This window comes from Microbacterium testaceum (genome assembly GCF_020781835.1).
In the GTDB taxonomy this organism is placed as follows: Bacteria; Actinomycetota; Actinomycetes; order Actinomycetales; family Microbacteriaceae; genus Microbacterium; species Microbacterium testaceum_H.
The window spans coordinates 1-55,906 of record NZ_JAJGNJ010000009.1 but is presented as its reverse complement, the minus strand read 5'-3'; the positions used below and the strand labels follow the sequence as shown (position 1 = coordinate 55,906).

At 71.0% G+C, this 55,906-nt stretch carries 53 protein-coding genes and 1 pseudogene; 29 read left to right on the top strand and 25 right to left on the bottom strand.

Features of this window, described 5'->3' with window-relative positions:
- Positions 1-359 precede the first annotated feature (359 nt).
- From rplK to LL239_RS13440, 5 genes are all read left to right on the top strand, one after another.
- Entirely contained in the window at positions 360-791 is a 432-nt protein-coding gene (gene rplK / locus LL239_RS13460; protein ID WP_228163954.1) for a 50S ribosomal protein L11, read from the top strand.
- A gap of 11 nt (positions 792-802) precedes the next feature.
- On the top strand, positions 803-1,495 hold the full coding sequence (rplA, locus tag LL239_RS13455; RefSeq protein WP_228163953.1) for a 50S ribosomal protein L1: 693 nt from the start codon (positions 803-805) through the stop codon (positions 1,493-1,495).
- Between the two features lie 195 nt (positions 1,496-1,690).
- Positions 1,691-2,494 (top strand): amino acid ABC transporter substrate-binding protein, encoded by an 804-nt coding sequence (locus LL239_RS13450; protein ID WP_228163952.1) that lies wholly within the window; start codon positions 1,691-1,693, stop codon positions 2,492-2,494.
- A 121-nt stretch (positions 2,495-2,615) separates the two neighbouring features.
- Complete coding sequence (locus tag LL239_RS13445) at positions 2,616-3,239, top strand: amino acid ABC transporter permease (protein ID WP_228164055.1); 624 nt, start codon at positions 2,616-2,618, stop codon at positions 3,237-3,239.
- Positions 3,226-4,029: an amino acid ABC transporter ATP-binding protein gene (locus LL239_RS13440; protein WP_308218584.1), complete on the top strand. Its 804-nt coding sequence runs from the start codon at positions 3,226-3,228 to the stop codon at positions 4,027-4,029. The genes LL239_RS13445 and LL239_RS13440 overlap by 14 nt, the downstream gene beginning before the upstream one ends.
- Here the strand turns inward: LL239_RS13440 and LL239_RS18065 are convergent.
- Together LL239_RS18065 and LL239_RS13430 are read right to left on the bottom strand one after the other, a co-directional pair.
- The gene (locus LL239_RS18065) at positions 3,965-4,402 is read right to left on the bottom strand and encodes an acylphosphatase (RefSeq protein ID WP_308218587.1); all 438 of its coding nucleotides are present in this window, start codon (positions 4,400-4,402) and stop codon (positions 3,965-3,967) included. The two genes, LL239_RS13440 and LL239_RS18065, sit on opposite strands and share 65 nt — an antisense overlap.
- Before the next feature lie 75 nt (positions 4,403-4,477).
- A pseudogene (locus tag LL239_RS13430) lies at positions 4,478-5,125 on the bottom strand (LysE/ArgO family amino acid transporter).
- Positions 5,126-5,194: 69 nt separating this feature from the next.
- Between LL239_RS13430 and LL239_RS13425 the strand changes: the two are divergent.
- The gene (locus tag LL239_RS13425) at positions 5,195-6,097 is read left to right on the top strand and encodes a LysR family transcriptional regulator ArgP (protein WP_228163951.1); all 903 of its coding nucleotides are present in this window, start codon (positions 5,195-5,197) and stop codon (positions 6,095-6,097) included.
- Here the strand turns inward: LL239_RS13425 and LL239_RS13420 are convergent.
- The 4 genes from LL239_RS13420 to LL239_RS13405 all read right to left on the bottom strand — a co-directional run bounded on the left by LL239_RS13420 (position 6,084) and on the right by LL239_RS13405 (position 10,165).
- Entirely contained in the window at positions 6,084-7,106 is a 1,023-nt protein-coding gene (locus LL239_RS13420) for an NADP-dependent oxidoreductase (protein WP_228163950.1), read from the bottom strand. The genes LL239_RS13425 and LL239_RS13420 overlap by 14 nt on opposite strands.
- A 131-nt stretch (positions 7,107-7,237) precedes the next feature.
- Complete coding sequence (locus tag LL239_RS13415) at positions 7,238-7,711, bottom strand: MarR family winged helix-turn-helix transcriptional regulator (RefSeq protein WP_228163949.1); 474 nt, start codon at positions 7,709-7,711, stop codon at positions 7,238-7,240.
- A complete protein-coding gene (locus LL239_RS13410) occupies positions 7,704-9,398 on the bottom strand; it encodes an MDR family MFS transporter (protein WP_228163948.1) in 1,695 nt (564 codons plus the stop codon). Before LL239_RS13410 ends, LL239_RS13415 begins: the two co-directional genes overlap by 8 nt.
- 92 nt (positions 9,399-9,490) lie before the next feature.
- Positions 9,491-10,165, bottom strand: a complete 675-nt coding sequence (locus LL239_RS13405; RefSeq protein ID WP_228163947.1) for a YqaJ viral recombinase family protein — start codon at positions 10,163-10,165, stop codon at positions 9,491-9,493.
- 339 nt (positions 10,166-10,504) lie between these two features.
- Here LL239_RS13405 and LL239_RS13400 point away from each other — a divergent pair, with 339 nt between their 5' ends.
- The 4 genes from LL239_RS13400 (at position 10,505) to LL239_RS13385 (ending at position 17,702) form a co-directional block, all read left to right on the top strand.
- Positions 10,505-11,488, top strand: a complete 984-nt coding sequence (locus LL239_RS13400) for a type IV toxin-antitoxin system AbiEi family antitoxin domain-containing protein (protein ID WP_228163946.1) — start codon at positions 10,505-10,507, stop codon at positions 11,486-11,488.
- Between the two features lie 430 nt (positions 11,489-11,918).
- The gene (gene rplJ / locus LL239_RS13395; RefSeq protein ID WP_138177968.1) at positions 11,919-12,434 is read left to right on the top strand and encodes a 50S ribosomal protein L10; all 516 of its coding nucleotides are present in this window, start codon (positions 11,919-11,921) and stop codon (positions 12,432-12,434) included.
- A 38-nt stretch (positions 12,435-12,472) separates the two neighbouring features.
- The gene (gene rplL / locus LL239_RS13390) at positions 12,473-12,862 is read left to right on the top strand and encodes a 50S ribosomal protein L7/L12 (protein ID WP_179522734.1); all 390 of its coding nucleotides are present in this window, start codon (positions 12,473-12,475) and stop codon (positions 12,860-12,862) included.
- Positions 12,863-13,085: 223 nt separating this feature from the next.
- A complete protein-coding gene (locus tag LL239_RS13385; protein WP_228163945.1) occupies positions 13,086-17,702 on the top strand; it encodes an ExeM/NucH family extracellular endonuclease in 4,617 nt (1,538 codons plus the stop codon).
- A gap of 51 nt (positions 17,703-17,753) precedes the next feature.
- Here LL239_RS13385 and LL239_RS13380 read toward each other — a convergent pair whose 3' ends face one another.
- Complete coding sequence (locus LL239_RS13380) at positions 17,754-18,761, bottom strand: LacI family DNA-binding transcriptional regulator (RefSeq protein ID WP_228163944.1); 1,008 nt, start codon at positions 18,759-18,761, stop codon at positions 17,754-17,756.
- A 236-nt stretch (positions 18,762-18,997) separates the two neighbouring features.
- Between LL239_RS13380 and LL239_RS13375 the strand changes: the two genes are divergently transcribed.
- From LL239_RS13375 to LL239_RS13365, 3 genes are all read left to right on the top strand, one after another.
- Positions 18,998-20,326 carry an ABC transporter substrate-binding protein gene (locus LL239_RS13375; RefSeq protein WP_228163943.1) on the top strand — a complete coding sequence of 443 codons (1,329 nt, stop codon included), beginning with the start codon at positions 18,998-19,000 and terminating at the stop codon, positions 20,324-20,326.
- A 126-nt stretch (positions 20,327-20,452) separates the two neighbouring features.
- Positions 20,453-21,808 carry a carbohydrate ABC transporter permease gene (locus tag LL239_RS13370; protein ID WP_228163942.1) on the top strand — a complete coding sequence of 452 codons (1,356 nt, stop codon included), beginning with the start codon at positions 20,453-20,455 and terminating at the stop codon, positions 21,806-21,808.
- On the top strand, positions 21,805-22,782 hold the full coding sequence (locus LL239_RS13365) for a carbohydrate ABC transporter permease (RefSeq protein WP_228163941.1): 978 nt from the start codon (positions 21,805-21,807) through the stop codon (positions 22,780-22,782). Before LL239_RS13370 ends, LL239_RS13365 begins: the two co-directional genes overlap by 4 nt.
- Positions 22,783-22,849: 67 nt before the next feature.
- On the opposite strand, the gene LL239_RS13360 is transcribed toward LL239_RS13365, so the two are convergent.
- Positions 22,850-23,521, bottom strand: coding sequence for a DUF305 domain-containing protein (locus LL239_RS13360; RefSeq protein ID WP_228163940.1), 672 nt, complete (start codon positions 23,519-23,521; stop codon positions 22,850-22,852).
- 1 nt (position 23,522) lies between these two features.
- Positions 23,523-24,230 (bottom strand): DUF3105 domain-containing protein, encoded by a 708-nt coding sequence (locus tag LL239_RS13355; RefSeq protein ID WP_228163939.1) that lies wholly within the window; start codon positions 24,228-24,230, stop codon positions 23,523-23,525.
- Between the two features lie 228 nt (positions 24,231-24,458).
- Here LL239_RS13355 and LL239_RS13350 point away from each other — a divergent pair, with 228 nt between their 5' ends.
- From LL239_RS13350 to LL239_RS13340, 3 genes are all read left to right on the top strand, one after another.
- Entirely contained in the window at positions 24,459-25,796 is a 1,338-nt protein-coding gene (locus LL239_RS13350; protein ID WP_228163938.1) for a multidrug effflux MFS transporter, read from the top strand.
- Between the two features lie 79 nt (positions 25,797-25,875).
- Positions 25,876-26,580, top strand: coding sequence for a phosphatase PAP2 family protein (locus LL239_RS13345; RefSeq protein ID WP_228163937.1), 705 nt, complete (start codon positions 25,876-25,878; stop codon positions 26,578-26,580).
- A gap of 10 nt (positions 26,581-26,590) precedes the next feature.
- Complete coding sequence (locus LL239_RS13340; protein WP_228163936.1) at positions 26,591-28,507, top strand: helicase HerA-like domain-containing protein; 1,917 nt, start codon at positions 26,591-26,593, stop codon at positions 28,505-28,507.
- A 6-nt stretch (positions 28,508-28,513) separates the two neighbouring features.
- Here LL239_RS13340 and LL239_RS13335 read toward each other — a convergent pair whose 3' ends face one another.
- The 5 genes from LL239_RS13335 to LL239_RS18060 all read right to left on the bottom strand — a co-directional run bounded on the left by LL239_RS13335 (position 28,514) and on the right by LL239_RS18060 (position 34,689).
- Entirely contained in the window at positions 28,514-29,995 is a 1,482-nt protein-coding gene (locus LL239_RS13335; protein ID WP_228163935.1) for an MFS transporter, read from the bottom strand.
- An 80-nt stretch (positions 29,996-30,075) separates the two neighbouring features.
- Complete coding sequence (locus LL239_RS13330) at positions 30,076-31,638, bottom strand: carboxylesterase/lipase family protein (protein WP_228163934.1); 1,563 nt, start codon at positions 31,636-31,638, stop codon at positions 30,076-30,078.
- Between the two features lie 8 nt (positions 31,639-31,646).
- Positions 31,647-32,324 (bottom strand): GAP family protein, encoded by a 678-nt coding sequence (locus tag LL239_RS13325; RefSeq protein ID WP_228163933.1) that lies wholly within the window; start codon positions 32,322-32,324, stop codon positions 31,647-31,649.
- 11 nt (positions 32,325-32,335) lie between these two features.
- Entirely contained in the window at positions 32,336-34,054 is a 1,719-nt protein-coding gene (locus tag LL239_RS13320) for a hypothetical protein (protein ID WP_228163932.1), read from the bottom strand.
- A complete protein-coding gene (locus tag LL239_RS18060) occupies positions 34,051-34,689 on the bottom strand; it encodes a response regulator (RefSeq protein ID WP_228163931.1) in 639 nt (212 codons plus the stop codon). The genes LL239_RS13320 and LL239_RS18060 overlap by 4 nt, the downstream gene beginning before the upstream one ends.
- A 62-nt stretch (positions 34,690-34,751) precedes the next feature.
- On the opposite strand from LL239_RS18060, the gene LL239_RS13310 reads away from it, so the two are divergent.
- From LL239_RS13310 to LL239_RS13300, 3 genes are read left to right on the top strand one after another with little or no spacing between them, the layout of a single operon-like run.
- Complete coding sequence (locus LL239_RS13310) at positions 34,752-36,374, top strand: SDR family oxidoreductase (protein WP_228163930.1); 1,623 nt, start codon at positions 34,752-34,754, stop codon at positions 36,372-36,374.
- 9 nt (positions 36,375-36,383) lie between these two features.
- Positions 36,384-36,866, top strand: a complete 483-nt coding sequence (locus LL239_RS13305; RefSeq protein ID WP_228163929.1) for a MogA/MoaB family molybdenum cofactor biosynthesis protein — start codon at positions 36,384-36,386, stop codon at positions 36,864-36,866.
- Complete coding sequence (locus tag LL239_RS13300) at positions 36,863-37,291, top strand: molybdenum cofactor biosynthesis protein MoaE (RefSeq protein WP_228163928.1); 429 nt, start codon at positions 36,863-36,865, stop codon at positions 37,289-37,291. The genes LL239_RS13305 and LL239_RS13300 overlap by 4 nt, the downstream gene beginning before the upstream one ends.
- A gap of 129 nt (positions 37,292-37,420) precedes the next feature.
- Here the strand turns inward: LL239_RS13300 and LL239_RS13295 are convergent, their stop codons facing one another.
- The 5 genes from LL239_RS13295 to moaA are packed head-to-tail and all read right to left on the bottom strand — an operon-like array spanning position 37,421 to position 41,169.
- Positions 37,421-37,657 (bottom strand): MoaD/ThiS family protein, encoded by a 237-nt coding sequence (locus LL239_RS13295; protein WP_228163927.1) that lies wholly within the window; start codon positions 37,655-37,657, stop codon positions 37,421-37,423.
- Positions 37,654-38,133, bottom strand: coding sequence for a cyclic pyranopterin monophosphate synthase MoaC (gene moaC, locus LL239_RS13290; protein ID WP_228163926.1), 480 nt, complete (start codon positions 38,131-38,133; stop codon positions 37,654-37,656). The genes LL239_RS13295 and moaC overlap by 4 nt, the downstream gene beginning before the upstream one ends.
- Entirely contained in the window at positions 38,130-39,350 is a 1,221-nt protein-coding gene (locus tag LL239_RS13285; protein ID WP_228163925.1) for a molybdopterin molybdotransferase MoeA, read from the bottom strand. The genes moaC and LL239_RS13285 overlap by 4 nt, the downstream gene beginning before the upstream one ends.
- Entirely contained in the window at positions 39,347-40,117 is a 771-nt protein-coding gene (locus LL239_RS13280; protein WP_228163924.1) for a HesA/MoeB/ThiF family protein, read from the bottom strand. Before LL239_RS13280 ends, LL239_RS13285 begins: the two co-directional genes overlap by 4 nt.
- Entirely contained in the window at positions 40,114-41,169 is a 1,056-nt protein-coding gene (gene moaA / locus LL239_RS13275) for a GTP 3',8-cyclase MoaA (protein ID WP_228163923.1), read from the bottom strand. Before moaA ends, LL239_RS13280 begins: the two co-directional genes overlap by 4 nt.
- A gap of 85 nt (positions 41,170-41,254) precedes the next feature.
- Here moaA and LL239_RS13270 point away from each other — a divergent pair, with 85 nt between their 5' ends.
- The 4 genes from LL239_RS13270 to LL239_RS13255 all read left to right on the top strand — a co-directional run bounded on the left by LL239_RS13270 (position 41,255) and on the right by LL239_RS13255 (position 44,309).
- Complete coding sequence (locus LL239_RS13270) at positions 41,255-41,656, top strand: TOBE domain-containing protein (protein ID WP_228163922.1); 402 nt, start codon at positions 41,255-41,257, stop codon at positions 41,654-41,656.
- A 69-nt stretch (positions 41,657-41,725) separates the two neighbouring features.
- Positions 41,726-42,484 (top strand): molybdate ABC transporter substrate-binding protein, encoded by a 759-nt coding sequence (gene modA, locus LL239_RS13265; protein ID WP_228163921.1) that lies wholly within the window; start codon positions 41,726-41,728, stop codon positions 42,482-42,484.
- Positions 42,481-43,263, top strand: a complete 783-nt coding sequence (gene modB / locus LL239_RS13260; protein WP_228163920.1) for a molybdate ABC transporter permease subunit — start codon at positions 42,481-42,483, stop codon at positions 43,261-43,263. The genes modA and modB overlap by 4 nt, the downstream gene beginning before the upstream one ends.
- The gene (locus LL239_RS13255; RefSeq protein WP_228163919.1) at positions 43,260-44,309 is read left to right on the top strand and encodes a sulfate/molybdate ABC transporter ATP-binding protein; all 1,050 of its coding nucleotides are present in this window, start codon (positions 43,260-43,262) and stop codon (positions 44,307-44,309) included. The genes modB and LL239_RS13255 overlap by 4 nt, the downstream gene beginning before the upstream one ends.
- Positions 44,310-44,315: 6 nt before the next feature.
- Here the strand turns inward: LL239_RS13255 and cydC are convergent, their stop codons facing one another.
- From cydC to LL239_RS13235, 4 genes are read right to left on the bottom strand one after another with little or no spacing between them, the layout of a single operon-like run.
- Positions 44,316-46,004, bottom strand: coding sequence for a thiol reductant ABC exporter subunit CydC (cydC, locus tag LL239_RS13250; protein ID WP_308218583.1), 1,689 nt, complete (start codon positions 46,002-46,004; stop codon positions 44,316-44,318).
- Positions 46,001-47,626 carry a thiol reductant ABC exporter subunit CydD gene (cydD, locus tag LL239_RS13245; RefSeq protein WP_228163918.1) on the bottom strand — a complete coding sequence of 542 codons (1,626 nt, stop codon included), beginning with the start codon at positions 47,624-47,626 and terminating at the stop codon, positions 46,001-46,003. Before cydD ends, cydC begins: the two co-directional genes overlap by 4 nt.
- On the bottom strand, positions 47,623-48,654 hold the full coding sequence (gene cydB, locus LL239_RS13240) for a cytochrome d ubiquinol oxidase subunit II (protein ID WP_228163917.1): 1,032 nt from the start codon (positions 48,652-48,654) through the stop codon (positions 47,623-47,625). Before cydB ends, cydD begins: the two co-directional genes overlap by 4 nt.
- A 10-nt stretch (positions 48,655-48,664) precedes the next feature.
- On the bottom strand, positions 48,665-50,107 hold the full coding sequence (locus tag LL239_RS13235) for a cytochrome ubiquinol oxidase subunit I (protein WP_228163916.1): 1,443 nt from the start codon (positions 50,105-50,107) through the stop codon (positions 48,665-48,667).
- A 134-nt stretch (positions 50,108-50,241) separates the two neighbouring features.
- Between LL239_RS13235 and LL239_RS13230 the strand changes: the two genes are divergently transcribed.
- The 5 genes from LL239_RS13230 (at position 50,242) to gnd (ending at position 53,447) form a co-directional block, all read left to right on the top strand.
- Positions 50,242-50,793, top strand: coding sequence for a PadR family transcriptional regulator (locus LL239_RS13230; RefSeq protein ID WP_228163915.1), 552 nt, complete (start codon positions 50,242-50,244; stop codon positions 50,791-50,793).
- A gap of 96 nt (positions 50,794-50,889) precedes the next feature.
- Positions 50,890-51,135 (top strand): hypothetical protein, encoded by a 246-nt coding sequence (locus LL239_RS13225; protein WP_228163914.1) that lies wholly within the window; start codon positions 50,890-50,892, stop codon positions 51,133-51,135.
- 212 nt (positions 51,136-51,347) lie between these two features.
- Positions 51,348-51,710, top strand: a complete 363-nt coding sequence (locus LL239_RS13220) for a hypothetical protein (RefSeq protein WP_228163913.1) — start codon at positions 51,348-51,350, stop codon at positions 51,708-51,710.
- A 95-nt stretch (positions 51,711-51,805) separates the two neighbouring features.
- A complete protein-coding gene (locus LL239_RS13215; RefSeq protein WP_228163912.1) occupies positions 51,806-52,309 on the top strand; it encodes a bifunctional nuclease family protein in 504 nt (167 codons plus the stop codon).
- A 79-nt stretch (positions 52,310-52,388) separates the two neighbouring features.
- Positions 52,389-53,447, top strand: coding sequence for a phosphogluconate dehydrogenase (NAD(+)-dependent, decarboxylating) (gene gnd / locus LL239_RS13210; RefSeq protein ID WP_228163911.1), 1,059 nt, complete (start codon positions 52,389-52,391; stop codon positions 53,445-53,447).
- Between the two features lies 1 nt (position 53,448).
- Here gnd and LL239_RS13205 read toward each other — a convergent pair whose 3' ends face one another.
- Entirely contained in the window at positions 53,449-53,967 is a 519-nt protein-coding gene (locus LL239_RS13205; protein ID WP_228163910.1) for a hypothetical protein, read from the bottom strand.
- Between the two features lie 117 nt (positions 53,968-54,084).
- Here LL239_RS13205 and LL239_RS13200 point away from each other — a divergent pair, with 117 nt between their 5' ends.
- Positions 54,085-54,651, top strand: coding sequence for a ribonuclease H family protein (locus LL239_RS13200; protein WP_228163909.1), 567 nt, complete (start codon positions 54,085-54,087; stop codon positions 54,649-54,651).
- On the opposite strand, the gene LL239_RS13195 is transcribed toward LL239_RS13200, so the two are convergent.
- On the bottom strand, positions 54,648-55,604 hold the full coding sequence (locus LL239_RS13195; protein ID WP_228163908.1) for an NAD-dependent epimerase/dehydratase family protein: 957 nt from the start codon (positions 55,602-55,604) through the stop codon (positions 54,648-54,650). The genes LL239_RS13200 and LL239_RS13195 overlap by 4 nt on opposite strands.
- Positions 55,605-55,906: the final 302 nt, after the last annotated feature.

Here is a 55,906-nt window from a genome sequence, read left to right as displayed (position 1 = left end):
TCGCTCCCATAAACACGCTGTCATCGCGTTTCTGCGCGTCGATCGCGTTTATGCGTGGGTGGGCCGGGCCGGGGACGCGTGCACGGCCGCACGACCGCGGGCGCGTGCGCACGGCCGCACGGCCGCACGACCGCGGACACGGCCGCACGGCCGCACGGCCGCACGGCCGCACGGCCGCACGGCCGCACGGCCGCGGACGCGGGTGCCGGGCGGGAGAGGGACGAACACGGGATGCCGGAACGTCGCGTATGATGGAGAGGTTGCTCGTGCGTCTGCGCGAGCGCGACCGCTGCCTGGAACGGCCGGGCGTGCGGGAGAGAGGGAGCCGCAGGGCACCCGCTCGATGAGAGGAAGAGGATATGGCACCCAAGAAGAAGGTGACCGGCCTGATCAAGCTCCAGATCAACGCCGGCGCTGCCAACCCGGCGCCGCCGATCGGCCCCGCGCTCGGTCAGCACGGCGTCAACATCATGGAGTTCTGCAAGGCCTACAACGCCGCGACCGAGTCGCAGCGCGGCAACGTGATCCCCGTCGAGATCACGGTGTACGAGGACCGCAGCTTCACGTTCATCCTGAAGACGCCCCCGGCCGCCGAGCTCATCAAGAAGGCCGCCGGCCTGCAGAAGGGCTCCGCGACGCCGCACACCACCAAGGTGGGCAAGCTCACCAAGGAGCAGGTGCGTCAGATCGCCGAGACCAAGCAGCCCGACCTGAACGCGAACGACATCGAGGCCGCGGCCAAGATCATCGCCGGCACCGCCCGTTCCATGGGCATCACGGTCGAGGACTGAGGGAGATAACAATGGCTACCAAGTCCAAGGCATACCGCGCCGCCGCTGAGAAGGTCGCGCCCGACACGTTCTACACCCCCGCCGAGGCCGTCGCCCTGGCGAAGGAGACCGGTTCGAAGAAGTTCGACTCGACCGTCGAGGTCGCGCTGAAGCTCTCGGTCGACCCCCGCAAGGCCGACCAGATGGTCCGCGGAACGGTCATCCTGCCCCACGGCACGGGTAAGACCGCCCGCGTCATCGTCTTCGCCAACGGCCCCGCGGCCGAGGCGGCTCTCGCCGCCGGCGCCGACGAGGTCGGTGGCACCGAGCTGATCGAGAAGGTCGCCGGCGGCTACACCGCGTTCGACGCGGCCGTCGCCACGCCCGAGCTCATGGGCCAGGTCGGTCGTCTGGGTAAGGTCCTGGGCCCCCGCGGCCTCATGCCGAACCCCAAGACCGGCACCGTGACCCCCAACCCGGCCAAGGCCGTCGAGGAGATCAAGGGCGGAAAGATCGAGTTCCGCGTCGACAAGCACGCCAACGTGCACTTCGTCGTCGGCAAGGCCTCGTTCTCGGCCGAGCAGCTCGACGAGAACCTGAAGGCTGCGCTCGAGGAGATCGTCCGCCTCAAGCCGTCCAGCTCGAAGGGCCGTTACATCCAGAAGGGCGCCGTCTCGACCACTTTCGGTCCCGGCATCCCGCTGGACGTCAACGCCATCGTCTGACGCACCCCGCCGAAAGCCCCGTCGCGCCCCGTGCCGGCGGGGCTTTCGCGTGCGGCCGCGGCCCCGGCCCGCTGCACGGACGTGCAACACCGCGTCATCCAGGAAGGATGCCGCATCCATCCGTGTTGTGCTGGGAGACGCGTCTCGCGCCCGCCCCCCCCCCGGAATCATCCGCATCACACGCAAGGAACACCTATGCCCCGTCGTCGTCTTCCCGCCCTCGCCGCCGCCCTCGGCGCCCTCGCGCTCGCGCTGACCGCGTGCAGCGGCGGCTCCACGTCCGGCTCGGCCGAGCAGGGAGACGACCTCGGTCTGGTCTCCGGCGGCACGCTCACCGTCGCCACCGAGGGCACCTACCGGCCCTTCTCGTTCCACGACGAGTCGGGGGAGCTGACCGGTTTCGACGTCGAGATCGCCGAGGCCGTCGCCGAGAAGCTCGGGCTGGAGGTCCGCTTCCAGGAGACCCAGTGGGATGCCATCTTCGCAGGCCTCGACGCCGGTCGGTTCGACGTCATCGCGAACCAGGTCTCGATCACCCCTGAGCGCGAGGAGAAGTACATCTTCAGCTCGCCGTACACCGTGTCGCGCGGCGTCGTGGTGACCACTGAGGACGACTCGTCCATCTCGAGCTTCGCCGACCTGTCCGGCAAGACCACGGCGCAGTCGCTGACGAGCAACTGGTACGAGCTGGCGACCGAGAGCGGCGCTCAGGTCGAGGCCGTCGAGGGGTGGGCCCAGGCGGTCGCACTGCTGCAGCAGGGCCGCGTGGATGCCACGGTCAACGATCAGCTCACCTACCTCGACTACGAGAAGACGAACAGCCCGACCGGCCTGAGGATCGCCGCCGAGACCGAGGACTCCTCGGAGAGCGCCTTCGCCACGACGAAGGACAAGCAGGCTCTCACGGATGCCATCGACGGCGCGCTCGACGAGCTCCGGACCGACGGGACCCTCGCCGAGATCAGCCAGAAGTACTTCGGCGCCGACGTCACGAAGTAAAACCCCCCGCCCTACGCCCGCGCCTCCCGCCTAGCGTGGGGGCGCGGGCGTGCCGTGTTCGCGACAGGAAGGAGGGCTCGTGAACGACATCTGGACCCTGCTGCTCGATTCGTTCTGGCCCATGGTGCTCGCGGGCCTGCGGGGAACGATCCCGCTCTCGCTGGCGTCGTTCGCCATCGGGCTCGTCGTCGCCCTCGGTATGGCTCTGCTGCGGCTCTCGCGCAACGTCGTGCTGCGGGGCTTCGCGCGGTTCTACATCTCCGTCATCCGCGGGACTCCGCTGCTGGTGCAACTGTTCGTGATCTTCTACGGGCTGCCGGCGATCGGCGTCGTCATCGACCCGTTCCCCGCCGCCGTGATCGCCTTCTCGCTCAACGTCGGCGGGTACGCCGCCGAGGTCATCCGCGCCGCGATCCTCTCCGTTCCCCGCGGGCAGTGGGAGGCGGCGCACATGGTGGGCCTGTCGCCGCGCAAGACCCTGACGCGCATCATCCTCCCGCAGGCGGCGCGCGTATCGGTGCCGCCGCTGTCCAACACGTTCATCTCGCTCGTGAAGGACAGCTCGCTGGCATCCCTCATCCTGGTCTCCGAGTTGTTCCGGCAGGCGCAGAACATCGCCGCGTTCTCGTACGAGTTCATGGCGATCTACCTCGAAGCGGCCCTCATCTACTGGCTGTTCTGCCTCGTGCTGTCGGCGGGGCAGGGCGTTCTCGAAAGGAGACTCGATCGCCATGTCGCACGATGACGACGCCCTGACTCCGCCCGCGGACGCGGCCGCCGCGACGCTGCTGCACGTCCGCGGCCTGCACAAGAGCTTCGGCGCCAACCGCGTGCTCGACGGTGTCGACCTCGAGGTGCGCCGTGGGGAGGTGCTCGTGCTCATCGGCCCGTCCGGATCGGGCAAGACGACGGTGCTGCGCTGTCTCAACGGCCTCGAGACCCCCGATGCGGGCGTCGTCGAGTTCGACGGCGGCCCGACGCTCGACTTCGGCGGAAAGGTCTCCACGGCCGATCGCGCGGCGATGCGGGACCGGTCGGCGATGGTCTTCCAGCACCACAACCTGTTCCCGCACCTCACGGTGCTGCAGAACGTCGTGGAGGGTCCGGTGCAGGCGCACGGGGTGTCCAAGGCCGACGCCGCGGCGCGCGCCGAGGCGCTGCTCGAGCGCGTGGGGCTCGCCGACAAGCGCGACGCCTATCCGTTCGAGCTGTCCGGCGGCCAGCAGCAGCGCGTGGGCATCGTGCGGGCCCTCGCCCTGCGGCCCGACCTGCTGCTCTTCGACGAGCCCACGAGCGCCCTCGATCCGGAGCTGGTGGGCGAGGTGCTCAAAGTCCTGCGCGGTCTCGCCGACGAGGGCTGGACGATGATCATCGTCACGCACGAGCTCGCCTTCGCGCGGGAAGTCGCCGATGAGGTGCTGTTCTTCGACGAGGGCGTGATCGTCGAGCGCGGTGCTCCGGCTCAGCTGTTCACGCGCCCCGAGAAGGAGCGCACCCGCCGGTTCCTCGACCGGCTCCTGCGGCCGCTGGACTGACCGCTCTGCGGGCGCTGGACCGACCGTTCCGGGCCGAGGCTGCGGGCGAGGGCGAGCCGCTTTCGTCGTGGCCGGGGCTGATGGTGCGGCTCGGCCGTTTCGGCGATGCGACGGACGTGCGCGACGAGCCGCGCCGGGCTCGGCCGATCGTGACTAGGCGGATCCGCGAATCTCGAACGCCTCGCCGCCGTCGGCATCCGGGAGATCGGCCACGTCGACCCGCTCGACGCGGGCCAGCGGCGGGGCCCTGACGCACCCAGGCGACGAGGTCGTCGACCGCGGAGGCCTCACCCGTCACCCGAGCCTCGACCGCGCCGTCGCGGCGGTTGCGGACCCACCCGGAGACGCCGAGCCTTTCGGCTTCGGCGCGCATCGCCCAGCGGAAGCCGACGCCCTGCACGTGTCCGCGGACGGTGATCTCGACGGTTCGCATGACTCCATTGTCACCTCAGCCGGTGAACACGGGGAGCACGAGCGAGAACGCCAGCCCCCACATCACCAGCGCGATCGCCCCGTCCAGCACGGCCCACGCGCGGGGGGAATCGAGCCATCTGCCGAGGAATCGCGCGCCGAAGCCGAGGGCGACGAACCACACGACGCTCGCGGTGGCGGCACCCGCTCCGAAGACCGCCCGCGCGTCGCCGTGGGTGGCCGCGACGGATCCCAACAGGAACACCGTGTCGAGGTAGACATGGGGGTTCAGCCACGTCAACGCGAGGCACGTCAGGACGGCCGCGGTCCGCGTGGTGGTCGCCGTCATGGTTGTCGTCGTAGCGACTCCCCCCTCGTCCTCGACGCGGAGAGCGGCGCCCGAGGGGCGCAGCGCGCGCCGGGCCGCGACGACGCCGTAACCGGTCAAGAACGCCGCGCCCGTCCAGCGCACGACATCCAGCAGTCACGGCACCGCGGTGACGATCGCGCCGATCCCCGAGATCCCCAGCGCGATCAGCACGGCGTCGGATACGGCGCACACCGCCACGACCGCCAGCACATGTTCGCGCCGCACGCCTTGGCGCAGCACGAAGAGGTTCTGCGCCCCGATGGCGACGATGAGCGATAGGCCGAGACCGAAGCCGGCGGTGAGGGAGGAGAGCACGCTCCGACGTTAGAGGGGCATCCACGTCAAGTACAGTTCAGGATTCTGACGGACCATTAGCATCGCTTCATGTCGATTCCGTTGGACCTGGCCCGAACGCTCGCGGCCGTCGTGGACGAGGGGACCCTGGATGCCGCCGCCCGCCGCCTCCATGTCACGCCGTCGGCCGTCAGCCAGCGCCTGCGTGCGCTCGAAGAACAGCTCGGGCGGGTGGTGCTCGTCCGGTCGAAACCGGTGCGCACCACGCCCGCCGGTGACGCGGTGGTCCGACTCGCGCGTCAGCTCGCGCTCCTCGAGCACGACGCCCTCGCGGCGATCGGAGCGGACGGGGGCACTGTGGCATCCGTCCCGCTCGCGGTGAACGCCGACTCGCTCGCGACATGGTTCCTGCCACCGCTCCACCGTGTCGCGGAGCGGCGCCGGGTCGTGTTCGATCTGCACCGCGACGATCAGGACTTCACCGCGGGGCTCCTGGAGTCGGGGGTGGTCATGGCGGCGGTCACGTCGCGCGAGGCCCCGGTCGCGGGCTGCCGCGTGCGAAGCCTCGGGGTGCTGCGCTACGAAGCGGTCGCCTCGGCCGGGTTCGTCGCGCGCTGGTTCGCCGCCGGCGTCGACAACGCCAGCCTGGCGTCAGCGCCGGTCGTGGACTTCGACCGCCGCGACGACCTGCAGACGCGATGGCTCGCCCAGCGCGGTGTGCCCGTGGGAGAGCCGCCGCGCCACCGGGTGCCGGCGTCGCAGGACTTCGCGTCGGCGGTGTCCCTGGGACTGGGGTGGGGGCTGCTGCCGGGATTCCAATCCGCGGACGGCCTGGCCGCCGGAACTCTCGTGCGCCTCGGCGGAGAACCCGTCGACGTCCCGCTGTTCTGGCAGCAGTGGAACCTGACCTCGGCGCTGCTCGACGAGGTCGCCGATGAGATCGTGGGGGAGGGGCGTCGGGTGCTGTCGCCGGGCGCGCTCAGTCGTCGCTGACGCGGAGGACGATCTTCCCTCGCGTGTGTCCCTTCTCCAGTTCGCGGTGCGCCGCGGCGGCGTCCTCGAGGTCGAAGACGCGGTCGACGAAGACACGGACGGCCCCCGAGTCCAGCAGGCGTGCGATGGTCGCGAGAGCGCTGCCGTCCGGAACCACCTTGTACCCGGTCGAACGGATGCCGCGCGCCGAAGCCGCCTCGCGGAAGCCCGGCCACCCGCCCGTGGGTACCTCGATGAGCAGCCCGCCGGGACGCAGGACCTCGAGGGAACGCGTCCCGGTGTCGTCGAGGACGTTGCCGATGAGGTCGACGACGACGTCGACGTCGGCGACGGCATCCTCGAATCGCTCCGCGGTGTGATCGATGACCTCGGCCGCGCCCAGTTCGCGCAACCAGTCGAGATTGCGCGGCGACCCGGTGGCGATGACGTGAGCGCCGAAGTAGGCGGCGAACTGCACGGCGAAATGGCCGACCCCACCGCTTCCCGCGTGGATGAGGATGCGCTGGTTCGCGTGCGCCAGCGCCGTCTCGACGACGACACCCCACGCCGTCAGGGCGGCCAGCGGCACGCCCGCGGCCTCCACGTGCGACAGCGACGCGGGCTTCCGCGCGAGCGAGAGGGAGGGGACGACCGCGTACTCGGCGTAGGTGCCCGGTGTGCGCGGCGTCGGCGTCATGCCGAACACCTCGGTTCCGGCCGGGAAGGGGTGCGATTCGTACGGCGTCGACACGACGACCCCGCTGAAGTCGTAGCCGAGGGTCGCCGGCCACGCCGTGATCGCCCCCGCGGCGCCGCGGCCGGCTCGGGTCTTCGCGTCGATGGGATTGATGCCCGCCGCGACGATCCGCACGAGCACCTCGCTGAGGATGGGCGTCGGGACCGGCATCACCGCACTGCGCAGGGCGCCGGCGTCACCGGGGGAGTCCAGGACCGTGGCGCGCATGGTCTCGGGAAGTGTGGGACCGTGCGCCGCGACGCTGGCCTCGGGACGCGTCGATCGGAAACTCATCGGGCGCTCCTCCTCGGGGGTCAGGTCGACGGCGGCTCCGCCTCGACCCCCTCAGTCAAGCGCCCGATTGTCTCGGTGGTGTTACACCTCGGTCACCGTGTCGCGTCGCCTCGGGGAGGACCGGCGCGGCGTCAGTGTCGACCGGGGACCTCGCCGACGGCCAGAGCGTGCAGCATCGTCGACAGGTGCTCGATCTCATCGACCGACCAGTCCGTGAGCGCCTCGTACAGGCGGCTCTCGTGGGGGGCGCGTGCCTCGCTGAGGCGATGGCGGCCGAGATCGGTCACGGCGATCAGGCGCGAGCGGCGGTCGTTCGGGTCGGGCGTGCGCGTGACCAGCCCCATGCCCTCGAGGTCGCTGATCGCACGGCTGAGGAAGCCCTTGTCCGCCGCGAGCCGCTCGGCCAGGGCGGAGAGGGTCATCGGACCGAAACGGCTCACGACCGACAGGGTCTTGAACGTCGCCGGGAGCATTCCGGGGCTGACCCGTTCCGCCGCCTCGGCGACGAAGCGGCGGAACACGGTCATCAACTCCGAGAATGACGACTCGAGCGCGTGCACGGCGGCCTGCCGCTCGGCGTCGGGTTCGCGGGTCACGTCACCCATCCTCCCCCATCGGGGCGTCCGAGCGCGCGCGCCGGGGGCTGACGGCATCCACCGTGGCAACCGTGCCGGTGGTGGACAGGCTCGCCATGCCGGCCGGCACCGAGACGGTGGCCAGGTCGGCCTCGCTCGCGGCGACGCGCTCGGCCGTCGTCATGCGGGTCAGCGGTCGGTTGGGCAGGAACACGATCGCGATGAGGCTGACGATCGCGACGGGGACGGCGATCAGGAACGCGTGGGCGATCGACTGGGCGTAGATGTCCTCCACGATCACGCGGACCACGTCGGGAAGGGTGGAGACCTGCGGGATCGTGTCCGACTGCAGGGCCTGAGCCACGGGCGCGCCGGCTGCGCCGAGGCCGACGATGGCGCTCTGCAGATCAGCGGCGCGATCGGTGAAGAGCCTTGTCGCCGTGTCGGCCAGTACCGCACCCATCACCGAGACGCCGATCGTGCCGCCGAGGCTGCGGAAGAACGTCACGCCGGAGCTGGCGGCGCCCATCCGCGCCGGGTCGGCGGTGTTCTGGACGATGAGGACGAGGTTCTGCATCGTCATCCCGACGCCCGCGCCGAGCAGGAACATGAACAGCGAGACCAGGGCGAAGTTGGTGTCGTAGTGGATCGTCGACAGGAGGTACGTTCCCGCGATCAGCAGAACGCCGCCGGCGATGAGGAACGGCTTCCAGTGGCCGAACCGGGTGATGAGCGCGCCGACGACGACGGATGCCAGGAGCAGGCCCGCGATCATCGGGATCGTCATGACGCCGGCCTCTGTGGGCGTGGCGCCACGGGCCATCTGCATGTACTGACTGAGGAACACCGAGGTGCCGAACATCGCCAGGCCGGTCGCGATGGAGGCGATCGTGGCGAGGGTGAAGGTGGCGTCCCGGAAGAGCGTCAGCGGCACGAGCGGCTCCGACGAGCGGAGTTCGACGATGACGAAGAGGATCGCGGCGAGCGCGGCGCCGCCGACCATGAGAAGAGTCTCGGTGCTGGCCCAGTCGAACGAGCGCCCGGCGTTGGTGATCCAGATGAGCAGCAGGGAGACGGCGGTCGAGAGCAGCACGATGCCGAGGTAGTCGATCTTGACCTTGCGCTTGGCCCGGGCGGGCAGATGCAGCGTGCGCTGCTGGATGACGAGAGCGGCCACGGCGAAGGGCAGGGCGACGAAGAAGTTGAACCGCCAGCCGAAGGCATCCGTGATGACGCCCCCGAGCAGCGGGCCGCCGACGGTGGCGACGGCCATCACGGCGCCGAACAGGCCCATGTAGCGCCCGCGTTCGCGGGGGCTGATGATGTCGGCCATGATGACCTGGCTGAGTGCGGCGAGTCCTCCCGCGCCCAGACCCTGCACCGCGCGGAAGGCGATGAGCATGTCGGTGCTCTGCGAGAAACCGGCGGCGGCGGTGGCGAGGACGAAGATGCCGATCGCGATCTGGATCAGCACCTTCCGGTTGAACAGATCGGCGAGTTTGCCCCAGATGGGCGTCGATATCGCGGTGGTCAGCAGCGTCGCGGTGACGACCCACGTGTAGGCGTTCTGGTCGCCGGACAGGTCGTGGACGATCACCGGCAAGGACGTCGAGACGACGGTCGAGGCGAGCATCGACACGAACATGCCGAGCAACAGCCCGATGAGGGCGGGGAGAACACGCCGGGGTGCGGCGATCTCGGGGACGGATGAGCTCATGCGGAATCTCCGGGGAGGAAAGGATGCCGCGACGACATCGGCGCGTTAGTTGACGAAGATCAACTGTACGCCGAATGTTTGATTTGAGTCAACTATCCGTCGAGGAGCGCGAGCGCGCGGTACCTCTCGGTCGGCTCCCGGCGCGGGGCTGGCGCGCGCCCCGCGGTGGTGCGTCGGTAGAGCTCATCGATGAGGGAGGTCGCCAGGCGTACGAGCGAGGCGATCTCCTTCTCGTCGCGGTCGACCCACTGGCAGCGGGGCTCGTCGTCGACCGGGACGAAGCCGTCGTGCTGCTCCCACGCGACGAGCGTGCGCTCGGCGCCGAGCACATGCTGCTGCCACCACACCTGCCGCAGATACGTGCGGGGGATCGAGCGCCACGCCTTGTTCGTCGTCTTGATCTCGGCCAGCACGATGCGCCCCTCGGCGTCGACCACGACCCCGTCGGGGGTGGCGAGGTGACGCTTCTCGATGACGGCGTGGTACAGCGCCGATGAGGGCTGGATGCCGTGCGTGGCGGCGACCCACGCTGCGATCTCGGGCTCGCGTCGACGCCCGTGCGCGGTGTACGCGTTACCCGAGAAGCTCGAGCCGAGCAGCTTGGCATCCGCCGCCCGTGCGATCGCATTGGCGCTGGTGAGGGCGGCGACGTCGGTGGCTGTGATGCCGCGCGAACGCGCCCGGATCCAGGCGACCCGGTCGCGCGAGTCGGCGACGATCCGCGACTCGAGGTCGGCGCTTCGGGAGGCGACGAGCTCGGGGGACATACGTTCGACCCTAACCCGACGCGACGCGAAGTCTGCCCCGCCGTCTCGGCGTGCCGTACGCGCCGCCGCGTCCAGCCGCGCGCCGGCCACGCGCCCGCCCGCGCCCGCCCGCGCGCCCGCCGTCGCCCGCGCGGTCGCCGTCGCCGCTGTCGTCGCCCGAGTGCACACGATCCGCCCGAACGCACACGTTCGGGTCGACCGGAACGTGTGCGTTCGGGCGGATCGTGTGCTTTGGGCGCCGGGGTCGCGGGTGCTGCACAGGGGGCATGATGCGGCGGGGATGCACAGGGGCGGGGGTGACGCGGGCGCGGGACGCGCCCGTCGAGGCACGCTGACCGGATGGCACGCGACATCACCCTCTGTCAAGCGCGGGACCTGTTGCATTCCCGCGGTGAGCTTCTCGATCGCGACGTCCGGCCGCGGCGGCTCCGACGGGACGGTGGGGGAGAGTGGACGCGGCTGCACCGCGGCATGTACGTGACGCGGGACGCGGTGGATGACCTCCGCCCGGCCTCCCTCCACCGGCTCGAAGCCCTCGCGGTCGTCGCCCGGATGAGGGGCGGGGCTGCCGTGCTCTCCCATCTGTCCGCCGCGGTCGTCCACGGCCTCCCGCAATACCGGTTCGGTCGCACGCCCGTGGAACTCACCGTGCCTGCGGGGTCCCGGGCGCCGAGTCGAGGTCGCGTTCGTCGTCACCAGGACGAGCTGGATGCGACGGACGTCGTCGAGGTCGAGGGCATCCGCTGCACCTCCCTGGAGCGCACCGTCTTCGACGTCGCCCGGACCTGCGGTGCGGAGGTCGCCGTCGCGTGCGCCGATGCCGCCCTGCGGCGCGAAGCGGGGCGCGGGCATGGGGTCGACCCCGCAGCCCAGGACGCCTGGCGCGAGCGGATGCGGGAGCGTGCGGCCCGAGCCGCGGGCCGCCGCGGCGTGACGGGAGCACGATGGGTGATCGAATTCGCCGACGGGCGGGCGGAACTGCCCGGCGAGAGCGTGAGCCGGCTGCAGCTGTTCCGTCTCGGATTCCGTGACATGGACCTGCAGGTGCCGATCGCGGGGCCGACCGGCCGCGACTACTTCGTCGACATCGCGCTGCGAGACCGTCGCACGTTCTGGGAGTTCGACGGAGAGGCGAAGTATCGTGACCCCGCGCTGCGCGCCGACGCGACCCTCGAGGAGGTCCTGCTCGCCGAGAAGCGTCGCGAGGATTGGATCCGCGGCACGACGCAGTGGCGGCTGTGTCGCGGCGGGTTCCGCGACATCACGAGCCCCGAGACGCTGGCCGCCCGCCTGGCTGCCTTCGGCGTGACCCCGCCGTCGTGAGCGTGCCGGTCGCGAGCGCACACGTTCCGGCCGAGCGCACACGATCCGGCCGAGCGCACACGTTCGGGTCGGCCAGAACATGTGCGTTCGGCCCGAACGTGTGCTTTCGCCAAGCGCGGGCGCGGTCGCGGGCGCAGGCGCGGGCGCGGGCGCGGGCGCGGGCGCGGACAGGGCGGGGGCGGGATTTGGTGCGGGCGGGGGATGCCGGGTACAGTGGGGACTAAGCCAAAGACCGCCGGTCATCGTCGTGCTCGCACGAGGATCGAAGCGTCTGCCGAAAGGCAGAGGACCTGCGCAGGTGACATGAACTCCTCCCGATCGGGAATCCGAGCTCCGTGCGCCTGCGCCGGAGCTCTTCTTTTTGCCGTCGCCCGGTGTCTTGGCCGGCGCCCCGCCTCCGCGGTGCGCCTCGTACACACAAGGAGTGGCCATGGCGCAGAAGGACGCATCGGTCGCCGAGCTCACGAAGCACTTCGAGAACTCGACTGCCGTTCTGCTGACCGAGTACCGCGGTCTGACGGTTGCCCAGCTCAAGCAGCTGCGCAACGACATCCGTCAGGACGCGGAGTACGCCGTGGTGAAGAACACGCTGACCAAGATCGCCGCTGCCAACGCGGGGGTCACGGGACTGGACGACGAGCTCAAGGGCCCGTCTGCCATCGCGTTCGTGCACGGCGACCCTGTCGCCGTCGCGAAGGGCCTGCGTGCCTTCGCCAAGGCTAACCCTCAGCTCGTGGTGAAGGGCGGCTACTTCGATGGCGCCGCTCTGACCGCGGATGAGGTCAACAAGCTCGCCGATCTCGAGAGCCGTGAAGTCCTGCTGGCGAAGCTCGCCGGTGCGATGAAGGCGACGATGACCAAGGCGGCATACGTCTTCCAGGCGCTTCCGTCGAAGGCCGTTCGCACGGTCGACGCGCTGCGCGAGAAGCAGGACACCGCGGCCTGACCCGGCCCGGATGACAATCCCGATCAAGGAGAAACACAATGGCTAAGCTCAGCACCGAAGAGCTGCTCGACGCGTTCAAGGAGCTCACCCTCATCGAGCTCTCCGAGTTCGTCAAGGCGTTCGAGGAGACCTTCGACGTCACCGCCGCCGCCCCCGTGGCCGTGGCCGCTGCCGGCGCCCCCGCCGGTGGTGCCCCCGCCGAAGAGGCCGAGGAGAAGGACTCGTTCGACGTCGTCCTCGAGGCCGCCGGCGACAAGAAGATCCAGGTCATCAAGGTCGTCCGCGAGCTCACCTCGCTCGGCCTCGGCGAGGCCAAGGCCGTCGTCGACGGTGCCCCCAAGGCCGTGCTCGAGGGCGCGAACAAGGAGACCGCCGACAAGGCGAAGGCTGCCCTCGAGGAGGCCGGCGCCACGGTGACCCTGAAGTAATTCAGCGCACTTCGCGTACACGAAGGCCCGGATGCCACTGGCATCCGGGCCTTCGTTCGTTCGCGCCGCATGGAATCCGGTTTCACGGAACGCGACACCGATGTTCACCGTTTCGAAACATTGAAGTCTGGGAAAACGGTATGCGCCTCGTCTACGGTCGAGGTGACCCCCCGTCGATCCCCCCACCGGCGTCGCTCCGTCGCGCGTCGTTCTTTGGAGACCCATGCATCACGCAGCCTCCCGCGCGCCCGCGCGCCGATTCACCACGACCCTGAGCGCCGTCCTCGGCGCCGCGCTGCTCGGGTCCGCCCTCGTCCCGGCCCCCGCGTTCGCGGCCGACGGCCCGCGGGTGGTGATCAACGAGGCCTATCTGAAGGGCGGCAGCGCCAACGCTCCGTACAACGCGAAGTTCGTCGAGCTCTACAACGCCGGCGACACCGCCCTGGACCTGACCGGATGGTCGCTGCAGTATCGCGCGGCAGCGAACGTCGCAGCCCCGAACGGCGCGAACACGCAGCCGCTGAGTGGATCGATCGCTCCCGGCGGGTACTACCTCATCGGGCTCCCCGGTAACGGGACGAACGGTGCCGATCTGCCGACCCCCGACCTCACGAGCACCGGACTGAACCCGTCGGGCACGACCGGCCAGCTCTTCCTCGCGAACGTCGCCGAATCGCTCGCCCTGCCGGCGGGGAACGTGGACGACTCCCGCGTGGTGGACTTCCTCGGCTACGGCGCCGGCGTGGCCTTCGAAACGGCTCCGGCCGTGGTCGACGGATCGACCACCACGCCGAACTCGCTCGTGCGCACGGGCTTCGTAGACACCGACGACAACTCCGCGGACTTCACCAACGCCACGACGGTCACGCCGCAGGCTTCCGTCTCGACGCCCTCTCCCGAGCCGACGGTGACCCCGACCGTCGAGCCCACCGCAACACCGACCGCGAGTCCGACCCCGACCCCCATGCCGGGAGAGACCGTCGCGATCCGCGACATCCAGGGGACCGGTGCGACCACGCCGCTCGCGGGAACCACGGTGACCACGCGGGGCGTCGTCACCGCGGCGTACCCGACCGGCGGCTACAACGGCTTCTACATCCAGACGCCGGGGACCGGCGGCGACATGGACCTCGCCGGGCACGCCGCGTCGGATGCGATCTTCGTCTACGGCCCCGCGGCCACCGCGAAGGTGCAGGTCGGCGCCCACGTCCAGGTCACCGGCACCGCGAGCGAGTACTACGGCCAGACCCAGATCACCGCTGCCGCCGACGGCGTGCGCGTGCTCGAGGACGCGGCCGCCGCGGTCGAGCCGGCGAAGATCGTGTGGCCCAAGACCGACGAGGAGCGCGAGCGGTTCGAAGGAATGCTGCTCGCCCCGCAGGGCGACTTCACGGTCACGAACACCTACACGACGAACCAGTACGCCGAGGTGGGCCTCGCCGCCGGCACCACGCCGCTGCGCACCCCGACGGATGTGGCCCGTCCCGACACTCCGGAGTACGTCGCGGCCGTCGCCGACAACAACGCTCGCGCGATCGTGCTGGACGACGGGGCCTCGCTGAACTTCCTCCGCAGCGCGCAGAACGTCCCCCTGCCGTACGTATCGCTCACCGATCCGGTGCGCGTGGGCGCACGGGCGACGTTCGAAACGCCCGTCATCCTGGACTTCCGCAACAACGTCTGGAAGTTCCAGCCCACCGAGCAGTTGACGGTGGACAACGCGGATGCCGTGCAGCCGGCGACCTTCGAGAACACCCGCACCAGCGCGCCCGCGCCCGTCGGCGGCAACGTGAAGATCTCGAGCTTCAACGTGCTCAACTACTTCACCACGACCGCCGAGAGCGTCGGCTGCACCTCGACCTACGACGACCGCGAGGGCAACCCCATCACGGCGAACCGGTGCCCGGACAACGGTCCGCGCGGTGCCGCGAACGATGAGAACCTCCAGCGCCAGCAGGCCAAGATCGTCGCGGCGATCAACGGCCTCGGCGCCGATGTCGTCTCGCTCGAGGAGATCGAGAACTCGGCCCAGTTCGGGAAGGACCGCGACGCGGCCCTGTCGACCCTCGTCGACGCCCTGAACGCGGCCCTCGGTTCGCAGCAGTGGGTCTTCGTTCCCTCGCCGGCGGACCTGCCGGCGTCGGAGGATGTCATCCGCACCGCCTTCATCTACAAGAAGGCCGCCGTCGCCCCGGTCGGTGACAGCGTCATCCTCGACGATCCCGCGTTCGCCAACGCGCGCCAACCGCTCGCGCAGGCATTCGCGCCCGTCGGAGACCCGGATGCCAAGATCCTGGCGATCGTGAATCACTTCAAGTCGAAGGGCGACAGCGACCCCAAGGCGACCGGCGACAACGCCAACGGCATCCAGGGCGCCTTCAACGGCGACCGCGTACGTCAGGCCGAGGCGCTCGGGAACTTCGCTGCCGAGCGCTCCGCCGCGATCGGTACCGACGACGTGTTCCTCCTCGGCGACTTCAACGCGTACACGCAGGAGGACCCGATCCAGAAGCTGCGTTCCTTCGGGTTCGAGCCGCTCGAGGCGGGAACGGGCAAGTACTCCTACTCCTTCAGCGGTCAATCGGGATCGCTCGACCATGTGCTGGCCTCGCCCTCGGCGCGCGAGCTCGTCACGGGCACCGACATCTGGAACATCAACGCGGTGGAGGCGCTGGCTCTCGAGTACAGCCGCTACAACTACAACGCGCTGAACTTCTACGACACCACGCCGTACCGCTCGAGTGACCACGATCCGGTGATCGTGGGCCTGGACCTGTCGTCGACGACCGAGATCAACCTGCTCGGCATCAACGACTTCCACGGCCGCATCGACGCCGACACGGTGAAGTTCGCCGGCACGATCGAGCAGCTGCGCGCCGACTATGGCGACGACAACTCGCTGTTCGTCTCGAACGGTGACAACATCGGCGCGTCGGTGTTCGCCTCGTCGGAGTTCGGTGACAAACCGACGATCGACGTGCTCAACGCGCTGGAGCTGGCCGCCTCCGCCGTGGGCAACCACGAGTTCGACAAGGGTGCCGCCGACCTCAGCGGACGTGTGTCCGACCTGGCGGACTTCCCCTACCTCGCGGCCAATGTCTACCAGGACGGGCGCCCCCTCCTGCCTGGCTACGAGATCGTGGAGGTGGACGGCGTCCGCGTCGGCGTCATCGGCGCCGTGACCCAGACGACTCCCACGCTCGTGACCGAGAGCGGCATCCGGGGGATCGAATTCCGCGAACCGGTCGCCGAGGTGAACCGGGTCGTTGCGGAGATCGACGACCGGGTGGACGTCATCGTCGCCCAGTACCACGAGGGCACCGAGCTCGGAGGGGCGGATGCCACGCTCGACCAGGCGCTGGCGGAGGGAGGCGCGTTCGCGAAGATCGTGAACGAGACCGACCCGGCCGTGGACGCCATCTTCACCGGGCACACGCACGCCGAATACGTCTGGGACGCGCCGATCCCCGGAGGAGAGGGCACGCGCCCGATCCTGCAGACCGGGAGCTACGGCGAGAACATCGGCCAGATCGTGCTCGACGTCGACGGTGAGGGCGATGTCGTGGACTACACCGCGCGCAACGTGCCGCGCCTGGCCGCGGTCGAGCCCGAGACGGGCGACGAGCTCGACGCACGACTCATCGCGACCTATCCCCGGGTGAAGACCGTGAACGACATCGTCACCGCCGCGCGCGCCGAGGCCGACGTCGTCGGTCGCGTACCGGTCGGGTCGGTCACCGCCGACATCACCACGGCCTTCAGCGGCGGAGCGTACGTCGACGGCGTCTACACCGGCGGCAAGCGTGACGACAGGTCCAAGCCCTCCGCTCTGGGCGGCCTCGTCGCCGACGCGCTGCTGTCGACGCTCGCCGACCCCGCTCGCGGCGGCGCGGACCTCGCGGTGGTCAACCCGGGCGGTCTGCGGGCCGAGCTGCTGTACGACGCCGACGGGGTCATCACCCGTGCGGAGGCCAACGCCGTCCTGCCCTTCATCAACAACCTCTGGACGACGACCCTTACCGGCGACCAGCTGCGGGTGATGCTGGAGCAGCAGTGGGGCGATGCCGCGGGCCGCGAGGCGAACCTTGCGCTCGGTGTGTCCGAGAACGTGCGTTACACCTATGACGCGTCCCGCCCGACGGGCCAGCGCATCGTGGGCATCTGGATCGACGGCGTCGCCGTGGACCCGGCGGCCGATTATCGCGTGGGCTCGTTCAACTTCCTCCTCGGCGGCGGCGACAGCTTCTCGGTCTTCCGCGACGGTTCCGACACGCGGGATTCCGGACTCATCGACCGCGACGCGTGGATCGACTACCTGAGCGCGAACCCGGGTCTCACGCCCGACTTCACCGCTCGGGCGGTGCAGGTCTCGGGTGTCCCCGCGGAAGTCGAGCGTGGCGCGGAGTTGACGTTCACGGTGTCGGACCTCGACCTCACCTCCCTCGGTGCCCCCGCGCACACCTCGCTCGCGGCGGTGTTCGGTGCGGGACCTGCCGTCGAGGTCCCGGTCTCGGGCGGCGCGGCCGGCATCACGGTGACCGTCCCCGCCGACGGCGCCGATGCGCTGGAGCTTCAGCTGACGGCCCAGCCGACCGGCACCACGGTGACGGTCCCGCTGCGGGTCGTCGCGGCGGGATCGACCGACCCCGGCACCGGCGGAACCGGTACGAGCGGCACCGGCCAGGACGGTCCGGGCCGGGGCAACGCCGGGCAGGCCGGTGGAAACCTGGCCGTGACCGGTGCCGAAGGCGGATGGATGGGCGCCGGCGTGCTCACCGCCCTCGCGCTCCTCGGGCTGGGGGTGGCCCTGCGCCGCCGATCGGTGCGCCAGACCGACTGAGCCAGAACGAGACGGGACCCCGGATGCGTGACATCCGGGGTCCCGTTCGTGTCAGGCGGTGCGCGGAGGGGCGGTGGAGGCGCGCACGACCAAGCGCGTCTCGGCGAGGGTGCGCGGCGGCGGCTGCTCGCCCTCGAGCATGGACAGCAAGAGGCGTGTGGCGGCGATGCCCTGCGCCTCGGGGTACTGCTCGACGGTCGTGAGCGCGAACATCTCGGCGTAGTCGTGACCGTCGATCCCCACGACGCTCAGCTCGGTCGGGACCGCGATCCCCATGCGGCGCGCCGCGATGATGACGCCCACCGCCACCTCGTCGCAGGCCGCGACGACACCGGTGGGTCGCGAGGCGGCGTCGGCGAGGAAGGATGCCGCGGCGGCGTACGCGTCGGTGATGGTCAGCGTCGAGGGGACACTGCGGATCCGCACCGCGAGACCGCTGTCGTTCATGGCGTTGCGATACCCGATGGAGCGCTCGTCGACGTCGCGCGCCGGGGCGTCGGTGGGGGGAGTGCTGCCGACGAAGGCGATGTCGGTATGGCCGAGGGCGATGAGGTGCTGCGTCGTGATGCGGGTGATGCCGACGTTGTCGAGACCGAGCGTCGGGATGCCCTGGAGGGGGTTCCCGATACACACGGTGGGCTTGTCGATGGCGAGGAGCCGCTCGAGGTCGGTGTCGCCCGGTTCGAGGGCGACGGCGATGATGCCGTCGAACCTCTTGCGGGCGAGGTACGTCGAGTACAGGCTCTCGCGGTCGCGCGACCCGGGTTCGGCGACGTAGAGCGTGACGTCGTAGCCCTGCGAGATGAGGGATCTCTCGACGCCCTCGATGATCGCGCCGAAGTACCAGCGGTTGACCTTGGGCACGATCAGGGCGACGGTGCGCGTCCGTCCGGTCGCCAGGCTCACCGCGCTCGTGGAGGGGACGTAGCCCAGGGATGCCGCGGCATCGGTCACGCGCCGGCGGGTGTCGTCCGAGACGTAGCCGCCGCCGGTCAGCGCACGACTCGCCGTCGACTTGGACACGCCTGCCAGGCGTGCCACATCGGCGATTCCGCTCATGAGCCGTCTTCCTCGAGGGTGTGCGACGTCCGTGTCGACGTCATGAAGAGTATCCGACAATCGCACAATCTGGAACCGGTTCCTTGCCTATTTGCCCTGGAATTGACGCGTGATTCCGCGAGTTACGGAGTCGTGATCAAAGTTTGTTGCGTCGCGGGTCGTTGTCCCTTACGGTGATCTGGAATCGGTTCCCGAAGGGTTCCGGTGCAGCACAGAACTCAAAGAGGAGAAATCACATGGGCATGTCACAGCGGTATCGCCTGCTGGCTCCCGTCGGGCTGCTGGCGGTCGGCGCCATCGCGCTCGCGGGCTGTGCCGAGGGTGACTCGGGCGGCTCGAGCGGTGGCACCGAGGGTGCGACCGTCCGGATCTCCGGCGGCATCACCGGTAGCGAGGCCGACCTGCTGAACCAGTCGTTCGAGCAGTTCACCCAGGACACCGGCATCACGGTCGAGTACACGGGCGACAAGAGCTTCGAGGGAAACATCGTCACGAAGGTGACCGGTGGCGACGCCCCGGACATCGCGATCATCCCGCAGCCCGGTCTGCTGAAGACGCTCGTTGAGACGGGCGAGGTCCAGCCGGCATCCGAGGCCGTCTCCGCCAACGTCGACGAGTACTGGGGCGCCGACTGGAAGTCCTACGGCACGGCCGACGACACGTTCTACGCCGCGCCGATGCTCGCCAACGTCAAGGGCTACGTCTGGTACTCGCCGTCGAAGTTCCAGGAGTGGGGTGTCGAGATCCCCAAGACCTACGACGAGCTGCTCACCCTGACGCAGACCATCCAGCAGAAGACGGGTGCCGCGCCGTGGTGCGCCGGCTTCGCTTCCGGAGACGCCTCGGGGTGGCCCGGCACCGACTGGATCGAGGACCTCGTCCTCCGTCAGTCCGGTCCCGAGGTCTACGACCAGTGGGTCGCCAACGAGGTGAAGTTCACCGACCCCCAGATCAAGGAGGCCTTCGACGCGGTCGGCGAGATCCTGCTCAACCCCTCGTACGTCAACGCCGGCTTCGGTGACGTCAAGAGCATCAACTCGGTCGCCTTCGCCGACGTCGCGGCCAAGGTCGCCGACGGCAGCTGCCCGATGACGCACCAGGCCTCGTTCCTGTCGTCGAACTTCCTGACGGTCAAGAACGCCGACGGCGGCGACGTCACGGTCGCGCCCGACGGGGATGTCTACGCGTTCCTCCTCCCCGGGGTGACCGAAGGCGAGCAGTCGGTTGAGGGCGGTGGCGAGTTCGTCGCGGCGTTCTCCGACGACGAGGCCGTGCAGAAGGTCGTGGAGTTCATGTCCACGCCGGAGTTCGCCGACGCCCGAGTGAAGCTCGGCGGCGTGATCTCCGCCAACAAGGGTGCTGACCCGTCGCTGGCTTCGAGCGAGTTCCTGCAGGAGGCCATGAAGGTCGTGCAGGACCCCAGCACCACGCTCCGCTTCGACGCGTCCGACCTGATGCCGGCGACCGTCGGTGCCGGTTCGTTCTGGAAGGGCATGGTCAGCTGGATCGATGGCACGCCCACCGACGAGGTGCTCAGCAACATCCAGGCCGGCTACGACAACTGAGCCGACCCGCAGAGCCGGTGGGCCGTCCGCTTCGGCGGGCGGCCCACCGGTACCGTACCCCCATCACGGAGCCGGTGAGCCGGCCCGTCCATCGATGAGCACGAGGGCGTGTTCGGGAGGGAAGTCATGACCCAGATCAGGCAGGCGGAGAGGCCCCCGGCGGCATCTCCCCGACGCGGGCGTTCGGAGGCGGGATCGAGCCCGCACGATTTCGCACGCAGGCACCGGACGACCGTCCTGGTCGTCGTCATCGCGCTCATCGCCGCGGTGGCACTCTTCCTGTTCATGGTCACGCGGGCGCCGGCCGAGACCAAGCCCACGACCATCGGTTTCTCGCTCAACAGCTTCTTCAAGACCCTCGGCGAGATGAACCCGCTGGTGCAGATCCCGCTCGTCCTCGTCGCCTTCGGCGCTGTGGTGGGTCTTCTGCTCCTGCTCATCGAGTACGCGCCGCGCTCGGGCAAGGGGTACTTCTGGCTGCGACTGGTGGCGTGTTTCGGCATCCCGGTCCTGGCGTTCATGCTCCTGCGGCCGTACCAGAACGCCGTCGTCTACGTCCTCGGCATCGCCGTCATCCTCGGCGGCGTCCTCTTCTACGCCGACTACCGCTCCCGGCAGGGTGCCGGCTACCTGTTCCAGCTCGTGCTGTTCGCCGCTCCCGCCGCGATCCTGCTGTTGATGGGTCTGGTCTACCCGGCCCTGTCCACCCTCGTGCAGTCCTTCATGGACAAGACCGGTGAGAACTTCGTCGGCTTCGAGAACTACATCTGGACCTTCACCAACCCGGAAGGCTTCTGGTCGGTCATCAACACCCTGATCTGGGTGTTGCTCGCACCGACCTTCGCGACGGCGATCGGTCTCGCCTACGCCGTCTTCATCGATCGCGCCGCGGGGGAGCGGTTCCTCAAGGTCCTCATCTTCATGCCCTTCGCGATCTCGTTCGTGGGCGCCGGCATCATCTGGAAGTTCGTGTACGACTTCCGCCAGGGCGATCAGATCGGCATCCTCAACGCGATCGTGACTGCGTTCGGGGGACAGCCGGTGTCGTGGCTCGCGGCGACCCCGCTGATCAACACCCTCCTGCTCGTCGTGGTGTTCATCTGGAGCCAGACGGGCTTGGCCATGGTCATCCTCTCCGCGGCGATCAAAGCCGTGCCGCCGGAGCAGATGGAGGCCGCCGAGCTCGACGGCGCCAACGCCTGGGAACGATTCATCAACGTCACCGTCCCCGGCATCCGCTCGTCCCTGATCGTCGTGCTCACCACGATCGCCATCGGTGCGCTGAAGATCTACGACATCGTCGCGGTCATGACCGGTGGGCGTAACGACTCCACGGTCCTGGCCTTCGAGATGGTCAACCAGCAGCAGCGGTTCCAGAGCTACGGGCACTCCGCAGCGCTGGCCGTCGTGCTGTTCCTGTTCGTCCTGCCGCTGATCATCTTCAACGTGCGTCAGATCCGGAAGCAGAGGGAACTGCGATGACCACCTCCACCGTGGTGCTCGAGCCCACGTCAGACACCCGCTCGGCCCGTCAGGTCGCACGAGACACGCGCCGTCACGAGGCCGAGGCGCGCAAGCGCCTCACATCGAAGGGGGCGACGATCGCGGCGATCGCGATCGCGTTCTTCTGGACGATCCCGACCTTCGGTCTGTTCGTCACCTCGTTCCGCCCCGGGTCCGACACCCAGTCGACCGGATGGTGGACGGTGTTCACCGACCCCTCGTTCACCCTGGAGAACTACCGGCTCGCCTTCACCTCGGGCGGCACGGCGCTGACCCTGGCGGCGTCGTTCCTGAACTCGCTGGCCATCACCATCCCCGTGGTGGTCTTCGCGCTGGCGATCGCCTCGCTCATCGCGTACGCGTTCGCGTGGATCGACTTCAAGGGCCGGAACTTCTTCTTCATCTTCATCTTCGCGTTGCAGATCGTTCCGCTGCAGATGGCCCTGGTGCCGCTGCTCAGCCTGTTCTCGCGCGGACTCACGATCAACGACGTGACGATCTTCCCCGGCTTCGACCTGCGGGGCATCGAGCACAGCTTCGCGACCGTGTGGATCGCGCACGTCATCTTCGCGATGCCGTTGGCGATCTTCCTGCTGCACAACTTCATCGCGGAGATCCCGCACGAGGTGATCGAAGCGGCCCGCGTCGACGGGGCGGGGCACGGCCAGGTGTTCTTCCGGCTGATCCTCCCGCTCGCGGCCCCTGCGCTGGCATCCTTCGCGGTGCTGGAGTTCATCTGGGTGTGGAACGACCTGCTGGTGGCGACGATCTTCGCGCCATCGTCGTCGCTGCCGCTGACGCAGTCGCTGAACTCGTTGTCGGGAACGTGGGGCGACCAGTGGTTCCTCCAGTCGGCGGGAACGTTCATCTCGATCCTCGTCCCGCTGATCGTGTTCTTCCTGCTGCAGCGGTTCTTCGTCCGGGGCCTGCTCGCGGGCGCGACGAAGGGCTGAGGCTCACACGAGAGAAGGGCGTGGCATCCGAAGTCCGGATGCCACGCCCTTCGGCGTTCGTGGCGGGTCAGCCCGAGCAGGTCAGACGCGACTGGATGTCACGCATCGCGTCGATCTCGGCGGACTGCCCGTCGACGATGGTCTGCGCCACGTCCTTCACGCGCGGGTCGCTCCCCAGCTCGATGACGGCCTCGGCCATGGGAATCGCTCCCTGGTGGTGACGGATCATCAGGCCGAGGAAGAGGCAGTCCGCGGGCTGTCCCTCGAGCGTGCGGAGCTGTTCAAGTTCGGCCTCCGAGGCCATCCCCATCTGCGCGAGCAGCTCGTCCTGGGACAGGGCCGAGGTGTCGCCGTGGCTGTGCGCGTCGGAGGAGGCCATCCACTGCATCAGCGGCTGAGACGACGCCTGCGGCAGACCCCACTCCACCAGCCAGCCGAACATCTCGCCGCGCTGACCGGACTGGGTCGTCGCGATGTCGTACGAGAGGGTGCGAAGCTCCGGGTCGGAGGTCTTCCGGTAGATCTCCATCGCCATCTGCACCGCCTGCGTGTGATGCACCTGCATGTCACGCGCGAAGCCCGCGTCGGCGGAGGTGGTCGACGGGGTCGCAGGAGCGGCCGTCGCCCCGAACGCGGTGAAGCGTCCGATCGCGAACGCGACCGCGAGGAGCGCGACGACGGCGACCGCGACGACGATCCGCCGTGCCGCCGGCCGGGCGACCGGGGCGTCGTCGTTCACGTCAGGCCCTGCCGGGTCCGTCGATCGCGCCCGAGCACGTGGCGTTGGGCTCGGGGACGTTCTGGCTGCGCCAGTACTCGGTGAAGAACTCCGCGATGCGCGGGTCGGTCGGGTCGTCGACCTTGAGCTGGTGGTTCCAGCCGCTCACCGCGACGGGGCTGTCCATGCCGGGGTAGGGCGAGAGGATGGCGTAGCTGGAGGGCATGACCGACTCGAGAGCCTCGACGCCGGCCTCATCCACGCGCTCGGGGTCGTAGGTGATCCAGATCGCGCCGTGCTCGAGCGAGTGCACCGCGTTCTCGTTCTGCTGCGGCTCGGTATAGACGCCGCAGTTGAGCCAGTACGGGTTGTGCGGTCCGCCGGCGGGCGGCGTCTGATCGTACGTGACGGCGCCCTGGACGTGGTCGGAACGGTTCTCGAACGTCTGCACGCCCTCGATCTCGCGTCCGGTGCTGTTCCCGGCCTGATAGGTCGGCGCGGGGGCGGGAGCGAAGACGAAGGATGCCACCACCACGGCGACCACGGCGAGGGCGGCGGTCGAGCCGACCACCCACCACACCAGCTTGCTGCGCTTGCGACGCGCGATCTGCTTCTGGTATTCGGCGAGCTTCTGCTGCCGCTTCTGCTCGCGTTGTTGCTTGACGGTGAGGTCGATGTCGGCCTGCGTGGCGGGGTTGCCGCTCTTGCGCTTGTCGGGGGAGGGGCTCATGCGGTCTGTGCTGTCTCTCTCTGGGGCGGGAGGCTCGGCGCGGGCCGATGCGCCCAGCCTATGCGGATGAATGCGGTGACGGCCTGGGAGGAACCCGCGAGGGGGATGGTGGCGCACCCGGGCCGCGCGATAGTATGACGATGTCGAATCGATTCGAGGTTCGATGATCCCCCACATTCCCGCCCGGTACTGACCGGGCCATCCGTGTTGCGAAACGAACTGACTGACGTGCTCGATACCGCCTCCCAGCCCGTGATCCCCCCGACGGCCCGCACCGAGCCCTCGTCGACCGGCGCCATCCGTGCGCTCGGCAGCAACCCGGCGACCGCGCCGGTCGTGCTGCACCCGGGCGACAGCATCTCCGCGCGCCGCCGTGTCCTGTACATCGTGCTGCTCGGTGCGCTCACCGCCCTCGGTCCGTTCACGATCGATCTCTACCTGCCGGCGTTCCCGGTTCTGGAGGCGGACTTCCAGACGTCGGCGGCCGCGATCCAGTTGACCCTGACGGGCACCATGATCGGATTCGCGCTCGGGCAGCTCATCGTCGGGCCGCTCAGCGACAAGGTCGGCCGACGCATCCCCCTCCTGTCGGTCACCGCTCTGCACGTCGCGGCGAGCGTCTTCGCCGCGCTCGCGCCGACCCTCGGCACGCTCTCGATCGCGCGCGTCCTCATGGGGGCGGGTGCCGCGGCGGGCGGCGTCGTGGCCGCGGCGATCGTGCGCGACCTCTTCGGCGGTCGTCGCCTCGTCGTCATGCTTTCGCGGTTGGCGCTCGTCTCCGGCGTCGCGCCGGTGCTCGCGCCCCTGGCCGGATCCGTCCTGCTCTCCGTGATGCCGTGGCGCGGCATCTTCTGGGTCCTCGCCGCCTACGGCATGGTCATGCTGGTCTCGGCGATCGTCTTCGTCCCCGAGACGCTCCCCGCGGCCCGGCGCGGGGGCAAGGGTGCCACGACCGTCTGGCAGCGGTACGCCAGCGTCTTCCGCGACCGCGTGTTCATCGGCGTCCTCGTCATCGGGGCGATGACCTTCAGCGGTCTGTTCTCGTACCTGTCGGCGTCGTCGTTCCTGTTCCAGCAGAGCTACGGTTTCGACGCGCAGCAGTACGGTCTGCTGTTCGCCGCGAACTCCGTCGGGCTGGTGATCGGCGTGCAGGTGGCCTCGCGCCTGGCCGCGCGATTCGGTCCGCAGTGGGTCCTCGCCTTCTCGACCGCCTCGCTCGTGGTGTGGGCGACGGTGATCGTCGTCTTCGATCAGCTCGGTCTCGGACTGTGGGGCACCGTCATCCCCCTCTTCCTGTTCATGACGTCATGCGGCTTCACGTTCCCGTGCGCGCAGGTGCTCGCCCTCGACCGCCACGGCAAAGCCGCGGGGACGGCGCAGTCGATCATCGGCGCGTCGAACTTCGGCGTCGCCGGCGTCATCTCGCCGGTCGTGGGCCTGCTCGCGACCGGCTCGGGCATCACCGCCACGACGATGGCCGTCGTGATGGTCGGTTGCGCGATCATCGGCGTGCTGGCGCTGTGGCTGCTCGTCCGGCCGCGCACCGTCGAGCGTCTCGCGCCGTGACGGTCGCCGCACGGCGGCGAACAGTAGCAGAGGGCGTGCCGATGCCCCGCGGCGCCCTGACGAGGGGCATCATTAGCCGATGGACGCCGACTCCGACCCCGTTCCCCCGCTGACGGTCCGTTCCGAGCGCGCGTGGGGGATCGTCGGCCTCGTGCTGATCGCCCTCGCGTGCGGCCTGGGCGCGTGGGTGTACTTCCGGGGGCCGAGTCCGTTCGCGATCGACGTGTGGTGGAACCAGCTGTTCGCCGCGGCGCCCCTCGAGCCCCTGCTCTCGTTCGCCCTGGTGATGAATGAGCTCGGCGGGTACGTCACGGCGATCCTCATCGTCCCCGTGGGCGGCGCTCTGGCCCTGTTCCTGCTCGGCAGACGCTGGTCGGCCCTGTATTTCCTGACGGCGTCCATCGCGAGCGCCGTGCTCGTGCAAGTGCTCAAACACACGTTCGGTCGTGCGCGGCCCGAGGACATCCTCGTCCTGTCCGACTACGGTTCGTTCCCCTCGGGCCACACGGCCAACGCCGCGACCATCGCGATCGTGGCCGGGATCGTCTTCCCCTCGATCTGGGTGCGGCTGGCCGGCGGCGCGTGGATCGTGCTGATGGCGTTCAGCCGCACGTACCTGCACGCGCACTGGCTGTCCGACACCATCGGGGGAGCCCTCGTGGGCGCGGGCGCGGCGCTCGTGCTGGGTGCGGTGTTCTCGCATCTGCGGGCGCGGGACGAGGATCGTGCCGCGCTTCGGCAGGCCCGTCGAGCCCCGGATGCCGCTCGTCCGAGCGCGCCCTAGGCTGACCGCCATGAGCGACAGCGCCGCCGACGCCCCCGGTCCCGGTCCCGCCGACGATCCTGAGATCGTGCGGCTGCGGGCCGAGGCCGCGGCGGCGGAGGCCGAGTTGCGCGTGGCGCGGGCGCGCGCCGATCTCGCGGCTGCGGAGGCCGCCGCGGCCCGTGCGCGCGAACAGGCCCCGCCGGATGCGCCTGCTTCCGCACCCGAGGCCGCGCCCGCCTCCGCTTCCGCGCCCGAGGCCGCGCCCGCCTCCGCTTCCGCACCCGAGGCCGCGCCGGCCGCTGCGCCCGCACCCGAGGCGCCGCTCACCGCAGCCCAGGTGGCCGCGGTCGCCGCCGGGTACGCCGGATCCGCGGCGACCCTCGACCTCGGAGTGCTCGTCAACGGCGAGCCCGTGGCATCCGTTCCCGTGCGGATCCCCGTGGCGATGACGAACCGCCACGGACTCGTCGCCGGGGCAACCGGCACCGGAAAGACCCGCACGCTGCAGCTGCTGGCCGAACAGCTGTCGGCGAACGGCGTGCCCGTCTTCGCGGCCGACATCAAGGGTGATCTGTCCGGCATCGCCGCGCCGGGCGCCGCGAGCGAGAAGCTGCGGGCTCGCACGAGCGCGCTCGGGCAGGACTGGTCGCCGCGCGCATACCCCACGGAGTTCTACTCGCTCGGCGACGACGCCGCGTTGGGTGTCCCGGTGCGGGCGACGGTCTCGGGGTTCGGTCCGCTCCTGCTCAGCCGCGTGCTCGGCCTCAACGCCACGCAGGAGTCGAGCCTGGGTCTCGTGTTCCACTACGCCGACGAGAACGGTCTCGCGCTCGTCGACCTCTCCGACCTGCGCGCCGTGCTGACATTCCTCACCGGAGACGAGGGCAGGAGCGCACTGAAGGAACTGGGCGGACTGTCCGGGGCGACCGCCGGTGTCATCCTGCGCGAGCTCGTGGCGTTCTCGGCCGCGGGAGCGGACACGTTCTTCGGCGAGCCCGAGCTGGACGTGACGACGTTCCTGCGGACGAGCGATGACGGCGAAGGAATCATCAGCCTCCTCGAGGTGCCGAACGTCGCCGCGCGGCCGGAGCTGTACTCGACGTTCCTCATGTACCTGCTGGCCGAGCTGTACGAGGCGCTGCCGGAGGTCGGCGACCTCGACAAGCCGAAGCTGGTGTTCTTCTTCGACGAGGCCCACCTGCTGTTCCGCGATGCCTCGAAGGCGTTCCTGGCGGCCATCACCCAGACGGTGCGGCTCATCCGCTCCAAGGGCGTCGGCGTGTTCTTCGTCACGCAGACGCCCAAGGACGTTCCGGCCGATGTGCTCGCGCAGCTCGGCTCCCGCGTCCAGCACGCCCTGCGCGCCTTCACCCCCGACGACGTGAAGGCGCTGCGCGCGTCGGTGCGCACCTACCCCACCTCGGGGTACGACCTGGAGCGCGTGCTGCAGGAGCTGGGCACCGGCGAGGCGATCGTCACCGTCATGGATGAGCGCGGCACGCCCACCCCCGTCGCCTGGACCCGGCTGTTCGCCCCGCGCGCCTCGATGTCGCCGATCCCCTCCGCCGACCTCACCGCGGCCGTCGCGGCATCCCCTCTGATCGCACGGTACGGCTCCGCGTTCGACCGCGAATCGGCGCGCGAGATCCTCGCCGCGCGGATGCAGGCGGCGACACAGGCGCGCGAGGCCGCCGAACGGGCGAAGCAGACCGCCGCCGACGAGGCCGAGTACGCCCGGCAGAAGGCCGCGATCGACAAGGCCCACGCCCAGGCGCAGAAGAGGGCGCAACGCGAGTACGACCGACTGCTCAAGAGCACCGCCGCGCCGAGACGCCGATCGAGCACGCCCTCGCCGCCGCTGGATGACCTGCTGGGGCGGGGGTCGACGAAGACGATCCTCAGCGGCGTCATCCGGGGCCTGTTCGGCACGGGACGCCGCCGCTGAGGAGCCTCAGACGCGGCGGATCTCCAGGGGCATCGTCGAGGTGTCGATGAGGGGATCCTCGTCCTGGCGGGCGACGACGGCCTGCGCCTCTGCGGGCGTCTCGACCGCGGGCACCGATCCGAGCAGCGGCCGCCGCGCCGTCTCTCGCATCGCCAGCAGGGCCACGAGTCCGAGCGCCGCGAAGAACATGATGTAGAACGCCGGCATCAGGGTGTTGCCGGTCCACTCGATGAGCGCCTGGCTGAACAGCGGCGTCGTTCCGCCGAACAGCGACACGGCGATGTTGTACGCCACGGCCATCGCCCCGAACCGCGACGCGGTCGGGAAGAGGGCGGGCAGAGCGGATGCCGAGATCGCGACGTAGAACGCCACCGGAACCGCCGCGAGGAACAGGGCGATCATGACCGCCCACAACTCGCCGATCTGCATGATGAGGAAGGCCGGGACGAGGAGCACGATCGCAGAACCCGCCGCGATGGCGTAGACGGGCTTGCGTCCGATCCGGTCGCTGAGCTTGCCGATCAGGGGCAGCGTCGCCGACATCACCAGGAGGACCGGGACGGTGGCAACGGCCGCACCGAGGTTGGAGATGCCGACCTCGGTCTCGAGGTAGGTCGGCATGTAGCTGGTCAACGCATAGCCGGCCGTATTGGTCGCCGCCACCAGGGCGATGCCGATCAGCAGTGCACGCCAGTGGTGACGGACGATGCCCGCGAGCCCCTGCCGTGCCATCGGGTCGTCGGAGCCGATCTCCTGTGCGGCCTCGACGGCGTGGGTCTGCTCGAACGACGGGGTCTCGGGGATGCGCAGACGGAAGTAGATCGCGACGATGCCGAGGGGGATCGCCAGAAGGAAGGGGATGCGCCAGCCGTACTCCACCATCGCGTTCTCGCCCGAGATCGAGGTGGTGATGGCCGTGGTGATCGCCACGGCCGAGGCTCCGGCGGCGAACCCGACGTACGAGCCGACGTCCAGCCAGGACGACCAGAACCCGCGGCTGCGGTCGGGGGAGAACTCCGACACGTACGTCGTCGCGCCGGCGTACTCGCCGCCGGTGGAGAATCCCTGCACCATCTTCAGCAGGTACAGCGGCACGATGGCCCAGAGGCCGATCGCGGACGAGGTGGGCAGCAGACCGATGAGGGCGGTGGCGGTGGCCATCATCGCCATGGTCAGGAACAGGACCTTCTGCCGTCCGATGCGGTCACCGAGCGGGCCCAGGACGAACCCCCCGAAGGGGCGCACCAGGAACGAGATGGCGAACCCCAGGAGGGTCACGAGCAGGCCCCACGGTTCGGGCAGGTCGGAGGTGAAGACGACGGCCAGGGTGACGGCGAGATAGCCGTAGATGCCGAAGTCGAACCACTCCATGAAGTTGCCGACGACGGTGCCACCGATGGCGGTGCGGACGCGCTTCTTGTCGACGACGATGACGTCGTCGACCTGGAGTCGGGGGTGTTCGGATGCCGCGGGGGAATGCTGGCTCATACTCCACCCCTACCCCGATCCGGGTGCGTTTTCCAGTCGATCGGATGCGCGGGCCGGATGTGTTAGCGACCTGTTCCGCGTCAGGAGAAGGACAGGGTCGCGTCGCCCCACGCCCGCCGCAGTTCGCCGTCGAGGTCGTCCACGACGAGATCGTGGCGATCGATGACGAGCGTCGCGCGGGGGTGTGCACCATCGACGGTGAACGACGGCCACGCGGGCGCGTTCTCCGCATCGGGCGCGTTCCCGTGTGCGAAGGCCGTCCAGCGTGCCTGCATCCGCGCCGAGATCACCTCGGCGATGCGGCGCCCGCCGAGGCGGAACGTGAGGTCCTTCGGTCCGCTCACGAGATTGCCCCACAGGTAGGGCAGCTCGGTGGCGTGCGTGGCGCCGAGGCCGATCAGGTGCAGGAACGGTGAGGCGTGATCGAATCGGTACAGCCACACCGGCGCGGCGGACGAGTGTCCCTCCGCGACCCACAGGGTGGGCAGGCGGAAACCGATGTCGCGCGCCACTCCGAGCCCGATCGCGCGGTGGCGCACATGCTCGTACGCGGTGAGGACCTGCGCGCGAGTGGGGAGCTCCACGCCCGGATTCTCGGTCGCCATGTCGGCGAACATCCGATCGATGCGCTCGCCCGTGATCGGGATGAGCGGCGACTTCATGAACGAGAACAGCGACGCCTCGTCCTTGTTGGTGCCGATCATGAGAGGGACCGGGATGCCACGTCCCTCGCGCAGGACCGTGATCGGCGCTTCGGGCAACAGGTCGCCGTCGACGACCGGCGCGAAGGCGAGGGTGCCGGGATCGGTCGTGGGGATGTCGCTGTAGACCGTCGCCCCGGCCGCGACCACGGCCGTCACCGGCGCGGCGCGCAGCGCCTGCGCTGCCCCGGCGTCGGCGGCATCCACCCCGAGGGCCGAGAGGAAGCGGTCGGCGACGCGCGTCGCGCGCTCGCGGCCGTAGACGCTCGACGCGGGAGAGGATTGCGCGATCGCGCGATGGAAGAGCCCCTGTGCCGCCGGCGTGGCCAGGAGCGTCGTGACGAGCCCGCCGCCGGCGGATTCGCCGAACACCGTCACCCGGTCCGGGTCGCCGCCGAACGCGGAGATGTTGCGCTGCACCCACTGCAGCGCCAGCAGAACGTCTCTCAGCGCGAGGTTGCTGTCGAAACCGCCGTGGGGGAGCGCGGCGGTCAGGTCGAGGAAGCCGAGCGCGCCGAGACGGTAGTTCACGGTCACGACGACGACGTCGCCCGAGGCCACCATCGATGTCGCATCGTACAACGGCTGACTCGAGGACCCGAAGGTGTACGCACCGCCGTGGAGCCACACCATCACCGGGCGCGCGGTGTCCGCGTCGGCCGCGGGCGCCCAGACGTTCAGCGAGAGACAGTCCTCGTCCTGCACGGCCCCCTCGCCGAGGGGGATCGCGGGGTTCTCGGGCTGGGGACACACGGGACCGAAGACCGTGGCGTCCGTCTCCGTCTCCGTGTCCGCGTCGGGAGCGGCGACGGGGGCCCGCCAACGGCGGTCGCCCCGGGGAGGAAGCGCGAATCGGATGCCGCGCCACGAGCGCACCCCGCGGTTCACCAGGCCGCGGAAGGTCCCGGCCGGGGCGGTGGCGATGAGGGAAGGGGTGTCCATAGGGGTCCTCACGCAGTGAGCTGGCGGATCAGGTGGGCCGCCTCCGTGGCGGCGAGGATGGCGAACAGCACCGTCATGATGACGGCATTGTGGGCGATCATCTCGTCTTTGAGTCTGCGCAACGCGGAGACGACGGCGGGCCGGCCCGTTGCGCCGAGGACGGCGGGGACCACGATGCTCAGCGACCCGGCGAAGGCGAGCGCGATGCACAGCAGAGCCGTCACGGCGATCGGGAGATGAGCCGCTCCCAGGAGCGCCCCGCCCTTGAGCTCCAGCGGGAGGTTCTTGCTGTTCGTCGCCGCCATGAGGACGCCGAGACCTGCGGCGCGCGACGGGGTGATGGCATCCACCGCTGCGAGCCAGCCCGGTGCCGCGGGCTCGTCGCCCGGTCGCGGACGGCCGCGCCAGCTCAGGATCGCGAACACGGCGAATCCCGCCGTGAGCAGCGCCGTCAGGACGAGGACGACGATCTTCGCCCCGGTGCCGGGCGCCGCCGCCGACGCGCCGGCGGAAGTGGCCGCTCCCACGCCGATGGCCACGAGCGTCACGAACACGAACGCGGCCGTGTACACCGGTGCCGCGGTCCGGCCACGGGGAGAGAGCAGGATCGCGACGACGGCGACGATCGGCAGGGGCGAGATCGCCATGCCGACGGCCAGGGGCAGAAGCGAGGTCAGTTCGGACATCGCCGCAGACGCTACGCGCGGCCGTGCAGAGCCCCACCGGAATGTTCGGTCGACACGACAGCACGGGACGGTCGGTCCGTTCCGGCGATCGCGAAGAGGGCCTCGAGGACGGTGTCGTCGCCGGCCGTGAGCAACCGCGCACCCAGGCGTTCTGCCCGGGAACCCGGTCGCAGGCGGGCTCGTGCGGCGGGCACGCCCGTCGAGGCGACACGCACGCGCAGGCGCGGACCGGCCGCGGTCGCGACGCGACGCACCTCCACGCGTGCAGCCCGCACCCGTGCGTGCTTCGCGGCGTTCAGGAGCCCCTCGGAGACGATCTCCGAGACGTCCCCGGCCAAGGCCCGATCGTTCCGCAGCACCGCGGACGCCGCGGCGGTGACGTGGGCCTCGACCGGCATCGCGCTGCCCCATGCCCGCAGGAGCGGCGCCAACGTCGGGCTGTCCGACGCGGGGACCGGGGCGTCGAGGACGCGCTGGATCTCGTCCGCGACCGCGGCCAGCTCCGTGCGAAGCTCCGTGAGCTGGGCGGGAGTGGCATCCGGATGCCGGAGGGCGAACAGCACCGTCGCCCCCTGGGCGTCGCCGTGAACGAGGTCGGCCGCGCGCTGCAGGCCCGCGCGCGTGCGGCGCGTGCCCAGGTCGTCCGCGCGGCCACGGTCCGCGATCGCCGTCGACAGCCGCCGACGTTCCACCCGCAACGCGTGCAGCGCGCCGCGTCCGGCGGCCAGCGCCAGAGCGAGCACGGGATACGCCGCGAGCGGCACGACGCAGAGCGGGAACGGCACCGCCTGCGCCCACGCCACCGTCGCCAGCACGGCCCCCGCGAGTACCGTGGCCGCGGCGAAGACCACCGCTCTCGCCCGGGGACTCCGGCGGAGTGCGGACGACCGGGCGATCAGATCGGCGCCTGCGCCGACGAGGACGACGGTGAGCAGACCCTCGACGATCTCGATCGGTCCGACGCTGCGCAGCGCATACGGGAGGACGGAGAGCCCGTAGAGCACCGCGGTCGCCCCGACCGGAGGAAGTCGCAGCGGCGGCCTGCGCGCGGACACCGACGCGAGGGGCACCACCACGGCATCCTCCGGCGCGGGCGGTCCAGCCGCACGGTCAGCCAGGACGTGCGCGTGGGCGCGGAGATCCGCGGCGAGGGAGCGTACGTCCGCCACGGTCTCCATCGGCGCCGTACGGAGGCTTTCGGCGACCGCTCTGACGTCCGCCCGGGCGTCGGCGACGTAACGGCGCACCCGCTCGGCGCTGCCGTCCCATTGGGCGAGCACCCGGGTGAGGAGCGAGTTGGTCTCCCGGATCGCGCGGGCGATGTCGACGAGCGCCGCGGTACCGATCAGAGCGACGGCCCAGACGGCGAGGTTCGTCGCCGCCCGGAGGGGGATGTCGCCCGCCGGGGGCACCGGCATCCCGCCCGCGAGGGAGACGGCATCCTGCAGTGACGGTCGGAGGACCGCGGCGACGACGAGCGTCCCCGCCACGAGGGAGGCCCGCCCGCGCGGGTGCGCGATCGCTCGCTCCAGAAGCGCGACCGCGATCCACGCCCCCGAGAACACCAGGGCGGTCACCGACGCCACGATCGCGCGCTCGCCGACGCTCATCGCAGCGGGGAGCGGTGCGAGGACGGTGAGGGAGACGGCGAACACCGTCACGAAGGTCCACCGTGTGACGAAACGGCCTCCCGACACCGCGCGTCCGGCCGCGCGCAGCAGCGTCCTCACGCCACGGGACCGAACTCGGCGAGGTACAGCGCGCTCGCGCGCACCCGGGAGTTCGTCCCCGATGCCGGTCCGAGCCCGAGTCGAGTGAAGATGCGGCTCACCGTGCGTTCGACGGCGCGGGTCGTCGTTCCGCGCTCCCGGGCGATCTGCTCGTTCGACCAGCCGCGGGCGACCAGGCCGAGCACCTCGATCTGGCGGCGGGTGAGGCCGTCCAGCGGGGAGGCGCGCACCGACGACGGCGCCGGCGGGATGGTCGACCTCAGCGCCGCCTCGACGGCGTCGAGCACCACCTCCGGCGAGGTGACGTCGAGCTTCGATACGAACACCGCCCCCTCGGGTCCCGGTCGGCCGGATGCGGCCACGGCGCCGGGGAAGCTGCTGAGGAAGACGACCGCCATGTGCGGCGCCAGGCCCGTCAGGATGGTCGCGAGCTCGATCCCGGTCGGGCGCGATCCGAGATCGATGTCGGTGAGCAGCACATCCGGGTCGGTGTCGGCGAACAGCCGCGTCGCCTCCGCCGCGTCGCCGGCCGCGGTGACCTGGAACCCCCGGTGCGTGAGCATGTCGCACAGCAGGACGCGCATCGCCGGCTGGTCCTCGACGACGAGCACGCGTCGCACCCACGCGGTCTCCACGCGCCTCACCCTAGCGCCGTCAAGCCCCCGTCCGTGTCGTCGGCCGGGCGTACTCTCGCGGCATGAACGAGCTGTCCGCCCCCACCGGCCGTGAACCCGCGCTCGTCGCGCAGCCCCGTCCCGACGGGTCGGCGCCGCGCGCTCTGGTGTTCGGTGCGACCGGCTACCTCGGCGGGCGCCTGGTCCCGCGGCTGCTGTCCGCCGGCTACCGGGTGCGTGTCCTGGCCCGGGACGCGCGTCGTGTCGGGGCGTTCCCTTGGGGCGACGAGGTCGAGACGATCGAGGGCGACGCGACCGACCCCGAGGCGGTGGCCCGGGCCGTCGATGCCGTCGACGTGCTGTACTACCTGGTCCACTCGATGGGAGGCGGACGCGATTTCGAGAGCACCGATCGCCGCGCCGCCCAGACCGTCGCCGACGCCGCGGCCGCCGCATCCGTCGCGCGCATCGTCTATCTCGGTGGGTTGCACCCCGACGACGCGCCCCTGTCCCCCCACTTGCGCTCGCGCGTCGAGGTGGGGCAGATCCTGCTGGCCAGCGGCGTGCCCACCCTGGTGCTGCAGGCCGGCGTCGTGATCGGATCGGGGTCGGCGTCCTTCGAGATGATCCGGCACCTGACCGACGTGCTGCCCTACATGCCGGCGCCGAAGTGGGTGCGCAATCGCATCCAGCCGATCGCCGTGCGCGATGTGCTGCACTATCTGCTGGGAGCGGCGCGGGTGGCACCGAACGTCAACCGCGCGGCCGACATCGGCGGGCCCGACGTGCTGCGGTACGGGCAGATGATGAACGGGTACGCCCTCGAGGCGGGTCTGCACCAGCGCGCGATCGCCTCGCTGCCGGTGCTCACGCCGCGACTGGCCTCGCACTGGGTCAACCTCGTCACGCCGATCCCGAAGTCCATCGCGCGTCCGCTCGTGGAATCGCTGCAGAACGACTGCGTCGTCAAGGACCGCGCGATCGACGATCTCGTCCCGCGCCCCGAGGGCGGGCTACTGCCCTACCGCGAGGCCGTGCGCCGGGCCCTGGGCCGGGTCAACGACGACGCGATCGAGACGAGCTGGCAGGATGCCGAGGTCTCCGGTGCCCCGAGCGACCCGCTGCCGAGCGACCCCGACTGGGCCGGTCGGCTGGTGTACACCGACGAGCGGACGATGCGCACCACGGCGAGTCCCGCGCAACTGTGGTCGGTCATCGAGGGCATCGGCGGCGAGAACGGCTGGTATTCGTCTCCTGTGCTGTGGGCGATCCGCGGGTGGATGGATCGCCTGGTCGGCGGTGTGGGGCTTGCCCGCGGGCGTCGCAGCCGCAGCGTCGTCACGGTCGGCGACGCGCTGGACTTCTGGCGGGTGGAAGCGATCGAGCCGGGGCGCCTGCTGAGGCTGCGCGCCGAGATGAAGGTGCCCGGCGGAGCGTGGCTGGAGTTGCGCGCCAGCCCTGAGGGGGAGGGGGCGCGGTTCGATCAGCGGGCGTTGTTCTTCCCGACGGGCCTCGCCGGACGCCTGTACTGGCTCGCCGTTCTGCCGTTCCACGGCTTGATCTTCAGCGGTATGGCGCGCCGCATCACGGCGGCGGCCGAGTCGGTGCAGCGTGACGACCTCGAACCCGAGGCGGAGGCGGGGCGCGTCGCCCCGGAGGTGCCCGAGGTCGAGACGATCCCCGCCGCGTCCGACGCGCACGCCTAGGCTGGGACGGTGCCGCCCACCGCCCGCGTGATCACCGTTTCCGACCGCTCCGCCGCCGGCCTCCGCGAAGACCGGGGCGGTCCGCTGGCCGTGTCGCTCCTGCGCGAGGCGGGGTTCGACTGCCCCGACGCCGTCGTCGTGCCCGACGGTGCCGACAGCGTCGAGGCCGCCCTCCGGGAGGCGATCGCCACCGGCGCCGGACTCGTCGTCACGACCGGCGGCACCGGCATCGCGCCCACCGATCGCACCCCCGAGGGCACGGTACGCGTGCTCGAGCGCGAGCTCCCCGGCATCGCCGAGGAACTCCGCCGCCGCGGGCTCGCCGACACCCCGCTGTCGGTGATCTCGCGCGGCCTCGCCGGGATCGCCGACCCGGGCACCTTGGTCGTGAACCTCCCGGGATCGTCGCGCGCCGTGGCATCCGGGATCGCCGTCCTCGCCGAGCTCGCCCCCCACGTGCTCGACCAGCTCGCCGGAGGGGACCACGCATGAACGCCGTCCGTATCGCCCGCCTCTCCGGGCAGCCGCTCGACCTCGACGCGCACCTGCGTGCCGTCGAGGACGACTCCTCGGGCGCCGTGACGACCTTCGTCGGGCGCGTCCGCAACACCGACCCCGACGCGACCGACGCCGTCGTTGCCCTGGAGTACAGCGCTCACCCCGATGCCGAGCAGACGCTGCATCGCATCGCGGCGGAGGCCGCAGCCGGCACCGACGCGATCGTGGCGGTCAGCCATCGCGTCGGCCGCCTGAGCGTGGGCGAGGCGGCCGTGGTCATCGCCGTGGCTTCGGGACACCGGGCCGCGGCTTTCGAGGTGTGCCGCGCGGTCATCGAGACGATCAAGACCGACCTGCCCGTGTGGAAGCGACAGGTCGAGGCCGATGGCACCACCGCGTGGAAGGGGCTCGGGGGGTAGCTGTGCGCACGAGCGCGGTGAGCTCGCCACCGCGGCCGCCTCAACCGGCATAAACGCCTTCCGCGCGCAAAAACGCGCTGTGCACGTGTTTCCGCGCGCACAGAGCGTTTATGCGTGCGGTGCCCGGGGTCAGCCGCCCGCGAACGGCGGCAGGACGTCGACGTGCGTCGCGCCTTCGAGCGGTGCGTCGTCGTCACGGCGTTCGCCGTCCACGAGCACAGCGCACCGGTCCAGGATGCCGCCGAGCGCGGGGTGTGCGGCGACGACGGCGACGCGCAGCGCGAGGAGCGTGGTCTCGGGGCGGTCCTCGGCATCCGTCCCGGCCGCTTCGGCCGCGGCGGCGAAGTAGCGCACCCGCACGCTCACGCGGGCTCCCCGGGACGCTGCCAGTCGCCGGACTTGCCCCCGGTCTTGGAGACGATGCGGACGTTCTCGATGCTGGTGCCCTTGTCGAGGCCCTTCACCATGTCGACGATCGCGAGGGCCGCGACGGACACGCTGGTCAGGGCCTCCATCTCGACGCCGGTGCGGTCCGCGGTGCCGACGGTGGCTTCGATCTCGACGCCGTCGTCGACGATCGCGAGGTCCACCGACGCCCGATGCACGCCGATGACGTGTGCCAGGGGGAGGAGCGCCGGCGTGGACTTCGCCGCCTGGATGCCGGAGATCCGCGCCACGGCCAGGACGTCGCCCTTCGGTGCCGTGCCGTCGCGCAGCGCCGCGATGACCTCGGGACCGCAGCGGACGAATCCGCGCGCCGTCGCCGTGCGGACGGTCGGCTGCTTGGCGGTGACATCGACCATGCGGGCGTGGCCCGCGGCATCCAGATGGGTGAAGGTCATGGAATCAGCATGACATCGACCGGGTCGCCCACGGCGACGGCCGCCACGTCGGCGGGCACGATCGCGAACGCCGAAGCCCGCGCCAGCGACGCCGCGAGGTGCGATCCGGAGCCTCCCGCCGTGGCCGGGCGGACGGTACCGGCGACGAGGTCGACCGCCGCCGGCAGGTATTGGCGACGACCGGGGGGTGTGGTCCACGCCTCGGCCGCCGTGAGCCGGGCGCGGGGACGGTCGAGCACCGCGTGACCCTGGAGGGCGCGCAGAGCGGGACGCACGAACACCTCGAACGACACCGCGACGCTCACCGGGTTGCCCGGGAGACCGAACACCAGCCGCCCGTCGTCGAGCCGACCGAACGCCTGCGGTTTGCCGGGTTGCATCGCGACGCGCGCGAAGGCGATGCGCGCGGCGAGGGCTTGGCGTACGGGCTCGTAGGCGCCGGCGCTGACGCCGCCGGTGAAGACGACGACGTCGGCCCCGATCGCTCGCCCGAGGACCTCGCCGATGGCGCCGGCGTCGTCGGGCACGCGCTCGACGAGAAGAACGTCCGCGTCCGCTTCGGCGATGAGGGCGGCCAGCAGCGTCGCGTTGGAGTCGGGCGTCTGCCCACGCCCGGGTGTCGTCCCCGGGGCGACGAGCTCACTGCCGGTGGAGACCACGGCGACCCGTGGTCGCCGCCGCACCGCCACCTCGGCGACCCCGGCCGCCGCGGCCGCCGCGAGCGCGAACGGGCCGAGGTGCTCCCCCGCGTGGAGGACGGTGTCGCCGCTGGACACGTCTCCGCCGCGCCGGCGCACGAACGCCCCGGCACCCGGCGCTCGCAGCACGGTGATCTCGCCCAGGGAGTCGGCGAGTCCACCGGCGGTGTCCTCGAAGGGCACGACCGCGTCCGCCGACGACGGCAGCGGTGCGCCCGTCATGATGCGCACCGCCTCGCCCGGACCGAACGCCGGGTCGTCGGAGGTCCCGGCCGGCAGATCGGCGACGACGCGCAGGCGCACCGGGTTCGTGGCATCCGCTCCGGCGACGTCGAGGCTGCGGACGGCGAACCCGTCCATCGAGGAGTTGTCGAAGCCGGGGAGGTCGTGTCGGGCGACGACGTCGGCGGCCAGAGCGCGTCCGGCGGCGTCGGCGAGGGCGACGGTCTCTGCCGGCACAGCGGTCACGGCGGCGAGGACGCGGGCGCGGTGTTCCTCGACGGTCAGCAGATCAGTCACGGTGTCCTCCGGGGAGCGAGCGGGACGATGTCGTGGCGGGCGCGCAGCGCGTCGATGATCGCCATGCGTCCGAGGAGCGGTTCGCCCGCGCCGGTGACGAGCTTGATCGCCTCCGTTGCGAGCAGGCCGCCGACCTGCACGCACAGCGCACCCAGCACGCCGACCTGGGCGCAGGTGGGCGGTTCGCCCACCGAATCGGGGGGGAAGACGTCGCTGAGGCGCACGGGGGAGCGACCCTCGGGCGGGCGCGACCAGAACACCGTCGCCTGCGCGGACCACTCCTGCACGGCCCCCCACACCAGGGGCATCCCGAGCTCGTCGGTCGCGGATGCCACGGCGCTGCGGGTGTCGAACGTGTCGCTGCCGTCGATGACGACGTGCGCGTCACCGAGAAGGGCCCGCGCGTTGTCCGGGGTGAGGCGCACGGTCTCCTCGCGCACGCGCGTGAGCGGCGAGAGGTCGCGGATGGCGCGCGCCGCCGACGCGGTCTTCAGGGTCCCGATGTCGTCGACCCGGTGCATGAGCTGGCGCTGCAGGTTCGTGCGCTCGACGATGTCGTCGTCGATCACGACGAGCTCGCCCACCCCGGCGGCGGCGAGGGCGAGCAGGACCGGCGAGCCCAGCCCCCCGGCCCCCACGACGGCGATGCGGGCGGCGGCCAGACGCCGCTGTCCTTCTTCGCCGATTCCGGTCAGGACGGCGTGGCGGGCGGTGCGGATCAGTTCTTCGGGGGCGAGGGAGGCCACCGGGTCGACGAGCGGCCTCATCCGCCGATCGCGCTCATCGTGCGCTCCGGCTGGATGAAGTCCGCGCGGGCGAGTCCGACGCGGTCGGAGCCGTGGGCGCGGGGCTTGCGCCACATCGCCTCGCGCCAGATCTGCGCGAGGTCGGCGTCGCTCGCGCCGTCGCGGAGGGCGGTGAGCAGGTCGGTCTCCTCGTGCGAGAACAGGCAGGAGCGGATGCGGCCGTCCGCGGTGACGCGTGTGCGCGTGCAGGCGGCGCAGAACGGCTCGGTGACCGACGAGATGATGCCGACGTGGCCGGCCAGGGTGCCGTCGCCGGCCCGCCGCACCTCGAAGCGCTCGGCGGGGGCCGCTCCGCGGCCGCGGGGGTCGGGGGCCAGGTCGAAGGCCCCCTCGAGCGCGGCGCGGATCTCGCGGGCGGGGACGACCTGGGTCTCGGTCCAGGACCGGTCGCCGTCCAGGGGCATGTCCTCGATGAACCGCATCTCGTAACCGTGCGTGACCGCCCAGTCCACCAACGGCACGACCTCGGTGTCGTTGATGCCGCGCAGCAGAACCGCGTTGATCTTGATCGGCCCGAGACCGGCGGCGGTCGCCGCCTCGAGCCCCGCCAGGACCTTGTCGAGGTGCGGGCGGCGGGTGAGCTCGGCGAACGTCTCGGGGTGCAGGGTGTCCAGCGAGACGTTCAGGCGCGTGAGACCCGCATCCTTCAGCGCCCGTGCCCGCCGGTCGAGACCGACGGCGTTGGTGGTCATGGCGATCGGCAGGTCGGGGTGGTCGGCGCGGATGCGGGCGATGACGTCCTCGAGGTCCTTGCGCACGAGCGGCTCGCCGCCGGTGAGGCGCAGTTCCTCGGCACCGAGCGCGCGCACCGCCACGCGGACGATCCGCGCGATCTCGTCGCCGGTCATGAGTTGCTGCTGCGGCATCCAGGGCAGGCCCTCCGCGGGCATGCAGTACGTGCAGCGGAGGTTGCACTTGTCGATGACGGACACGCGCAGGTCGCGTGCGACGCGTCCGAACCGGTCGAGCAGTCCGCCCTCGCGGGGTGCTCCGGTCTCGCGCACGGCATCCATGGGTCGAGCCTAGGCGAGCAGCGCCGGGCCGGGGTCGCCGTGCCCGCGTTCGCCGCGCCCGCGCCCGCGGCGCTACCGTCGTGCCATGCCCAACACCTTCCGCATCGCGCCGGCCGCGCGCCTGCTCGGGGTCAGCGACGACACCGTCCGGCGCTGGATCGATCAGGGGCTCCTGCCGACGACGGGCACGACGCCCGCGGAGATCCCCGGTGAGGCGCTCGCCGCGCGCGCCGTCGCCCTCGCCGACGAGCCCGACGACCCCACCGGGATCTCCTCGAGCGCGCGCAACCGCTTCGTCGGCATCGTCACGCGGGTGCGGATCGACGGGGTCATGGCACAGGTCGACCTCCAGTGCGGCCCGCATCGCGTGGTGTCGCTGATGTCGGCGGAGGCCGCCGAGGAACTCGCTCTCGAGCCCGGCGTGCTCGCCGTGGCATCGGTCAAGGCCACCGTCGTGACCGTCGAGAAGCCGCATGAGCGGAGTTGAGGACCTGAATCATCCGCGAATGCGGGAGAATAGATCCCGCGTGCTCCGAGCGCGCGGGAAGGGTCCTGCATGCGTCGCCTCCGTTTCGCTCTCGCTCTCGGCGTCGTCCTGTCGCTCACCGCGTGCGCGTCGGCCGAGCCGCCCGCCGACGAACATTCCGGCGACGCGCTGAGCGGCACCGTGCAGGTGTACGCCGCGGCGTCCCTGCAGCGCGCGTTCGACGAGATCTCCGCCGCGTTCGAGGCGGCCCACCCCGCGGTCGATGTCGTCACCGTGTACGACGGGTCGAGCACGCTCGCGACGCAGATCGCGCAGGGGGCTCCCGCCGACGTCTTCGCCTCCGCGGACGAGAAGAACATGGAGAGGATCGGCGACCTGGCCGCCGAACCCCTGGTGTTCGCCGCCAACACCCTCGTGATCGCGGTGCCGTCGGGGAACCCGGGGGAGGTGGCGGGGCTGGCCGATCTCGCCCGCGTCCCGACCGTGCTGTGCGCGGCCGAGGTACCGTGCGGATCGGCGTCGGCGACGCTGCTGGCGAGGGCCGGGGTGTCGGTGACACCGGTCAGTCAGGAGCAGAACGTCACGGCCGTTCTCGCCAAGGTCGAGGCCGGCGACGCGAGGGCCGGCCTCGTCTACGCCACCGACATCGCCGGTCGCGACGACGTCGAGGCGGTCGTTCCGGAGGGTGCCGACGCGGTGGTCAACCGGTATCCGATCACGACGGTCCGCGACGCGGGCAACCCCGCGGCGGCCGGCGCGTTCACCGATTTCGTCCTTTCGCCCGCGGGGCAGCGGATCCTCGCCGACGCCAGGTTCCGGGCGCCGTGAGCGGGGGAGGCTACGTTCCGCGCTGGCTCGTGGTTCCCGCGACGGCCGGTCTGCTGTTCCTCCTGGTCCCCCTGACCGCGCTCGTGACGCGCGTCCAGTGGGACACCCTCTGGGCCGATGTCGCCTCGGAAGCCGCGCGTTCGGCGCTCCTGCTGTCGGTGACCACCGGTGCCCTGGCGACCCTCGTCTGCGCGGCCATCGGCATACCGCTCGCCCTGCTCATCGCGCGCAGCTCGGCGCGGACGGCGGCCGCGCTGCGCGCGCTCGTGACCGTCCCCCTCGTGCTCCCGCCGATGGTGGGCGGCGTCGCGCTGCTGTACCTCTTCGGTCGGAACGGGTGGCTCGGCGGGCTCGGTCTGCCCTTCACCACGGCCGCCGTCGTGCTGGCGCAGGTGTTCGTGGCGCTGCCGTTCCTCGTTCTCGCCGTCGAGGGGGCGCTGCGCAGCACCGGGGTCGAGGTCGAGCGCACCGCCGCCTCCCTCGGCGCCTCGCGGGCGACGATCCTGCGCCGCGTGACCCTGCCGCTGGCCGCCCCCGGGATCGTCGCCGGGGTGGTGCTGTGCTTCGCACGCGCGATCGGCGAGTTCGGCGCGACCGCGCTATTCGCCGGCAACCGTCCCGGCGTCACCCAGACGATGCCTCTCGCGATCTACACGGCGTTCAACGGCGGCGGCGTGGCCCAGGGGAGCGCGGTCGCGCTGGCGCTGCTGCTGCTCGTGACGGCGATCGGCGTCCTGCTTCTGGTGCGCGGGTGGCGGCCGTCGGGGGGCGTGGCATGAGCGCGAGAGTGAGCGCGCACGTCGTCGTGCGGCGGCGGGCGTTCGTCGTGGACATCGGCATCGACGTCGCCGCCGGTGAGACCCTGGCGATCATGGGCCGCAGCGGAGCGGGCAAGACCACGCTGCTGCACGCCCTCGCCGGACTCCAACCCCTCGACGGCGGAGAGATCTCCCTCGACGGCCGCGTGATCGACCGGGTCGCCCACCCCCGGGTGCGGACCGCCCCCATGGACCGCGGCATCGTGCTGCTCGGTCAGGATGCGCGGCTGTTCCCGCACCTCTCGGCGCGTGAGAACGTCGCGTTCGGTCCGCGCGCCGCCGGCGCGGGCCGCGGGTCGGCGCGCGCCCGCGCCGAGGAATGGCTCGCGCGCGTCGGACTGCCGGGGGTCGGCGACCGTCGCCCCGCGGAGCTCTCCGGCGGTGAGCAGCAGCGCGTGGCGGTGGCGCGCGCGCTCGCCGCCGAGCCTCGCGCGGTACTTCTCGACGAGCCGCTGGTGGCTCTGGATCCCGTCACCGCCGCCGAGATCCGCGCGATGCTCCGCGAGGCGTTGGAGGGAGTGACCGCCGTCGCCGTCACCCACGACGCCGTCGATGCCGCGGCCCTCGCGGACCGGCTGCTCATCGTCGAAGAGGGGCGCGGGACTCAGCAGGGACCGGTGCGCGAGGTGCTCGCGGCACCGGCGACGGAGGTCGCGGCCCGCATCGCCGGACTCGAACGGGCGGTCGGCGTGGCATCCGCCGGCGCGTGGACGGACGGGACGGCACGCCTGGAGTCGGCGGATGCCGCGTCCCGCGCGCTCGCCGGAGAGGACGGCCGAGCGCTGGCCGCCGTGTTCCGCGCGACGGACGTTCGGCTGGAGGAAACCGTCGCCCATCCGTGGCGCGCACCGGTGCTCCGGCTCGAGCCCACCCCCGCGGGGGTGCGGATCGTCACCGCGATCGCAGCGGCAGAGGTCTCGCCCGTCGAGGCCTCGGGGCTTCGAGTCGGAGACGTCGTGACGCTGTCGATCCCTCCCGACCGCGTGCGGTTCATCGCGGCATCCTGACCCGTCTCACACCGCGACGAGTCGTCCGCTCTCGAGGCGCACGGTCCGGTCGACGAGGTCGTCGGGCACCTCGACGTGCGAGACGAGCACGACCGCGTGGCCGGGGCCCACGGCGCCGAGCAGATCGCGCAGGAGGGCATCGGATGCCGCGGGGTCGACACCCGCGGTCGGCTCGTCGAGCACGAGCACGGGGAACCCGCGCAGCAGCGCTCGGGCGAGGGCGAGGCGTTGCGCCTGCCCGCCCGAGACGAGGGCGCCGCGGTCGCCGACGGATGCGTCGAGACCGCCCCGCTCCTGCACCCACTCCGCCAATCCGACGCGGACGAGGGCGGCGCGCAGATCGTCGTCGGTGGCGTCGTCGCGGGCGAAGAGAAGGTTCTGGCGGACCGATTCGTCGAACAGGTACGGCGACTGCTCGACGAGCCCGATCGTGCGGCGCAGGTCGTCGCCGGCGAGCGTCCGCGCCTGGACGCCACCGATCGTGAACGATCCGTCGTAGTCGAGGAACCGGGCGAGCACGTGGGCCAGGGTGGTCTTGCCGGCGCCGCTCGGACCCGTGACCAGCACGCGCTCGCCCGCGCCGACGCTCAGCGACACGTCCTCGATGCGGCCGGTGTCGTCGAAGCCGGCGTCGGAGCGCGCGGGCCAGTGGGCGCACACGCCACGCAGCTCGAGGCCCGTGTCCAGGGCGGGTGCGGTACCGGTGGCGGCCGGTTCGTGGCGGGGGAGTCCGTCGGGGATCTCGGCGGGGACGGCATCCGCGATGCGCTCGGCCGCGGCGCGCACCTGCCGCCACGACGCCAGAGCGAGGGGGACCGGTCCGAACACCTCGAACACCGCCATCGGCAGCAGGACGACGACCGCCAGGCCCGGTCCGGAGAGCGTGCCGCCGGTGACGGCGGGAGCGGCCACGGCGAGCGCGAGCAGCGACGCCAGGCCGGCGAGCACCGACACCGTCCCCGAGGTCAGCCCCTGGGCTCCGCCGCGTCGAACGATCGCGCGACGCAGCGCCCGGTCGGCGTCGAGCACGCGCGTCCGGGCGGCGTCGAGGGCTCCGTACGCCGTCAGCACCTCGATGTTCGTCAGGAGGTCGTGGACGGCGTCGGCGACGTCGGCCCGCAACGGTGCGATCGCCCGCTCCGCGCGGGCGCCGGCGGCCCACCCCGCCACGACCGCGACGGCGAAGGCCGCGATGAGGCATGCCAGAAGTGCCAGTGCGGCCGGGGGCGAGACGAACGCCGCGAACACGACGGCCGCGAGCGAGGTGAGCGCCGCGACGGACAGGGGCAGCACGACCCGCAGCGGGAGGTTCTGCAACTCCTCGACGTCGTCGACGACGCTCGAGAGCAGGCCGCCGCGCCGGGCGCGGGCCAGGCCGTCCGGGGCGAGCGGGACGAGTTCGCGCACGAGGTCGGCGCGCACACCGGCCAGCCGCTCGAGCGCTGCGTCGTGCCCCGTGAGCCGCTCGAGGTACCGGAACACGCCGCGCGACAGCGCGAACGCTCGCACACCCACGACCGCCGCCGACAGGTACATCACGAGCGGCTGCTCCGCCGCGCGCGCGATGAGCCAGGCGCTCGCGGCCAGCAGCGCCACCGCGCTCCCGGCGGTGCCGAAGCCCGACAGGACGGCGGGGGCGAAGCGTCGCCGTGTGGGCATGGCGGAGGCCAGGATGCCGCGCACCCGGGGGTTCACGAGGGTGCCCCCACTTCCACGACGCGGTCGGCGATCCCGCGCGCCGACGTGCGGTGCGATACCAGCAGGACCCCGGCGCCCGCGTCGGCTTCGGCGCGCAGCGTCCGCCACACGTGCGCCTCGGTCTCGGCATCCAGGGCGCTCGACGGTTCGTCGAGGACGAGGATCCGCGCTCCCGCGACGCGTTCGCGGTACAGGGCGCGGGCGACCGCGACGCGCTGGGCCTGTCCGCCGGAGAGTCCTGCGCCACCCGCGCCGAGCGGGGTCGCCGGGTCGAGATCGGCGGCTCCGGCGTCGGCGAGCGCGCGGGCGATCGCCGCGGGGTCGGCCTCGGACCCGAGCGAGACGTTCTCGGCCACCGTGCCCGACACCAGTCCCGGCCGCTGTCCCGCCCAGGCGACAGCGGGCCGCGCGTGCGGGACGGCCCGGCCGTCGACCCGCACCTCGCCGTCGTGGTCGGCGTACCCGAGGAGCGCTGCGACGAGACTGGACTTGCCGACACCGCTCGGACCGCTGAGCAGCACGACCTCGCCGGGTCCGACCGACAGCGACACCGTCGGCATCCGGTGCGTTCCCCGGTGCACCCGCACATCGCGCAGTTCGACCGTCGCGCCGGTGTCGGGCTCGGTGGCATCCGGCCGCTGGGCGGCACGTGCGGCATCGAGGGCGTCGAAGATCTCCTCGGTTGCGGCGACGCCCTCGGCCGCGGAATGGAACTGCACGCCCACCTGCCGCAGGGGCAGGTACGCCTCGGGTGCGAGCAGCAGCACGAAGAGCCCGACGAGCAGGCTGAGGTCTCCGGCGAGCAGGCGGAACCCGATCGTCACGGCGATGATCGCGACCGAGATGGATGCCAGGAACTCCAGCGCGAAGCCCGAGAGGAACGACACGCGCAGGACCGTCATCGTCTCGCGCTTGTAGTCGCGGGTGACCCGCTCGATCGTGTCGGCGGCGCGGTGCTCGCGCCCGAAGGCCTTGAGCGTGCCGAGACCCTCGACGGTGTCGGCGAACCGGGCGGCGAGGCGCCCGAGCGTGGCGTACTGCTTCTTCTGCACGGTGCGGGTGGCGAGACCGATGAGCACCATGAACAGCGGGATGAGGGGGAGCGTCAGTACGACGATGAGGCCGGAGAGCGGATCGGCGAGGGTGATCGCGCCGAGGAGGAGGGGGGTCGTGATCGCGGTGGCGACCAGCTGCGGGAGGTACCGCCCGAAATAGGGGTCGAGCGCGTCCAGGCCGCGTCCCGCCGTCACCGACAGTGACGCGGCGTTGCGCTGAGCGAGCCACCCGGGCCCGAGGGCGGCCACCGCGGCGACCAGGCGTTCGCGAAGCTGCAGTGAGGCGGCGGCGGCACCGCGGGCGGCGACGCGTTCGGAGGCGACGATGAGCAGTCCTCGCACCACGACCAGGGATGCCGCTGCCCCGACGTAGCCCCACAGCTCCGGCAGCGCACGCCCGTCGATCGCGCCGATCAGGGCCGAGGTGAGGGCCCAGGCGAACCCGACGACGACCCCCGTCTGGGCGAGGACGATCGCCGCGCTCACCGCGAAGAAGCCGCGGGAGGCGGAGGCGTACCGCACCAGTCGGGGGTCGACGGGGCGCACCCGGGTCGTGTCGGTCAATGCGCCACCAGCGCGGCCTTCTCGATCCGGGCGCGGGTGACGCGCTTGCGGAACACCCAGTAGGTCCAACCCTGGTAGGCCAGGACGACGGGCAGGAAGACCAGCGCCGCCCAGCTCATGATCGTCAGGGTGTAGTCGGTGCTGGAGGCGTTCTCGATCGTGAGGCTCGAACCGGCTTCGAGGGTGGAGGGCATCACATTGGGGAAGAGGGCGAAGAACAGCGCCGCGACGGCGGTGACGATCGTGATCGCCCCGAGCGTGAACGCGGTTCCCTCGCGGTCTCGGAGGTTGGCCACCCACGAGCCGATGAGTGTGAGCGCCGCGACGCCGGAGAAGGCCACCACGCCGAGCAGGAGCGGAGCCTGGTTGTTCGCGGCCTGGATGATGGTCCAGACCAGGAACAGGGCGGCAGCCACGATCGTCAGCAGCCCCGACCTCTTCGCCAGCGCGCGCGCGTCGGTGCGCACCTGCCCGTCGGTCTTGAGGGCGACGAAGTACACGCCGTGCGTGAAGAACAGCAGCAGTGTGACGACGCCGCCGAGGAGGCCGTACGGATTGAGGAGCGTGAACAGGCTGCCGACGTACTCGTGGTCGGCATCCAGGGGCACGCCCTGCACGATGTTGGCGAAGGCGACGCCCCAGAGCAGGGCGGGGACGGCCGACCCGATCACGATCATGCGGTCGAAGCCGCGCTTCCATCTCGGCGATTCCCGCTGGTGCCGGTACTCGAACGACACGCCGCGGGCGATGAGCGCGAGCAGGATCAGCAGCAGCGGCAGGTAGAACCCGCTGAAGAGGGTCGCGTACCACTCGGGGAACGAGGCGAACAGTGCGGCGCCGGCGACGATGACCCACGTCTCGTTGAGGTCCCACACGGGCCCGATCGTGTTGATGATCTGGCGACGGGCGATGTCGTCCTTGCCGAGGAACGGCAGCGACATGCCGACGCCGAAGTCGAACCCGTCGAGGACGAAGTAGCCGATGAAGAGGAATCCGACGATCCAGAACCAGAGGTATGCGAGGTCCATGACTGTGCTCCTAGTAGACGGTCGTCGGGGTGTTCTCGATGGTGTCGGGCTCGCGCGGTGCGTCCGGGTCCGGCAGCGGGTCCGGCCCCTTCTGCGCGTACTTCTTGATCAGCCCGAACTCGACCACGGCGAGCGTGGCGTAGATCGCGGTGAAGGCCACGAGGGAGATCAGAACGCTCCAGCCGGGGACGCTGGGCGAGACGCCGTCCTCGGTGAGCATGAGCCCGAACACGATCCAGGGCTGACGGCCCATCTCCGTGAAGACCCAGCCGACGAGGCTGCCCAGCAGTGGTAGCGGGGCGGCCCAGATCGCGACCCGCCACATCCACGGTGCGACCGGGCGCGGGGCGTTCTTGCGGGTGACCCACAGACCGACGACGCTGATGAGGGCGGCGAGACCGCCGAGCGCGATCATCCAGCGGAAGGCCCAGTAGGTGACCCACAGCACGGGGGCGAAGTTGCCGTCCACCTGGTCGGCGAACTGCGGGAACATCTCCTGCGTGTACATCGTGTTGAGGTCGTTGATGCCCTCGACGCAGCCGTCGAGGGAGTGCGTCGACAGGATGCTGAGCAGGAACGGCACCCGGATGGAGAACAGCTCGCTCGTTCCATCGGGCGTTCCGAGCGTGAAGATCGAGAACGAGGCATCCGCGCCGCAGACGGTGTTGAACGTGGCCTCGGCTGCGGCCATCTTCATCGGCTGGGTGGCCACCATCACCAGGCTCAACTGGTCGCCGGCGATCGCGACGAGGGCGAAGGACACCAGGGTCGACCAGAGTCCGAACCGCAGAGGGGTCCGCATCATCTCGACGTTGCGGTCCCTGGCCAGGTGCCAGGCGGACACGGCGACGATGATCATCGCGGCGAACATCCAGCCGGAGAAGATGGTGTGCGGGAACGCGGCGAGGGCGACGGGGTTGGTGAGCATCGCCCAGAAGTCCACGAGTTCGGCGCGGCCACCGTCGGCGGCCATCTGATACCCGACCGGGTTCTGCATGAACGCGTTGGCGGCGATGATGAAGTACGCCGAGAAGGTCGCTCCGAGTGTCGCCATCCAGATGCTCGCCAGATGCGCGAGGCGGGGGAGCTTGTCCCACCCGAAGATCCACAGGCCGATGAACGTCGCCTCGAGGAAGAAGGCGAGCAGTCCCTCGAACGCCAGCGGGGCACCGAACACGTCGCCGACGAAGCGTGAGTAGGCCGACCAGTTCATCCCGAACTGGAACTCCTGGACGATTCCCGTCACGACGCCCATGGCGAAGTTGATCAGGAAGATCTTGCCGAAGAAGCGGGTCAGGTGCAGCCACTTCACGTCGCCGGTGCGGTACCAGACGGTTTGGAAGATCGCCACGACGAGCGACATCCCGAGCGTCAGGGGCACGAAGAGGAAGTGGTACAGGGTGGTCAGTCCGAACTGCCACCGAGCGAGGATGAGGGGGTCGAGCCACTCCACGGGATGCCTCCGATCGACGACCTCTTATGTGGTCAGACCACAGGGTACGCCCGCGTCATGACGCCGAGAAGGACGTTCCCTCGGCATCGAACCATATACTCGGAAAGCCATTTCCCGGTGGGTCGGAGGTCCCTATGACTGTGCGCCAGAGCCTGCTAGCGATCCTTGATCGCGGCGACTGCTACGGCTCGCAGCTGCGCTCGGAGTACCTGCGGCGCACCGGCGTCGCCGTCAACGTCGGTCAGGTCTACACGACGCTGGAGCGGCTGGAGCGCGACGGCCTCGTGGAGCACCGGGGCGTGGACGACGAGGGCCGCGTGCTCTGGGGGTCCACGCCCGCGGGGCGCGCGGAGGCCCGATCCTGGCTCGGCGATGCGTCGCTGACAGAGCGTCGCGACGAGGTCGCGCTCCGCATCGCGCTGGCACTCACCCTGCCCGGTGCCGACGTTCATCGGATGATCGCGGCACAACGGGCAGCGGTTGAAGAGGCGCTCGGCTCCGTCGAACCGACGGACGAGAACATGGATGCCGTCGCCCGCGCGGTCGTGGCGTCCGCGCGTCGGGCACGGCTCGAGGCGGATCTGCGCTTTCTCGATGACGTCGAGCGCCTGGCCGAGGACGCGGTGCCGTTCGGCCTCTCGGCCGAGCGTCCCCGCCGCGGTCGGCCCGTCCGCGCCTCCCGCTGAGGCGCCTATCCCGGCGGCGGCGATCCGTCAACCCCGGAACGACACGCCCGTTTTCAGCGCACCCTGTGAGTACCCCGGATACAAAGGAGTGCTCTCATGGTCATGGACATCCCCGTCAGTCGTCCGGGTCACGTGGACACCACGACGGAGATCCCCTGGACCCGCATCGACCTCGATCTGTACGAGGTTGCGCGGGACGGGCTCATCGTGGGCTACGTCGAGGTCGTCGGTTCCGTCTTCGTGGCGCTGGGCGGGACGCGGTACGACCGCGCCGTCGAGATCGCGCAGCACCTGACGTTCCACGCCGCCGTCGACACCGTCCTGCGGCGCGCCGGCCGCTGACGCGCGGCCATTAGCACCCTTCGCGGCTGAGTCAACCCCCTCGGCGAGGTCGCCGTGCTGCCGCAGGGTCGAAAGCCCAGGAGGTCGACATGTTTCCCCGACTCGCCGGTGGTGGTCGACGATGACCGCCGATCCCTTCCCCACCGGACCCCATCGCCCCGTTCGTATCGCCCATCTGCCCCCCGTGCGATCTCAGCGACGAGAATCGGAGGATGACGCGAACGCTGGCCGCACTGCCCGGCGCGGCGCGCAGACTGTGCCTGAGCCGCCGCAGGGAAGAGATCTGCACGCGTGAGAAGGGCCACCGCGGCCTCCATCACCGCCGTGGCGGCTCCCTGCTGTGGAACGACCTCCAGGCCGACCCGCCGGAGTGCCCCGGTGCGGGGACGATCGCCGAGCCGGCTCCCACGCTCGACGACGGTTTTCCGGGCGGGCGCGCTCTGTGCCCGGTGTGCTGGGCGTTCGTCCCGATCGGTGCCGGTGGTGGGCTGAGCGCCCACGACACCTGGCGGGGTGATCCGACGCGCGCGGAGGCCGATCGGCGTCGCGACTGGTTCAACGCCTACGGCTGGTGACCCGGACGAGCGGCCGTGCCGCGGTCTCGGCTGCGCGGCCGCTGAGCGTGCCGCGCCCACCCGGCGGACGTCGGTCGCCCCGTACGATGGGGGTCATGGTCCCGGTTCGCGTGCTCGGCGTGGCCCTGGATTCGGCCCAGCAGCACGTGATCCTGCTCGCCCCGCTGCCCGGTCCGGGCGTGGAGGACGGGGTCGTCCTGCCCGTGTGGATCGGCCCGCAGGAGGCGATGTCCATCCTCGTCGCCATCGAGAGCGCCGCCACCCCGCGACCGTTGACGCACGACCTCATGGTCGTGATGCTGCGGGAGCTGTCGGCATCGGTCGAGCGAGTTCTCGTGACCCGGCTGGCCGAGGGCACGTTCTACGCCGAGATCCACCTGCGCACACCGCGGGGTCCGTTCGTGATCGACGCCCGCCCCTCGGATGCCATCGCTCTCGCGGCACGCGTGGACGCGCCCATCGCGGTGGCCGAGGCGGTGCTGGCGGAAGCGGGCGTTCCCGAAGGTGCGGTGGAGTTCGACACGCGCGGGGACGACGACCGTGTGGAGGAGTTCCGGAGATTCCTCGACGGTGTCGACCCCGACGACTTCCAGGGCTGACCCGGCCGCGCCGGTCCTGCGCGCTCCTAGACTCGAAGAGCCGCCCATCGCGGCGGGATTCACGACGAACGGGGTACGAATGCAACTCGCCATGGTCGGACTCGGACGGATGGGCGCCAACATCGTCCGCAGACTCATGAAGGACGGCCACGACTGCGTGGTCTACGACGTGAACCAGGAGGCCGTGGCGGCACTGACGGCGGAGGGCGCCACGGGCGCCTCGAGCATCGCCGACCTCGCCGCGAAGCTGGAGAAGCCGCGCGCCGTCTGGCTCATGATCCCCGCGGGGCTCACCGGCAGCGTCGTCGACCAGGTCGCCGAGGTTCTCGAGGCCGGCGACATCATCATCGACGGCGGCAACTCCAACTACCGCGACGACGTGCGGCGGGCAGCGAAGCTCCAGGACACCGGCATCCACTACGTCGACATCGGCACCAGCGGCGGCGTGTTCGGCCTGGAGCGCGGGTACTGCCTGATGGTCGGCGGGCACGACGAGGCCGTCGCGCACCTCGAACCCGTCCTGCGCACGATCGCTCCCGGCCCGGGCGAGGTCGAGCGCACGCCCGGCCGCAGCGGCGACTACACGCCGGAGGAGCGCGGTTACCTGCACTGCGGTCCCTCGGGTGCCGGGCACTTCGTGAAGATGGTGCACAACGGCATCGAATACGGCATCATGGCGGCCCTCGCCGAGGGCCTGAACGTGCTCAACAACGCCGACGCCGGGATGCGTCAGGGCGAGCACTCCGCCGAGGTCGCGCCGCTGGAGGAGCCGGAGTTCTACCAGTTCGACATCGACACCGCGAAAGTCGCCGAGCTGTGGCGCCGCGGATCGGTCATCTCCTCGTGGCTGCTCGACCTCACCGCCGCGGCTCTCGCGCAGAACCCCACCCTCGACGGGCTCGCCGGTCGCGTCTCGGACTCGGGTGAGGGGCGTTGGACCGTGAAGGCCGCGGTCGACACCGGTGTACCGGTGCCCGTGCTCGCCTCGTCCCTGTTCGAGCGGTTCGCCTCGCGCGGCGAGGATCACTTCGCCAACCAGGTGCTGTCGGCGATGCGCTTGCAGTTCGGTGGGCACCAGGAGCTTCCCGCGGGCGATGTCCTCGAGGCCGGCTCCAAGAAGGCCGACAGCAACGGCTGACTCAGCGCGTCAGCGTGATGCCGCACACGAAGAGGGTGGTGCCGTCGTTCCAGACCTCGGTGGCCGGGGCGACGCAGCCGCCCTCTTCGGCGGTCAGGAGGAAGACCTTGCCGTCGCGGTACTCCGCGTACGGCCCGATCGTGCCCTGGACCGCGGCCGAGACGCCCGTGGGGAGGGTGGCGACGGAGGCGAGCGCCTCCATCAGCGGCGTGCTGTCCGCCTCGGTGTAGTAGCTGCTCGCGGCGTAGTCGCGGCAGTTGGCGGTGCCTCCGCTCCCTGTCGGGAACCCCCTACCGAGGCAGTAGCCCCCGGCGGGAAGCTCGGGCAGTGCGCCGTTCTTCTCGCGGTATCGCTCGAAGACCTGCTGCCACTGCTGCAATCTCTGCGTGGCCTCTTGGTTCGGGTCGCGAGGGGTGTTCACGAACCAGACCACGAAGCCGATGGCGCCGAGGATGATCACGGTGGCCACGACGAGGGCGGCCCGCGCGGCGGGGGACAGACGGGGTCGGGGCTCGGTCATGGAGGGACTGTCGCACGCGTGACGAGGACGCCCCGACGGCGTCATCGCAATCACGCGACCCGACGCCGGTGACTCCATCCGGCGGTTCATCCGACCGACGTCCGGGAGACTAGGGGGATGAGCAGTGCCTCCTCTCCCGCGTCCTCCGACCGATACGTCGTCGCCACTGACGGTGCGTGCAAGGGGAACCCCGGTCCCGCGGGGTGGGCGTGGGTCGGTGAGGACGGCCAGTGGGCGGCGGGGTCCATCCCGGAGGGCACGAACAACATCGGTGAGCTCCTCGGACTGCTGCACGCGATCACCGACCACACCGACGTGCGTGAGCTCGTCGTGCAGGCGGACTCCAAGTACGCCATCGACACGTACTCGTCGTGGATGGACGGTCACCGCCGGCGGGGATGGGTCACCTCGGCCAAGAAGCCCGTCGCCAATCGCGGCATCCTGGAGGCGCTCATCGCGGCGCGGGACGCGCGTCGCGCCGCGGGCCTCCCGGACGTGGTGCTCGAGCACGTGCGCGGTCACAGCGGTCACGTGCTGAACTCGTGGGCCGACGAGCGCGCCGTGCGCGCGTCGCAGCATGCCGCGAAAGGCGAGGAGCTGATCTGGACCTCGCTACGGGGCCTGGAGCGACTCGACGTCACGTCGGCACCTCCGCGCTCGGCGGCGGACCGGAACGGACGCTAGCCGGCCAACACCTCGGCTTCTTCGGCGGGGGTGAGCCCGGCGCGACGGGGGCGGCCCACACCTCGCGCCCGTTCGTCGTCGAGCGTGCGTCGCATCGTGTCGGCGAGCGGTCTTCGCCGGCCCCCGGATGCCAGGAACGCGGCGTCGCTGCGCCGCGCGAAGCCGCGCGCCTCGGCGGGCAGCCACAGGGGGAGAGACCGCGGACCCGCCCAGTGCTGCACTCCCCGCCGCAGCAGCGTGTCGTCGTCGAGAGCGACCGTCTCGGTGGCCGTGCCCGCAGCGGCCTGCGCCGTCGTGAGGACCTCGGCGAGCGGGAGCTCCTGGCCGACCGCGTTGACCGCGCCGGTCACCGCCGTGCGGCCGGCGCGTTCGATCCATGCGGCGAGGTCGTCCACATCGATGCCCTGGACGTGGCGCCCGGTCGTCGTGGGGATGAGGGTTCGCCCCCCGCGCGCGAACCGCGCGGGCCAGTACCCGAATCTGTCGGTCGGATCGCCCGGACCCACGATGAGACCGGCTCTCGCGAGCAGAACTCGGTCTTCTCCCCGCGCCCAGGTGAGCCGCTCGGCATGCACTTTGGCATCCGCGTAGCGATCGAGGTCGACGGGCTCCACGAGCGGTGCAGTCTCGTCTGCGAAGGGGGTGGCGGAGTCGGCGTAGACCGACACGCTCGACACCAGCGTCCAGTGCGCGGCGCGATCGGCCAGGGCCTCCAGGCCGGAGGCGACGAAGGGCGGATTCCACGACAGCTCGATGACGTCATCCCAATCCCCGATGACGCCGTCGTAGGCGTCGGGGGAGTTGCGGTCGGCGCGGACGAGGCGGGCGCCGGCAGCCACGGTTCCGGCCTCGCCACGCGCGAGGCACGTGACGTCGGCGCCGGCGGCGAGTGCGGCAGCCGCCACGGCGCGGCCGAGCCATGCGGTGCCGCCGAGGATGAGGACGCGACGCATGGGGTCAGCCAATCACCGTCGTGGCTGCGCCACGAGGGGGTTCGCGGAGGGCGGACGTGCGTCAGAACGGCGGGGGATCGGGTTCGGGGACGAACGCCACGTATCGTCCCGGCCCGTTGGTCGTGCGGCGTCCGAGCGGACTCGTCCATTCGATGCTGCCGTCGGGGAGTTGGTGAGCGACCCATGGCGTCTCGGTCTTCAGCGTGTGATGTCGTTTGCACAGGCGAGGCTGTCGCATGAATCTGCCCGGGCTCGGATGAGCCGGGGCGGCAGGGCCGAGCGGCCCTGCGGTTCAGGCGGTG

What these genes read in the sequence shown, in the direction of transcription:
- LL239_RS13270 (WP_228163922.1), top strand. Translation starts at nt 41,255, where the DNA reads ATGCCCAACACCTTCCGCATCGCGCCGGCCGCGCGCCTGCTCGGGGTC.
- LL239_RS13205 (WP_228163910.1), bottom strand. Translation starts at nt 53,967, where the DNA reads ATGACCGAGCCCCGACCCCGTCTGTCCCCCGCCGCGCGGGCCGCCCTC.
- LL239_RS13445 (WP_228164055.1), top strand. Translation starts at nt 2,616, where the DNA reads ATGGTGCTCGCGGGCCTGCGGGGAACGATCCCGCTCTCGCTGGCGTCG.
- LL239_RS13425 (WP_228163951.1), top strand. Translation starts at nt 5,195, where the DNA reads ATGTCGATTCCGTTGGACCTGGCCCGAACGCTCGCGGCCGTCGTGGAC.
- rplK (WP_228163954.1), top strand. Translation starts at nt 360, where the DNA reads ATGGCACCCAAGAAGAAGGTGACCGGCCTGATCAAGCTCCAGATCAAC.
- LL239_RS13405 (WP_228163947.1), bottom strand. Translation starts at nt 10,165, where the DNA reads ATGTCCCCCGAGCTCGTCGCCTCCCGAAGCGCCGACCTCGAGTCGCGG.
- LL239_RS13400 (WP_228163946.1), top strand. Translation starts at nt 10,505, where the DNA reads ATGGCACGCGACATCACCCTCTGTCAAGCGCGGGACCTGTTGCATTCC.
- LL239_RS13225 (WP_228163914.1), top strand. Translation starts at nt 50,890, where the DNA reads ATGGTCATGGACATCCCCGTCAGTCGTCCGGGTCACGTGGACACCACG.
- LL239_RS13420 (WP_228163950.1), bottom strand. Translation starts at nt 7,106, where the DNA reads ATGAGTTTCCGATCGACGCGTCCCGAGGCCAGCGTCGCGGCGCACGGT.
- LL239_RS13215 (WP_228163912.1), top strand. Translation starts at nt 51,806, where the DNA reads ATGGTCCCGGTTCGCGTGCTCGGCGTGGCCCTGGATTCGGCCCAGCAG.
- rplL (WP_179522734.1), top strand. Translation starts at nt 12,473, where the DNA reads ATGGCTAAGCTCAGCACCGAAGAGCTGCTCGACGCGTTCAAGGAGCTC.
- LL239_RS13370 (WP_228163942.1), top strand. Translation starts at nt 20,453, where the DNA reads ATGACCCAGATCAGGCAGGCGGAGAGGCCCCCGGCGGCATCTCCCCGA.
- LL239_RS13410 (WP_228163948.1), bottom strand. Translation starts at nt 9,398, where the DNA reads ATGAGCTCATCCGTCCCCGAGATCGCCGCACCCCGGCGTGTTCTCCCC.
- LL239_RS13220 (WP_228163913.1), top strand. Translation starts at nt 51,348, where the DNA reads ATGACGCGAACGCTGGCCGCACTGCCCGGCGCGGCGCGCAGACTGTGC.
- LL239_RS13440 (WP_308218584.1), top strand. Translation starts at nt 3,226, where the DNA reads ATGTCGCACGATGACGACGCCCTGACTCCGCCCGCGGACGCGGCCGCC.
- moaA (WP_228163923.1), bottom strand. Translation starts at nt 41,169, where the DNA reads ATGGATGCCGTGCGCGAGACCGGAGCACCCCGCGAGGGCGGACTGCTC.
- rplA (WP_228163953.1), top strand. Translation starts at nt 803, where the DNA reads ATGGCTACCAAGTCCAAGGCATACCGCGCCGCCGCTGAGAAGGTCGCG.
- cydB (WP_228163917.1), bottom strand. Translation starts at nt 48,654, where the DNA reads ATGGACCTCGCATACCTCTGGTTCTGGATCGTCGGATTCCTCTTCATC.
- LL239_RS13280 (WP_228163924.1), bottom strand. Translation starts at nt 40,117, where the DNA reads ATGAGGCCGCTCGTCGACCCGGTGGCCTCCCTCGCCCCCGAAGAACTG.
- LL239_RS13330 (WP_228163934.1), bottom strand. Translation starts at nt 31,638, where the DNA reads ATGGACACCCCTTCCCTCATCGCCACCGCCCCGGCCGGGACCTTCCGC.
- LL239_RS13200 (WP_228163909.1), top strand. Translation starts at nt 54,085, where the DNA reads ATGAGCAGTGCCTCCTCTCCCGCGTCCTCCGACCGATACGTCGTCGCC.
- gnd (WP_228163911.1), top strand. Translation starts at nt 52,389, where the DNA reads ATGCAACTCGCCATGGTCGGACTCGGACGGATGGGCGCCAACATCGTC.
- LL239_RS13340 (WP_228163936.1), top strand. Translation starts at nt 26,591, where the DNA reads ATGAGCGACAGCGCCGCCGACGCCCCCGGTCCCGGTCCCGCCGACGAT.
- LL239_RS13385 (WP_228163945.1), top strand. Translation starts at nt 13,086, where the DNA reads ATGCATCACGCAGCCTCCCGCGCGCCCGCGCGCCGATTCACCACGACC.
- LL239_RS13195 (WP_228163908.1), bottom strand. Translation starts at nt 55,604, where the DNA reads ATGCGTCGCGTCCTCATCCTCGGCGGCACCGCATGGCTCGGCCGCGCC.
- LL239_RS13415 (WP_228163949.1), bottom strand. Translation starts at nt 7,711, where the DNA reads ATGGGTGACGTGACCCGCGAACCCGACGCCGAGCGGCAGGCCGCCGTG.
- LL239_RS13335 (WP_228163935.1), bottom strand. Translation starts at nt 29,995, where the DNA reads ATGAGCCAGCATTCCCCCGCGGCATCCGAACACCCCCGACTCCAGGTC.
- LL239_RS13345 (WP_228163937.1), top strand. Translation starts at nt 25,876, where the DNA reads ATGGACGCCGACTCCGACCCCGTTCCCCCGCTGACGGTCCGTTCCGAG.
- LL239_RS13355 (WP_228163939.1), bottom strand. Translation starts at nt 24,230, where the DNA reads ATGAGCCCCTCCCCCGACAAGCGCAAGAGCGGCAACCCCGCCACGCAG.
- LL239_RS13365 (WP_228163941.1), top strand. Translation starts at nt 21,805, where the DNA reads ATGACCACCTCCACCGTGGTGCTCGAGCCCACGTCAGACACCCGCTCG.
- LL239_RS13380 (WP_228163944.1), bottom strand. Translation starts at nt 18,761, where the DNA reads ATGAGCGGAATCGCCGATGTGGCACGCCTGGCAGGCGTGTCCAAGTCG.
- LL239_RS13310 (WP_228163930.1), top strand. Translation starts at nt 34,752, where the DNA reads ATGAACGAGCTGTCCGCCCCCACCGGCCGTGAACCCGCGCTCGTCGCG.
- moaC (WP_228163926.1), bottom strand. Translation starts at nt 38,133, where the DNA reads ATGACCTTCACCCATCTGGATGCCGCGGGCCACGCCCGCATGGTCGAT.
- LL239_RS13230 (WP_228163915.1), top strand. Translation starts at nt 50,242, where the DNA reads ATGACTGTGCGCCAGAGCCTGCTAGCGATCCTTGATCGCGGCGACTGC.
- rplJ (WP_138177968.1), top strand. Translation starts at nt 11,919, where the DNA reads ATGGCGCAGAAGGACGCATCGGTCGCCGAGCTCACGAAGCACTTCGAG.
- modA (WP_228163921.1), top strand. Translation starts at nt 41,726, where the DNA reads ATGCGTCGCCTCCGTTTCGCTCTCGCTCTCGGCGTCGTCCTGTCGCTC.
- LL239_RS13375 (WP_228163943.1), top strand. Translation starts at nt 18,998, where the DNA reads ATGGGCATGTCACAGCGGTATCGCCTGCTGGCTCCCGTCGGGCTGCTG.
- LL239_RS13300 (WP_228163928.1), top strand. Translation starts at nt 36,863, where the DNA reads ATGAACGCCGTCCGTATCGCCCGCCTCTCCGGGCAGCCGCTCGACCTC.
- LL239_RS13325 (WP_228163933.1), bottom strand. Translation starts at nt 32,324, where the DNA reads ATGTCCGAACTGACCTCGCTTCTGCCCCTGGCCGTCGGCATGGCGATC.
- LL239_RS13450 (WP_228163952.1), top strand. Translation starts at nt 1,691, where the DNA reads ATGCCCCGTCGTCGTCTTCCCGCCCTCGCCGCCGCCCTCGGCGCCCTC.
- LL239_RS18065 (WP_308218587.1), bottom strand. Translation starts at nt 4,402, where the DNA reads ATGCGCGCCGAAGCCGAAAGGCTCGGCGTCTCCGGGTGGGTCCGCAAC.
- LL239_RS13255 (WP_228163919.1), top strand. Translation starts at nt 43,260, where the DNA reads ATGAGCGCGAGAGTGAGCGCGCACGTCGTCGTGCGGCGGCGGGCGTTC.